This is a genomic window from Thermosipho sp. 1070 (assembly GCF_001682135.1).
In the GTDB taxonomy this organism is placed as follows: Bacteria; Thermotogota; Thermotogae; order Thermotogales; family Fervidobacteriaceae; genus Thermosipho; species Thermosipho affectus.
Genome location: NZ_CP007121.1, coordinates 1,441,191 through 1,498,861 on the forward strand (window position 1 = coordinate 1,441,191; position 57,671 = coordinate 1,498,861).

At 31.1% G+C, this 57,671-nt stretch carries 62 protein-coding genes, 1 tRNA gene and 1 other RNA gene (2 of these 64 cut by a window edge); 47 read left to right on the forward strand and 17 right to left on the reverse strand.

Annotation, left to right across the window (positions count from 1 at the left end):
- The 6 genes in view from Y592_RS07325 to thrC are tightly spaced (each overlapping or abutting the next) and all read right to left on the reverse strand, a layout consistent with a single transcriptional unit that may run on beyond the window.
- Positions 1 to 1,987: the 5' portion of a xanthine dehydrogenase family protein molybdopterin-binding subunit gene (locus Y592_RS07325; RefSeq protein WP_075666337.1), read on the reverse strand. It extends 314 nt beyond the left edge of the window; 1,987 of the gene's 2,301 nt are visible here — the first part of the coding sequence; it begins with the start codon at positions 1,985 to 1,987; its stop codon lies beyond the left edge, outside the window.
- Positions 1,984 to 2,430, reverse strand: a complete 447-nt coding sequence (locus Y592_RS07330) for a (2Fe-2S)-binding protein (RefSeq protein ID WP_075666338.1) — start codon at positions 2,428 to 2,430, stop codon at positions 1,984 to 1,986. Before Y592_RS07330 ends, Y592_RS07325 begins: the two co-directional genes overlap by 4 nt.
- Positions 2,427 to 3,194, reverse strand: coding sequence for an FAD binding domain-containing protein (locus Y592_RS07335; RefSeq protein WP_075666339.1), 768 nt, complete (start codon positions 3,192 to 3,194; stop codon positions 2,427 to 2,429). Before Y592_RS07335 ends, Y592_RS07330 begins: the two co-directional genes overlap by 4 nt.
- The gene (locus Y592_RS07340) at positions 3,191 to 4,033 is read right to left on the reverse strand and encodes an FAD binding domain-containing protein (RefSeq protein ID WP_075666340.1); all 843 of its coding nucleotides are present in this window, start codon (positions 4,031 to 4,033) and stop codon (positions 3,191 to 3,193) included. The genes Y592_RS07335 and Y592_RS07340 overlap by 4 nt, the downstream gene beginning before the upstream one ends.
- A complete protein-coding gene (locus tag Y592_RS07345) occupies positions 4,026 to 4,481 on the reverse strand; it encodes a (2Fe-2S)-binding protein (RefSeq protein WP_075666341.1) in 456 nt (151 codons plus the stop codon). The genes Y592_RS07340 and Y592_RS07345 overlap by 8 nt, the downstream gene beginning before the upstream one ends.
- On the reverse strand, positions 4,478 to 5,695 hold the full coding sequence (gene thrC, locus Y592_RS07350) for a threonine synthase (protein ID WP_088368934.1): 1,218 nt from the start codon (positions 5,693 to 5,695) through the stop codon (positions 4,478 to 4,480). The genes Y592_RS07345 and thrC overlap by 4 nt, the downstream gene beginning before the upstream one ends.
- Before the next feature lie 148 nt (positions 5,696 to 5,843).
- Between thrC and Y592_RS07355 the strand changes: the two genes are divergently transcribed.
- The 13 genes from Y592_RS07355 to mnmE all read left to right on the forward strand — a co-directional run bounded on the left by Y592_RS07355 (position 5,844) and on the right by mnmE (position 16,601).
- Positions 5,844 to 6,386 carry an HD domain-containing protein gene (locus Y592_RS07355; protein ID WP_075666343.1) on the forward strand — a complete coding sequence of 181 codons (543 nt, stop codon included), beginning with the start codon at positions 5,844 to 5,846 and terminating at the stop codon, positions 6,384 to 6,386.
- The gene (locus Y592_RS07360) at positions 6,383 to 6,787 is read left to right on the forward strand and encodes a hypothetical protein (protein ID WP_075666344.1); all 405 of its coding nucleotides are present in this window, start codon (positions 6,383 to 6,385) and stop codon (positions 6,785 to 6,787) included. The genes Y592_RS07355 and Y592_RS07360 overlap by 4 nt, the downstream gene beginning before the upstream one ends.
- Before the next feature lie 12 nt (positions 6,788 to 6,799).
- On the forward strand, positions 6,800 to 8,710 hold the full coding sequence (thrS, locus tag Y592_RS07365; protein ID WP_075666345.1) for a threonine--tRNA ligase: 1,911 nt from the start codon (positions 6,800 to 6,802) through the stop codon (positions 8,708 to 8,710).
- Positions 8,711 to 8,714: 4 nt separating this feature from the next.
- Positions 8,715 to 9,521 carry an HD-GYP domain-containing protein gene (locus Y592_RS07370; RefSeq protein ID WP_075666346.1) on the forward strand — a complete coding sequence of 269 codons (807 nt, stop codon included), beginning with the start codon at positions 8,715 to 8,717 and terminating at the stop codon, positions 9,519 to 9,521.
- Positions 9,522 to 9,562: 41 nt separating this feature from the next.
- Positions 9,563 to 9,967, forward strand: coding sequence for an NfeD family protein (locus Y592_RS07375; RefSeq protein WP_158071832.1), 405 nt, complete (start codon positions 9,563 to 9,565; stop codon positions 9,965 to 9,967).
- Positions 9,967 to 10,881, forward strand: coding sequence for an SPFH domain-containing protein (locus tag Y592_RS07380; RefSeq protein ID WP_075666348.1), 915 nt, complete (start codon positions 9,967 to 9,969; stop codon positions 10,879 to 10,881). Before Y592_RS07375 ends, Y592_RS07380 begins: the two co-directional genes overlap by 1 nt.
- Positions 10,874 to 11,353, forward strand: a complete 480-nt coding sequence (locus Y592_RS07385; protein ID WP_075666349.1) for a hypothetical protein — start codon at positions 10,874 to 10,876, stop codon at positions 11,351 to 11,353. Before Y592_RS07380 ends, Y592_RS07385 begins: the two co-directional genes overlap by 8 nt.
- A gap of 14 nt (positions 11,354 to 11,367) precedes the next feature.
- The gene (locus tag Y592_RS07390) at positions 11,368 to 12,492 is read left to right on the forward strand and encodes a CD0519/CD1768 family membrane protein (protein WP_075666350.1); all 1,125 of its coding nucleotides are present in this window, start codon (positions 11,368 to 11,370) and stop codon (positions 12,490 to 12,492) included.
- A 114-nt stretch (positions 12,493 to 12,606) separates the two neighbouring features.
- The gene (locus tag Y592_RS07395; protein WP_077287834.1) at positions 12,607 to 13,767 is read left to right on the forward strand and encodes a type III PLP-dependent enzyme; all 1,161 of its coding nucleotides are present in this window, start codon (positions 12,607 to 12,609) and stop codon (positions 13,765 to 13,767) included.
- A 19-nt stretch (positions 13,768 to 13,786) separates the two neighbouring features.
- Positions 13,787 to 13,871: transfer RNA gene (locus Y592_RS07400), tRNA-Leu, on the forward strand.
- A 52-nt stretch (positions 13,872 to 13,923) separates the two neighbouring features.
- The gene (locus tag Y592_RS07405) at positions 13,924 to 14,640 is read left to right on the forward strand and encodes a WecB/TagA/CpsF family glycosyltransferase (RefSeq protein WP_075666351.1); all 717 of its coding nucleotides are present in this window, start codon (positions 13,924 to 13,926) and stop codon (positions 14,638 to 14,640) included.
- Positions 14,637 to 15,263, forward strand: coding sequence for a 16S rRNA (guanine(527)-N(7))-methyltransferase RsmG (gene rsmG, locus Y592_RS07410; protein WP_075666352.1), 627 nt, complete (start codon positions 14,637 to 14,639; stop codon positions 15,261 to 15,263). Before Y592_RS07405 ends, rsmG begins: the two co-directional genes overlap by 4 nt.
- A 12-nt stretch (positions 15,264 to 15,275) precedes the next feature.
- Positions 15,276 to 16,601 carry a tRNA uridine-5-carboxymethylaminomethyl(34) synthesis GTPase MnmE gene (gene mnmE / locus Y592_RS07415; RefSeq protein WP_088368936.1) on the forward strand — a complete coding sequence of 442 codons (1,326 nt, stop codon included), beginning with the start codon at positions 15,276 to 15,278 and terminating at the stop codon, positions 16,599 to 16,601.
- Positions 16,602 to 16,852: 251 nt separating this feature from the next.
- Here mnmE and Y592_RS07420 read toward each other — a convergent pair whose 3' ends face one another.
- Positions 16,853 to 17,527 carry a TIGR00266 family protein gene (locus Y592_RS07420; protein ID WP_075666354.1) on the reverse strand — a complete coding sequence of 225 codons (675 nt, stop codon included), beginning with the start codon at positions 17,525 to 17,527 and terminating at the stop codon, positions 16,853 to 16,855.
- Between the two features lie 62 nt (positions 17,528 to 17,589).
- On the opposite strand from Y592_RS07420, the gene Y592_RS07425 reads away from it, so the two are divergent.
- Complete coding sequence (locus Y592_RS07425) at positions 17,590 to 18,366, forward strand: glucosaminidase domain-containing protein (protein WP_075666355.1); 777 nt, start codon at positions 17,590 to 17,592, stop codon at positions 18,364 to 18,366.
- On the opposite strand, the gene Y592_RS07430 is transcribed toward Y592_RS07425, so the two are convergent.
- Positions 18,361 to 19,665 (reverse strand): nucleotide sugar dehydrogenase, encoded by a 1,305-nt coding sequence (locus tag Y592_RS07430; protein ID WP_075666356.1) that lies wholly within the window; start codon positions 19,663 to 19,665, stop codon positions 18,361 to 18,363. The genes Y592_RS07425 and Y592_RS07430 overlap by 6 nt on opposite strands.
- Positions 19,666 to 19,908: 243 nt before the next feature.
- Here Y592_RS07430 and Y592_RS07435 point away from each other — a divergent pair, with 243 nt between their 5' ends.
- From Y592_RS07435 to Y592_RS07455, 5 genes are all read left to right on the forward strand, one after another.
- Positions 19,909 to 20,523, forward strand: coding sequence for a phosphatase PAP2 family protein (locus tag Y592_RS07435; protein WP_075666357.1), 615 nt, complete (start codon positions 19,909 to 19,911; stop codon positions 20,521 to 20,523).
- 66 nt (positions 20,524 to 20,589) lie between these two features.
- Positions 20,590 to 21,741, forward strand: coding sequence for an MFS transporter (locus tag Y592_RS07440; RefSeq protein ID WP_075666358.1), 1,152 nt, complete (start codon positions 20,590 to 20,592; stop codon positions 21,739 to 21,741).
- A 20-nt stretch (positions 21,742 to 21,761) separates the two neighbouring features.
- Positions 21,762 to 22,661 (forward strand): alpha/beta hydrolase family protein, encoded by a 900-nt coding sequence (locus Y592_RS07445; protein WP_088368937.1) that lies wholly within the window; start codon positions 21,762 to 21,764, stop codon positions 22,659 to 22,661.
- The gene (locus Y592_RS07450; RefSeq protein ID WP_075666360.1) at positions 22,658 to 23,647 is read left to right on the forward strand and encodes an alpha/beta hydrolase; all 990 of its coding nucleotides are present in this window, start codon (positions 22,658 to 22,660) and stop codon (positions 23,645 to 23,647) included. Before Y592_RS07445 ends, Y592_RS07450 begins: the two co-directional genes overlap by 4 nt.
- Positions 23,648 to 23,663: 16 nt before the next feature.
- Complete coding sequence (locus tag Y592_RS07455) at positions 23,664 to 24,359, forward strand: glycerophosphodiester phosphodiesterase family protein (RefSeq protein ID WP_075666743.1); 696 nt, start codon at positions 23,664 to 23,666, stop codon at positions 24,357 to 24,359.
- A gap of 26 nt (positions 24,360 to 24,385) precedes the next feature.
- On the opposite strand, the gene Y592_RS07460 is transcribed toward Y592_RS07455, so the two are convergent.
- Both Y592_RS07460 and tdh read right to left on the reverse strand, forming a co-directional pair.
- Entirely contained in the window at positions 24,386 to 25,561 is a 1,176-nt protein-coding gene (locus Y592_RS07460; protein WP_075666361.1) for a glycine C-acetyltransferase, read from the reverse strand.
- A 13-nt stretch (positions 25,562 to 25,574) separates the two neighbouring features.
- Positions 25,575 to 26,606, reverse strand: coding sequence for an L-threonine 3-dehydrogenase (gene tdh / locus Y592_RS07465; protein WP_077287838.1), 1,032 nt, complete (start codon positions 26,604 to 26,606; stop codon positions 25,575 to 25,577).
- A 283-nt stretch (positions 26,607 to 26,889) separates the two neighbouring features.
- Here tdh and Y592_RS07470 point away from each other — a divergent pair, with 283 nt between their 5' ends.
- Complete coding sequence (locus tag Y592_RS07470; protein WP_237254751.1) at positions 26,890 to 28,248, forward strand: MATE family efflux transporter; 1,359 nt, start codon at positions 26,890 to 26,892, stop codon at positions 28,246 to 28,248.
- A gap of 13 nt (positions 28,249 to 28,261) precedes the next feature.
- The gene (locus Y592_RS07475) at positions 28,262 to 29,110 is read left to right on the forward strand and encodes a DUF4438 domain-containing protein (protein ID WP_075666363.1); all 849 of its coding nucleotides are present in this window, start codon (positions 28,262 to 28,264) and stop codon (positions 29,108 to 29,110) included.
- Here Y592_RS07475 and Y592_RS07480 read toward each other — a convergent pair.
- The 6 genes from Y592_RS07480 to hydF form a co-directional block, all read right to left on the reverse strand.
- Positions 29,102 to 29,908 carry an ABC transporter ATP-binding protein gene (locus Y592_RS07480; protein WP_075666364.1) on the reverse strand — a complete coding sequence of 269 codons (807 nt, stop codon included), beginning with the start codon at positions 29,906 to 29,908 and terminating at the stop codon, positions 29,102 to 29,104. The two genes, Y592_RS07475 and Y592_RS07480, sit on opposite strands and share 9 nt — an antisense overlap.
- Positions 29,895 to 30,440, reverse strand: coding sequence for a hypothetical protein (locus Y592_RS07485; RefSeq protein ID WP_075666365.1), 546 nt, complete (start codon positions 30,438 to 30,440; stop codon positions 29,895 to 29,897). The genes Y592_RS07480 and Y592_RS07485 overlap by 14 nt, the downstream gene beginning before the upstream one ends.
- Positions 30,427 to 30,789 carry a GntR family transcriptional regulator gene (locus Y592_RS07490; RefSeq protein WP_088368938.1) on the reverse strand — a complete coding sequence of 121 codons (363 nt, stop codon included), beginning with the start codon at positions 30,787 to 30,789 and terminating at the stop codon, positions 30,427 to 30,429. Before Y592_RS07490 ends, Y592_RS07485 begins: the two co-directional genes overlap by 14 nt.
- 4 nt (positions 30,790 to 30,793) lie before the next feature.
- Entirely contained in the window at positions 30,794 to 31,780 is a 987-nt protein-coding gene (locus Y592_RS07495; protein WP_075666367.1) for a hypothetical protein, read from the reverse strand.
- A gap of 82 nt (positions 31,781 to 31,862) precedes the next feature.
- Positions 31,863 to 33,227 (reverse strand): aspartate ammonia-lyase, encoded by a 1,365-nt coding sequence (locus Y592_RS07500; RefSeq protein WP_075666368.1) that lies wholly within the window; start codon positions 33,225 to 33,227, stop codon positions 31,863 to 31,865.
- Positions 33,228 to 33,231: 4 nt separating this feature from the next.
- Positions 33,232 to 34,422 (reverse strand): [FeFe] hydrogenase H-cluster maturation GTPase HydF, encoded by a 1,191-nt coding sequence (hydF, locus tag Y592_RS07505; protein WP_075666369.1) that lies wholly within the window; start codon positions 34,420 to 34,422, stop codon positions 33,232 to 33,234.
- A gap of 135 nt (positions 34,423 to 34,557) precedes the next feature.
- Between hydF and Y592_RS07510 the strand changes: the two genes are divergently transcribed.
- From Y592_RS07510 to Y592_RS07610, 21 genes are all read left to right on the forward strand, one after another.
- The gene (locus Y592_RS07510; protein ID WP_077287842.1) at positions 34,558 to 35,172 is read left to right on the forward strand and encodes a hypothetical protein; all 615 of its coding nucleotides are present in this window, start codon (positions 34,558 to 34,560) and stop codon (positions 35,170 to 35,172) included.
- A 1-nt stretch (position 35,173) separates the two neighbouring features.
- Positions 35,174 to 36,181: a polyprenyl synthetase family protein gene (locus Y592_RS07515; protein WP_088368939.1), complete on the forward strand. Its 1,008-nt coding sequence runs from the start codon at positions 35,174 to 35,176 to the stop codon at positions 36,179 to 36,181.
- A 1-nt stretch (position 36,182) separates the two neighbouring features.
- Positions 36,183 to 36,728 carry a metal-dependent hydrolase gene (locus Y592_RS07520; protein ID WP_075666372.1) on the forward strand — a complete coding sequence of 182 codons (546 nt, stop codon included), beginning with the start codon at positions 36,183 to 36,185 and terminating at the stop codon, positions 36,726 to 36,728.
- 4 nt (positions 36,729 to 36,732) lie between these two features.
- A complete protein-coding gene (gene udk / locus Y592_RS07525) occupies positions 36,733 to 37,347 on the forward strand; it encodes a uridine kinase (protein ID WP_088368940.1) in 615 nt (204 codons plus the stop codon).
- Between the two features lie 14 nt (positions 37,348 to 37,361).
- A complete protein-coding gene (locus Y592_RS07530; RefSeq protein ID WP_075666374.1) occupies positions 37,362 to 38,867 on the forward strand; it encodes an HD domain-containing protein in 1,506 nt (501 codons plus the stop codon).
- A gap of 1 nt (position 38,868) precedes the next feature.
- The gene (locus Y592_RS07535; protein WP_088368941.1) at positions 38,869 to 39,609 is read left to right on the forward strand and encodes a type III pantothenate kinase; all 741 of its coding nucleotides are present in this window, start codon (positions 38,869 to 38,871) and stop codon (positions 39,607 to 39,609) included.
- Positions 39,590 to 40,939 (forward strand): B12-binding domain-containing radical SAM protein, encoded by a 1,350-nt coding sequence (locus tag Y592_RS07540; RefSeq protein ID WP_088368942.1) that lies wholly within the window; start codon positions 39,590 to 39,592, stop codon positions 40,937 to 40,939. The genes Y592_RS07535 and Y592_RS07540 overlap by 20 nt, the downstream gene beginning before the upstream one ends.
- Positions 40,923 to 41,543, forward strand: coding sequence for a site-2 protease family protein (locus Y592_RS07545; RefSeq protein ID WP_075666377.1), 621 nt, complete (start codon positions 40,923 to 40,925; stop codon positions 41,541 to 41,543). Before Y592_RS07540 ends, Y592_RS07545 begins: the two co-directional genes overlap by 17 nt.
- Position 41,544: 1 nt before the next feature.
- On the forward strand, positions 41,545 to 41,790 hold the full coding sequence (locus Y592_RS07550; RefSeq protein WP_075666378.1) for a hypothetical protein: 246 nt from the start codon (positions 41,545 to 41,547) through the stop codon (positions 41,788 to 41,790).
- Positions 41,771 to 42,031 (forward strand): cell division protein ZapA, encoded by a 261-nt coding sequence (locus Y592_RS07555; protein ID WP_075666379.1) that lies wholly within the window; start codon positions 41,771 to 41,773, stop codon positions 42,029 to 42,031. The genes Y592_RS07550 and Y592_RS07555 overlap by 20 nt, the downstream gene beginning before the upstream one ends.
- Positions 42,012 to 42,803 (forward strand): glutamate racemase, encoded by a 792-nt coding sequence (gene murI, locus Y592_RS07560; protein ID WP_075666380.1) that lies wholly within the window; start codon positions 42,012 to 42,014, stop codon positions 42,801 to 42,803. Before Y592_RS07555 ends, murI begins: the two co-directional genes overlap by 20 nt.
- Entirely contained in the window at positions 42,760 to 43,599 is an 840-nt protein-coding gene (gene rapZ / locus Y592_RS07565) for an RNase adapter RapZ (protein WP_088368943.1), read from the forward strand. Before murI ends, rapZ begins: the two co-directional genes overlap by 44 nt.
- Positions 43,599 to 44,525 (forward strand): gluconeogenesis factor YvcK family protein, encoded by a 927-nt coding sequence (locus tag Y592_RS07570; protein WP_075666382.1) that lies wholly within the window; start codon positions 43,599 to 43,601, stop codon positions 44,523 to 44,525. Before rapZ ends, Y592_RS07570 begins: the two co-directional genes overlap by 1 nt.
- Positions 44,526 to 44,529: 4 nt before the next feature.
- Entirely contained in the window at positions 44,530 to 45,444 is a 915-nt protein-coding gene (gene whiA, locus Y592_RS07575) for a DNA-binding protein WhiA (RefSeq protein ID WP_075666383.1), read from the forward strand.
- 5 nt (positions 45,445 to 45,449) lie between these two features.
- On the forward strand, positions 45,450 to 45,905 hold the full coding sequence (gene nrdR / locus Y592_RS07580; protein ID WP_075666384.1) for a transcriptional regulator NrdR: 456 nt from the start codon (positions 45,450 to 45,452) through the stop codon (positions 45,903 to 45,905).
- 16 nt (positions 45,906 to 45,921) lie between these two features.
- Positions 45,922 to 46,392, forward strand: a complete 471-nt coding sequence (gene greA / locus Y592_RS07585; RefSeq protein WP_075666385.1) for a transcription elongation factor GreA — start codon at positions 45,922 to 45,924, stop codon at positions 46,390 to 46,392.
- Between the two features lie 12 nt (positions 46,393 to 46,404).
- Complete coding sequence (gene lysS, locus Y592_RS07590) at positions 46,405 to 47,913, forward strand: lysine--tRNA ligase (RefSeq protein ID WP_075666386.1); 1,509 nt, start codon at positions 46,405 to 46,407, stop codon at positions 47,911 to 47,913.
- Positions 47,910 to 49,520, forward strand: a complete 1,611-nt coding sequence (locus Y592_RS07595; RefSeq protein WP_075666387.1) for a peptidyl-prolyl cis-trans isomerase — start codon at positions 47,910 to 47,912, stop codon at positions 49,518 to 49,520. Before lysS ends, Y592_RS07595 begins: the two co-directional genes overlap by 4 nt.
- A gap of 97 nt (positions 49,521 to 49,617) precedes the next feature.
- Positions 49,618 to 49,851, forward strand: coding sequence for a S4 domain-containing protein (locus Y592_RS07600; protein WP_075666388.1), 234 nt, complete (start codon positions 49,618 to 49,620; stop codon positions 49,849 to 49,851).
- Positions 49,852 to 49,854: 3 nt separating this feature from the next.
- Positions 49,855 to 50,763, forward strand: coding sequence for a GAF domain-containing protein (locus Y592_RS07605; RefSeq protein WP_088368944.1), 909 nt, complete (start codon positions 49,855 to 49,857; stop codon positions 50,761 to 50,763).
- A gap of 15 nt (positions 50,764 to 50,778) precedes the next feature.
- Complete coding sequence (locus Y592_RS07610) at positions 50,779 to 52,515, forward strand: ABC transporter ATP-binding protein (protein ID WP_075666390.1); 1,737 nt, start codon at positions 50,779 to 50,781, stop codon at positions 52,513 to 52,515.
- A gap of 6 nt (positions 52,516 to 52,521) precedes the next feature.
- On the opposite strand, the gene ffs is transcribed toward Y592_RS07610, so the two are convergent.
- An RNA gene (ffs, locus tag Y592_RS07615) (signal recognition particle sRNA large type) lies at positions 52,522 to 52,784 on the reverse strand.
- Between the two features lie 165 nt (positions 52,785 to 52,949).
- Here ffs and Y592_RS07620 point away from each other — a divergent pair.
- From Y592_RS07620 to Y592_RS07640, 5 genes are all read left to right on the forward strand, one after another.
- Positions 52,950 to 53,516 carry a hypothetical protein gene (locus tag Y592_RS07620; protein ID WP_232218179.1) on the forward strand — a complete coding sequence of 189 codons (567 nt, stop codon included), beginning with the start codon at positions 52,950 to 52,952 and terminating at the stop codon, positions 53,514 to 53,516.
- A 19-nt stretch (positions 53,517 to 53,535) separates the two neighbouring features.
- Positions 53,536 to 54,546, forward strand: coding sequence for an ABC transporter ATP-binding protein (locus Y592_RS07625; RefSeq protein WP_075666391.1), 1,011 nt, complete (start codon positions 53,536 to 53,538; stop codon positions 54,544 to 54,546).
- On the forward strand, positions 54,539 to 55,546 hold the full coding sequence (locus Y592_RS07630; protein ID WP_075666392.1) for an ABC transporter ATP-binding protein: 1,008 nt from the start codon (positions 54,539 to 54,541) through the stop codon (positions 55,544 to 55,546). The genes Y592_RS07625 and Y592_RS07630 overlap by 8 nt, the downstream gene beginning before the upstream one ends.
- A gap of 4 nt (positions 55,547 to 55,550) precedes the next feature.
- Complete coding sequence (locus Y592_RS07635; RefSeq protein WP_088368945.1) at positions 55,551 to 57,290, forward strand: ABC transporter substrate-binding protein; 1,740 nt, start codon at positions 55,551 to 55,553, stop codon at positions 57,288 to 57,290.
- A gap of 67 nt (positions 57,291 to 57,357) precedes the next feature.
- Positions 57,358 to 57,671 carry the 5' portion of an ABC transporter permease gene (locus tag Y592_RS07640; RefSeq protein ID WP_075666394.1) on the forward strand. Its footprint extends 652 nt past the window's final position, so 314 of the gene's 966 nt are visible here — the first part of the coding sequence; the start codon lies at positions 57,358 to 57,360; the stop codon falls past the right edge of the window.

Here is a 57,671-nt window from a genome sequence, read left to right on the forward strand (position 1 = left end):
CTTTTGCAAGATTTGGATTTATTGTTACTCCACAATCTACGACACCTACGTAGTTTATAAGTTTCACCTTCCCTGTTTCAATATCTACTTCTACTTCTGCAAAACCTGCCATATAAGGTGGTGGAGATTCTTTGCCTACATAAGAAGCGTCTGCTACAAGTTGTTTTTGGTTTTCTGTGTAATATAGCACTGTGGCAAGTTCTTTTAGTGATACCCTTTTATTACCATCTTTTTCGTATATAAACTCACCATCAAAATCTGCCTTTTCTTCTGGAATTTCAAGTTTTTTAGCGCCTTCTTTAATTATTAATTTTTTCATTTTTTCTGCGGCAAGTTGTACAGCATGACCAGATACATATGTTGTACTTGATGCGTATGCTCCCGTGTCAAATGGTGTTAAATCAGTGTCAGATGAATACACAATTATATTTTCAGTTGAAACATTTAAGATTTCTGCAGCCATCTGTGCAAGAATTGTATCACTTCCTGTTCCAAGGTCTGTTGCACCAATAAGCAAATTAAAAGAGCCATCATCATTGAGTTTTAATATGGCAGATGCCATATCAATATTAGCAATTCCAGAACCTTGCATTGCTATAGCCATTCCTACACCACGAACTTTTGTTTCAGAAACTTTTATTCTTGGATATTTTTCTTTCCAACCTATTAATTTCATTCCTTCTTCAATACATTCATTAAGTTTACAACTTTTTATTATCATTTCAGCACCTTCACGACCTTCTCCCATAATTTTGAATATAGGAGATGTTTCACCTTCATTCATCATGTTCTTTTTTCGAAGTTCTACTGGATCTATTCCAAGTTTTTGAGAAAGTATATCCAGAGCAGATTCTAATGCAAAATTTGCCTGAATAGCACCATATCCTCTATAAGCACCTGCTGGTACTGTATTTGTATACACAACTTTTCCTTTAAAACGTACAGCATTTACTTTGTTGTATAGAGGAAGAGTTTTTGAACCAGCAACCATGAAAGTTGTAAGTGCGTGTTCGCCATAAGCTCCTGTATCAGAAAGCCCCTCCATATCAATAACTTTTAACTTACCATCTTTGGTGGCACCTAAGGTTACATCGAATCTCATACAATGTCTACGATAAGTGGATTCAAAAACTTCTTGGCGTGTGTATATTAATTTTGCTGGTTTTCCAGTTTTAAGTGTTACAGCTGCTACGAATGGTTCACCGTGGACTGCTTGTTTTCCGCCAAAACCGCCACCAATTCTTGGTTTAATTACTCTTATATTTCTTATTGGTATATCAAAAGCTTCAGATATTATTCTTCTAACGTGAAATGGGACCTGTGTGGAGCTGATTATTACAAGTCTTCCGTGCATATCAATGTAAGAAGTTGCTGAATGTGGTTCAAATGCAACATGGGCTTGGGCTTGCGTATAAAATCGTTCTTTTACAACTACTTCACATTTTTTTAGTTCTTCTTCTATATCTCCAATTTGCATTTCATACGATGCTGCAATATTTTTCGCTGCATTAAATCCTATTTCAAACATAGAATGTGCTTCTTTTTCTGGATGTATTATAGATGAATGTTCTTCGGCTTTTTCAAAATCAAGAACAGGTTCAAAAATTTCGTATTCAACTTTTATCTTTTTAAGTGCTTTTGTTACGGCATTTTCATTTTTTCCAGCTACAATAGCAACTTCATCACCTACATATCTTACATATTCATCTAATATATACCAGTCATGAGGTGATGGTTCAGGATAACCTTGTCCAGCTCGTGTTATTGGATTTTTTGGAACATCTTTATATGTTAATATACATTCAATTCCCTCAATTTTTTCCGCTTCAGATATATCAATGTGTTTTATTTTTGCAAATGCATGGGGGCTTCGCAAAATTTTTACTATTAAAGAATCTTTTGGAGTTAAATCGTTCGTATAGACGGGTTTTCCAAGCATTAATCCAAAAGCATCTTTTTTTATTATGTTTTTTGTAACTTCTTTCATTTTGTCACCCCCAAAAATTTCGTGATAGCTCTATGCTGACTTTCATATCCTGTACATCTACAAAGATTACCTATGAGTTTGATTTTTGCTTTGTTTAGGTCTTTAACACCAATTTTTTTGAGATACACAGTATTTAAAATCAGACCTGGGCTACAATAACCGCATTGGTCTGCTCCTTCTTCTGATAACAATTTTGCAAAAGCTTTTGCATCTTCAAGTCCTTCAACTGTAGTTATTTCGTGACCATCAGCCCTTGCTGCAAAAACTGAACACGATGGAATAGGTTTACCATCAAAGAGAACAGTGCAAATACCACACATTCCCGTGTCACATCCTCTTCTTACACTGTAATATCCCAATTTCCTTAAAACATCGAGTAATATTTCGTGTGGTTCAATATCTATTTCTTCAGTTTTATTATTTACTTTTAACTTTATTCTCATTGTATAACCTCCCTTAAAGCTCTTTTTAATAACGCTTTACAAACTTTTTGTCTGTATATTTTTGACGCTCTTAAGTCATCGGAAAATTTGATTTTATTTAATAAGGATTCTACGGCTTTGTCAATATCTTCAAAGAAATTAAGATCTTTTGTTATCAAAACTGCCATTGCTGGTCTTGCGCCTACAGCAATTTTTACTTCATTTTCCGATTTTGAAACGGCTATGTTTATTATTGAAAAATCATATTCTGAATTTTTGATATTTTTAAATGAGACCGCCAGAGGTTTTTTCTTAATTGTTATTTTTTCAAGTATATCTTTTTGAATTTTTGTATTTAGAAAGTCTTCTAGTCTTATTTTTCCATTTTTGTATAAATGTACTTCTGTTTCTAAAACTAATAGTCCGGTTATAAGATCTGAGAAGCCAAATTTTGGGAAGATAGTACCACCAACTGTTATAAGATTACGCATTTGAAAGCTCAAGATATTTTCGGTTATGTTTTTGAGAAATCCGTTATACAGATTCGAAATAATGGTATTATCTTCAAACTCGGATAAAGTTACCATTGCACCTATTTCAATTTCATTTTCACTTTCCCGTATAAAATCAAGTTTTGCATCTATTAAATCTATTGCTGTTTCAAAACTTTGGTTTGAAAGTTTTAGAAAAGTAGCACCACCTATAATTTTTGCATTTTTTGATGTTAATACTTCGTAAGCTTCTTGCAAATTTTTTGGTTTTAAATATTCTTTAAAATAAATCATATACTCACCACCTCATTTTTAAGGTTATAAAAAGCTTTTATTGTAAGGTTGTATACAAGTTTCTTTCTTTCACTTTTACTTGCTCTAACATCATTAATTGGTTTGGATAATTTTTCAAACTCATTTGCAAGGTATTTAAATAACTCAATTGAAAACTCTTCGCCAATTATTTTGCTTTCGATATTTTTATCTCTTAATATAGTTGGAGATACAGAACCAAAACAAATGGAAATATCTTCTATTTTCCCATTATTTTCTTTAAGTAATACAGCTATACTTGCTATTGAAATTATCATAGCATTTCTTTTTCCCACCTTTTCAAAGAAGAATTTGTAATTATTTTTTACATCTATTTCTATTGCGTATATGATTTCATTTTGTGCAAGATCGATTTTTGAAGGGCCTAAAATAAAATTTTCGATTGGTATTATTCTATTTGTTGGTTTTATTATTATATTTCCATTTAATAGGTAAGTTGCAAGAATAAAATCACCAGCGGGAGAAGCATTTGCGATATTACCAATAGGCGTGCCTCTATTTCTTATCATTGGAGAACCAATAAGTTTAATTATCTTTTCTAAAAATAAATTTGTTTTGTTTTTCTTTAAGAATTCCAAAAGATCTGTGTATGTTGTGTTGAGTGGGATTATTAATTTTCGATTTTCAAGTTTTATAGCTGATTTAATTTTTTTTGTGTCTATAACTGTTTGAGGTTTAATAATACCGTATCTCATTTTTACAAAAAGATCTGTTCCACCTGAAAATACCACTCCATTTGTGTTATTTTTAATTTTTAGAAGTTCATCTAAAGTTGATGGGGAGTAATAATTTTTAATCATTATTCTCACATCCTTTTGCAGCTATCTTTACTGCTTCGATAATTTTTATATATCCTGTGCATCTACAGAGATTTCCTTCAAGTGCGTCTCTTATCTCTTCTTCGCTAGGAGTGGGATTGTTATCTAGAAGGTATTTTGTGGAAATGATAAATCCGGGTGTACAAAATCCACATTGAATTGCACCAGCTTTTACAAAAGCCATTTTAATAGAATCTTCTACTCCTTCAAGGGTTATTATCTCTTTCCCATCTAATTCTACTGCGAGCATAAGGCAAGAATGAACTGTTTTTCCATTAACAATTATTGTACAAGCACCACATTCACCTTCACCACATCCTTCCTTAATTGATGTTATTTTTAAATCATCACGTAAAAAATCAATGGCACGTTTATGTACTTCAACTTCTTTTGTTACTTCTTTCCCATTGAGTTTGAATTTTATCCTCATTTTATCACCTCTATGTACTTCAGTACTTCTTCTAATTTTGGAGGAATTTTTTTAATTTTTATATTATTTTTTATAGGATCTACATCTTTTAATCCGTTTCCAGTTATAAAGATGGCAATAGACTCATTTTTTGATATGAATTTTTGACTTAATGCTTTTTTGAATCCTGCAAAAGCGGTTGCACCAGCAGGTTCTGCAAAAATCCCCGTTTTTTGTGCAAGCTCAAATATTGCTTTTTGTATTTCTATGTCTGATACTCTAATGAATTTTCCTTTACTTTTTTCAACATATTTACATGCTTTTATAACGTCTCTTGGCTTTCCAACTGAGATACTATCTGCAATTGTATTTGGTTGAATGTCAAACGGAGTGTATGGTCTACCTTTTTCAAACGTTTTTGTTACGGCGTCTGCACCTTCTGCTTGAACACCAATTATCTTTGGTATTTTATTTGTTAGGTTTAATTTGTAAAAATCGTAAAATCCTTTGAAAATTCCACTAATCACAGTTCCGTCTCCTACACTTACAAAGACAACATCTGGCACATTGAAATCTAATTGAACTATAAGTTCCATTGCTCCTGTTTTTTTGCCTTCTAAAAGGTAAGGATTAATTGCTGAATTTCTCGAATACCAGTTTAATTTACTTCCAATTTTCATTGAAATATCAAAAGCTGTATCGTAATTTCCATCAATTTTTAATATATTTGCACCGTATACTACTAGTTGTGCAAGTTTTGCAATCGGTATATTTGATGGAACAAAAATGAAAGTTTTAAGTTTAGTGGTAGTTGTTAGTCCAGCAAGTGAACTTGCGGCATTCCCAGTTGATGCACAATAAATTGTGTCAAAGTTATATTCATATGCTTTTGAAATTGCAATAGCTGTTGCTCGATCTTTGTATGATCCTGTTGGGTTGGTTCCATCATATTTGAAGATTACATTTTTAACTCCATAAAAGTTTTTGAAAGAGAGGAGAGGTGTATTTCCAACTTTTTGTCTAATGGGATATTCTTTTATGGGAAGAATAGCTTTAAACTGTGAAATATCGCCGCATTTGTTAAATTGACTTTTCTTTAATTTTATTTTATCGTAGTCATATACTACTTCAATTGTGCCATACCTTGGGCCACATTTATCACATGTATACAGAGTTGGTGATGGTTCAAACAACTTACCACATGTTATGCATCTTAACTTATACGTATTGCACATAAAATTCCTCCTTATTTTTTTTTAGATTATACTTTTATGTGGTTAAAAAATAAAAAAAGTAAAAATTAAAGAAAAATTAATTTGTTAGGTTATTTTCAAGTATAATAGAGTGTGGTTTGTGATATACTATAAATATGGAGGTGTAAGAATGAATAGAAACGAGGCGTTTGAATTATTAACAGAACACATAAAAACAAAAAATCTTATAAAACATTGTATTGCCACAGAGGCGTTAATGCGAAAATTTGCAAAGCATTTTAACGAAGATGAAGAGGAGTGGGGAATTGCGGGACTTCTTCACGATTTAGATTATGAATACACAAAAAATGATCCTGCACTCCATGGATTGAAAACAGTAGAAATATTGGGAGATAGTGTAAGTGATAGTATAAAAAATGCAATTTTAGCACATTGTGGTAAAAAAAGAAGGGAAACACTTATGGAAAAGGTAATTTATGCAGCTGATCCAACCACTGGCTTTATCGTTGCATCAGCTCTTATTAGACCGGAAAAGAAGTTAGAGCCTGTGGATGTTAAATTTTTATTAAAAAGGTTTAAAGAAAAATCATTTGCAAAAGGAGCAAATAGGGAACAAATGAAAAGTTGTGAGGAATTTGGAATGGAACTTGAAGAATTTTTTGAAAAGTCTTTGGAAGCTATGAAAGAAATTTCCAAGGAGCTTGGTCTATGATTTTAAGAATAGTTTTGTGGACGCTTCCAGTTTTATTTATAAGTTTTGATTTAACTTTTAGCGATCTTTTTGTATTATTCCCTTTGTTTTTCTTTTTGGAATCTGTAGTTGATTTTAGTTTTGAGAAAGCTTTGAGATATGTTGTTTTTTTGAGTTTATATTCCTTTGTTGTATTTAAGGAGTTTGGAATAATTAACATACTTATAATCTTTTTTATTTTGTTATTGGAATCATTTAGGGATAATTTCTTGAAATTATGGGTGCTTTCGTTATTGGAGATTATTGTTTATTTTGGTATTAGAATTTTTGTTGAAAGGAATATAGTTTTTATTATTTCCATATTAATTGCTTTTGGTTTTAATTTTTATTTGTTAAAAAAGAAAATAATAGAGTATAGATAGGAGGTATTATTTATGAGGGTTACTTTCCCAGATGGCAGTATAAAAGAGTTTAATAGTGGTATTACACCAGGGGAGATAGCAAAGAATATTAGTGAGGGGTTATTTAGAAACGCAGTAGGTGCGTTGGTTAATGGGAAATTGTGGGATTTGAATAGACCAATTGAATTTGACTGTGAATTGAAAATAATTACAAAAAAAGATGAAGAAGCACCTGAAATATACAGACATACAATGTCACATATTTTGGCACAAGCGGTTATGAGGATATACGGTGCTGAAAATGTGAGGTTGGGCATTGGTCCAACCATTGAAAATGGATTTTATTATGATTTTGATATTGTAAACGCTACTATTAAAGAAGAAGATTTGGAAAAAATTGAAAAAGAAATGAAGAAAATAATAAAAGAAGATTTGCCAATTGAAAGGTTTGAACTTCCAAAAGATGAGGCAATTAAATTAATGAAAAGTAAGGGACAAATTTACAAGGTAGAATTAATAAAAGAAATTGATGATAAAAAGGTTAGTTTTTATAAGCAGGGGGAATTTGTTGATTTGTGTAGAGGACCTCATTTGCCAAGGACTGGAATGATAAAGCATTTTAAATTGCTTTCAGTATCTGGCGCATATTGGAGAGGTAGTGAAAAAAATCCAATGCTCCAAAGGATATATGGAACATCTTTTGCTTCAAAAGAAGAACTTGATAATTACTTAAGAATGATTGAAGAAGCCAAGAAGAGAGATCACAGAAAACTGGGACCTAAGTTGGGGTTGTTTTTTATAAATAGTGAAGTTGCAGCCGGAATGCCCATCTTTTTGCCAAAAGGTGCAACTATTTTAAATGAGTTAATGAATTTTTCGCGAGAATTACATAAAAAATATGGTTATACTGAAGTGATAACTCCATTAGTTATGAATGTTAAGCTCTGGCATCAAAGTGGTCATTGGGATCACTATAAGGAAAATATGTATTTTACGGAAAAAGAAGAAATAGAATATGCAATAAAACCTATGAATTGTCCTGGACATATTTTAATTTACAAAAACGATGTAGTTTCTTATAGAGATTTACCTATTAGGTTATTTGAGTTTGGGAAGGTTCATAGATATGAAAGAAGTGGAGTATTGCACGGACTTTTAAGGGTAAGAGCATTTACTCAGGATGATGCACATATATTCTGTAGACAAGATCAAATAGAAGAAGAAGTTAGTAAAGTAGTTAAATTAATAGATGAATTGTACAAACCATTTGGATTTTCATATAGAGCAACTTTAAGTACAATGCCAGAAGATCACATGGGAGATGAGGAAACTTGGAATAAAGCAACTGATGCTTTGAAAAAAGTTTTAGAGGATATAAATCTTAACTTTGATATAGCAGAAGGTGAAGGTGCTTTTTACGGTCCAAAAGTTGATTTTCACGTAAAAGATTCCTTAGGAAGAGAGTGGCAATGTGCAACTATACAATTGGACTTTCAAATGCCTGAAAGGTTTGAAATTAGTTATGTTGATAAAGATGGCAGCGAGAAAAGACCTGTTATGATACATACTGCTAAATACGGTTCTTTGGAAAGATTTTTTGGAATATTAATTGAGCACTTTGCAGGTGCGTTTCCTTTGTGGCTTTCACCAATTCAAGTGATTATATTGCCGGTTTCCGATAAGTTTGTTGATTATGCAGAAGAAATTTATAAGATACTTGAAAATAATAATATTAGAGTATCATTAGATGATAGAAATGAGACTTTGGGTTACAAAATACGATATGCTCAAATAAATAAAATACCATACATGATTATTGTAGGAGAAAAAGAGGCGGAAAGTGGTAAAATTAGTATTAGAAAAAGAGATGGAAGTGAGCAAAAAGATATATTAATAGACGAATTTATTGAAAATATAAAGAATATGATAAAAGATAGAAGGTGAGAATTTGATTAATGAAAAATTGTTAAAATATGTAAAAAAATATAAAAGTGAAATAGGTTTTAAAAAGGGAGAAAAAAGGGTAAATGTATTTAAAGAAGAAAAATTTCTGAAAATAGAAAAGGATAACAAAGTATTATTTGAAATTGTGGATGATGAAAATTATTATGAGTTAATTCCTATTGTTATGGAAAAGGTATTGAAGGGGCATTTAAATATATTAACAAAAGAAAAGGCAGAAGAGATTATTGTCAATTTATTGGTAAATATTATAGTTTTAAGTGAAGTAGAAGATGAAGAAGGTTTTAGCCATACGCAAAGAGTTTCAAAACTTGCGGAAAAATTTGGAAAATTTTTAGGAATGGATGAAAAAGAATTAAGAAAATTTGTAAGGCATGCTTATTTACATGATGTTGGGAAAATAAGCTTGGAACAGGTGATGCTGTATTCGCCAACAAGAATAAGTCTTTTTGAAGAAAATTATCAAGATCACACTATAATGGGAAGTATTTTTCTTTCAATGTTTGACGTTTTGTGGGAATATATACCCACTGTTAGATATCATCATGAGCGGTGGGATGGAAAAGGATTTCCCGATGGATTATCTGGTAAACAGATACCATTTTATGCACGTGTTATCGCAATAATTGATTTTTTTGATGAGACAACTCATTTTATTTCGTCTGAGTGGGAGGCTTCATTAAAGACGCCAAAAGAGGCTTTGGAATTAATTAAAAAATTGTCTGGAAAATACTTTGATCCTGATTTAGTTGAAAAATTTGAAGAATTTTTGAAAAGTGAGGGGGTGGTATAATTAATCCAGTTGTATTTTGGATTGTATTGGGTCTGATTTTAATGGTAATGGAGATTTTAATACCAACATTTTTTATATTTTGGTTTGGAGTAGGGGCTTTAGTATCATCTTTAGTTGCTTATTTTATTGGAAATACGATTTGGGAGCTTGTCGTGTTTATAGTAGTTTCTGGGATATTGGTTGTTTTTACAAGACCTCTTGTGGATAAGATAACGGGAGAACAAACAAGGAAAATAAATATTGATGATATTATTGGAAAGAAGGCTTTAGTTTTAGAAGATATTGATAATAAATCTGGTAAAGGGATTATTAAGGTTAATGGAGATACTTGGAGGGCTTTTTCAAAAGAAGATGAAATAATCGAAAAGGGAAAATATGTGAAAATTTTAAAGGTAGAAGGAGCTCATTTGGTTGTGACAAAACTGGAAAATGAGGGGGGAGATTGATGTACTTGTTATTTTTGATTTTTATATTTTTCTTGTTTATAGTAGCTTTATCTGGTATAAAGATTGTTAGGCCATATGAAAGAGGATTAGTGGAAAGATTGGGAAAATTTAAAAAAGAATTAAAAGCGGGTATACATTTTATAATTCCATTTTTTGATAGGATGATAAAGGTAGATTTAAGGGAACACGTAATTGATGTACCACCCCAAGAGGTTATTACAAAGGATAATGTGGTTGTAACGGTAGATGCGGTTATATATTACGAAATTACCGATGCATACAAGGCAGTTTATAACGTAAGTAATTTTGAATTTGCGACTATAAAACTTGCGCAAACTAATTTAAGAAACGTTATTGGTGAGTTAGAATTGGATCAGACTTTAACTTCAAGAGAACGAATTAACACAAAACTTCGTACAGTACTTGATGAGGCAACAGATAAATGGGGAATTCGTATTACAAGAGTAGAAATAAAGAAAATAGATCCACCAAAAGATATTATGGAAGCAATGAGCAAACAAATGAAAGCTGAAAGGACTAAGAGGGCTGCAATTCTTGAAGCAGAAGGAATAAGACAGTCTGAAATTTTAAAAGCAGAAGGTCAAAAACAAGCGGCAATTTTAAAATCAGAAGGTGAGGCAGAAGCTATTAAGAAGGTAGCAGAAGCAAATAAATATAAATTAATTGCTGAAGCACAAGGGCAAGGAGAAGCTATAATGTACATTTTTAAATCTATACATGAAGGAAAACCAACAAATGATGTTATAGCAATTAGATATCTTGAAACGTTAAAAGAAGTTGCAAATGGTAATGCTACTAAAATATTCTTACCAGTAGAAGTTTCGGGAATTTTGGGAAGTATAGGTGCTATTTCTGAAATGTTCAAAAATGGCGGTGAAGATAATAATGATTAATGCCTTTTTAATTTCTTTGATCTCAGGAGCCTTGGGGCTCCTGATTTCTGTTTTGACTGTGTTTTTTATAGTTATTTCGAATTCATTTTTTAAATATAACACATTTAGATTTTTTAATGAGATAATGGTTCTTGGATTTGGAATCCTTGGATGGTATTTTATATCATCTGGAATATTGTGCTTTTTGTTTTTTTTACTTATTTCTACTTTATATCAAATATATAGAATTATACGTGAAATTTACTCTATTGATGTTAGGTTTAGAATATTAGTACTTGCACTTGGAAAAGACAGATTTGAATATTCGCTTTTTTCCATTAAAAGAGTCCGTAAAAGGATTATAGGGAGCTTTTTTAAGCTTTTGGTGATTTTAATAGCTTCATATGCCATTTCTCAGTCCTTGCATGCTATGTTGGTAGGTGTTATATCTTTATTAGTTGGAGTGATTTTGATTTTTCTAAAATTGGACTGAGAAAGGGGATAATTGTGAAAAAAATTAGGGCAGAAGCTTTAGTTTTTTTAGGAATTTTAATATTACTCTTTATATTTGTAAACTCCTACATGGGAGTTTCTAATTTTTTTAAAACGTTAATGCTCACTGCACATGATTTGTTAATAAATACTGTCTTTTTTATAATGTCAATTGCTGTAATAACGGGGGCTTTTTCCGGGCTTTTGTTTGAATTTGGAGTTGCAGATTTAATTGATGTACTTTTAAAGCCTTTTATAAAACCTCTTTATAATCTTCCTGGAGTTGCTGCAATGGGGATTTTAACAACTTACTTTTCAGATAATCCTGCTATTATAGCTCTTGCTAAAGATAAAAGATTTATGAAAAATTTTGAGAAATGGCAACAGCCTCTTTTGTGTAACCTTGGCACATCGTTTGGGATGGGATTAATTGTTTCAACTTTTATGGTAGCTCAGGGTGTACGTATGGGAATTAATCTTTTTCCTGCAGTCTTAATTGGGAATATAGGTGCTTTAGTTGGTAGTGTTACAAGTGTAAGGATATTTTCTTTTTATACAAAGAGGGAATTGGGTAATTCCTCAAATGAAAAATTTGTTTCTGAAAAATACTATAGTAGCTCAAGGCATGGTAGTATTATGGAAAGATTTTTGGAAGCACTCCTCGATGGGGGGAAAAGTGGTGTAGATATAGGAATTGGAATTATACCTGGAGTACTTGTGATAAGTACTTTTGTTATGATCATAACCTTTGGTCCAAAAGATCCAAGCATAGGGTACCAGGGTCTTGCATATGAAGGAATACCCATTTTACCTTATATTGGTAAGAAGATATTTGTTATCTTGAAATGGCTTTTTGGTTTTTCAAGTCCAGAATTAATTGCCTTTCCATTAACATCTCTTGGTTCTACAGGAGCAGCGTTGGCACTTATACCTAAGTTTATTGATATGAATATTGTAACACCAAATGATATTGCCGTTTTTACCGCTATGGGAATGACTTGGAGTGGATATCTAAGTACACATATTGCTATGATGGATGAATTGGGATACAGGCACCTTACTGGAAAAGCTATTCTTTCGCATACTGTTGGGGGATTAGTTGCTGGGATAGTAGCACATTTAATGTATTTGTTCATGTAACCTCACTCCTGAATTGTAACCTTTTGTAGTGAAATGTTAAAATAATAAACGTTTTAATGTAGCATTAATTGTTTTATTATTTATTTAGATTTTAACAGGAAGGGAGTGGGGTAAGTGACTAAAGAATTGATTAATAAAAAGTTAAAAAAACTTGCAAAAAACTTTGGAACACCTGTTTTAGTAATGGATCTAGATGTGATTAAGGAAAATTACGAAAAATTAGTTAAAAATGTTAAAAACTCTAGAATTTACTATGCTGTTAAAGCCAACTCCCATGTAGAAATTCTAAAGCTTTTAAGAGATTTAGGTAGCTATTTTGATGTGGCGTCTAAACCTGAGATAGAAAAATTACTGTCTTTAGGTGTGGAACCACATAGAATGAGTTTTGGAAATACTATTAAAAAAGCATCAGATATTGTTTTTGCATATGAAAATGGAATAAGAATGTTTGCGGTAGATAGTGAAATGGAACTTGAAAAAATAGCAAGTAATGCGCCAAGTTCAGATATATACGTTAGAATAAGTACTAATGGTATGGAAGATGATGCAGATTGGCCACTTACAAGAAAGTTTGGAACAAGCGTTGATCATGCAATAAAGTTAGTAAAATATGCAAGTAAGTTAGGGTTAAATCCCATTGGAGTTAGTTTTCACGTGGGTTCCCAAAACTATAGACCTGATAATTGGCAAGTGGCTATTAGAGAAGTATCCGTAATATTTGAAGAGGCAAAAAGAATGGGAATAGATATGTATATGGTAAACACCGGTGGGGGAATGCCGGTGAAGTATTCAAAAGAGATACCGCAAATTGAAGAAATTTGTGACGTTATAAATAAATCAATTGTTGAATATATAGGGGAAGACACCTTAGTAGTTTTAGAACCGGGACGTTCTATGGTCGGGAATGCTGGAGCAATGGTAACTAGTGTGATACTTAGGAGTAAAAAAGGAGACGAAAATTGGGTTTATACGGATGCAGGAGTTTTTCATGGTTTAACTGAAACAATTCAAAATATAAAGTATGAAGTTGAAGTTATAGGAAAGGAAAGAGAGAGTAAATGTTCTTTTGTCCTTGCAGGACCTACTTGCGACAGTGTAGATGTAATGTACTATGATATAGAACTTCCTGAAAGTACTACTATGGATGATTTGTTAGTATTGTACAATACAGGGGCATATACAACAGAATACAGCACAAATTTCAATGGAATACAATCGCCGAAAATAATTTTTGAAAAGTTGTTTGTTAAAGAAGAAATGGTAGAAGAAGTGTGATATAATAATATGTGGTTGAGCCGAGGTGGCGGAATTGGCAGACGCGCATGACTCAGGATCATGTGGGTTCTCCCGTGCGGGTTCAAATCCCGCCCTCGGCACCAGTCCCGGGTTTCCGGGATTTTTTGTATTTGAAAAAATAGAAAGGTGGAAGATGTGGAAGTAGTGAATTTTTCACAATTGAAATTAACTATTGGAAAGGAAGAAGAAGTAAGAAAAAAAATAGTAAGAAGTATAAATGACGGTCAGAAGACTTTTGTTGTTACTTTGAATGCCTCTATACTTTTGCGTACATTAAAGGATAGTTATTATAGAAAAATAGTCGAAAAAGCAAATTATATTATACCAGATGGTTCTGGAATAGTATGGGCATTAAAGAGAAATAGAAATATCTTAACGGATAGAATTACCGGTATAGATACAATGTTGTATTTGTGTAGAAAAGCAAAAGAGTACAATTGGAAAGTATATTTGCTTGGTTCGAGAACAAAGGTTGTGGAAGAAGCGGCAAAAAGACTAAGAGAGGAAGGAGTAAATATCGTTGGGTATTATCATGGATATTTTTCCGAAAATGATTTTACACCGCTAGAAGAGATAGAAGCTTTAAAGCCAGAACTTTTGTTTGTAGGAATGGGTGTGCCAAAGCAGGAGGAGTGGATATATAATAATTTTTTTCTTCCTTTCAAGTTGGCCATGGGTGTTGGTGGAAGTTTTGATGTTATTTCTGGAACAAAAAAGAGAGCCCCCAGTTTTTTTCAAAAGATGAAATTGGAATGGTTTTATAGATGGTTACAATCACCTATAAAAAAACGACATATTCCTATTGAGATTATAAAATACACATTTTTAGTATTAAGAGGAAAGATAAGATGAAAGAAAATGTTATAAGAGAATACATTAAAAGAATTGTTAATGCGCCGTTTAATCTTACTGCGATAAAGGATGAAAATCTTGCCTATTACCTGCTTGCGCTAGATAGTTTAATTCCTTTAGAGAAAATTAAATTAGAAGGGAATTTTTTAGATGTTGGGACTGGTGGGGGAGTTCCAGGAGTTTTTATCGGTATTGCATTTAAACATATGAAAGGACTATTAGTTGATGCTTCTAGGAAAAAGGTTGATTATATCAGAAATACCTGTAGAATGCTTGGGATAAATAATTTGGAATTTTTACATGGAAGAATTGAAGAGCAAAAAAATTTAAAAGGAACTTTTGATAACGTTTTTTCAAGAGCAGTTGCGGAATTGAGGATTATTTTAGAACTTACCGTACCATTTGCGAAAGTTGGCGGAAGAGTTTTTTTGTATAAAGGTAGAGAATATCTTAAAGAATTAGAGAATGCAAAGAATGCAATTGAGGTTTTAAAGGTAGAATTGACTGAAATTGTTGAATATAACATTTTGAGTAAAAAGAGGGTTTTACTTATTTTTGAAAAGAAAGAAAGTGTAGACAAGTTTCCAAGAAGGTATAATAAAATTTTAAAGAGTCCTTTGTAGGGAGGATTGTATATGTACGATACAATTTCGGCAATTTCATCACCTTATGGAACGGGGGCTATATCTGTTATAAGAATAGATGGCCCAAAAAGTTATGAAATTATAAAAAAACTTACGAATTTAGATGAAATAAAACATAGAATGGTTTACAGTACCTACATATATCTTGAAAATGAAGTTATTGATCAAGTTAATGTTGTATTTTTCAAATCACCAAAAAGTTATACGGGAAATGATTTAGTTGAAATATATGCTCACGGTGGAGTTATTGTTACTCGTAAAATATTGGAAACTGTTTTGTCGAGTGGAGCACGCCTTGCAGAACGTGGAGAGTTCACAAAGAGGGCATTTTTGAATGGAAAAATTTCGCTTGTTCAAGCAGAAGCCATATATCAAATAATAGAAGCAAAAAGCGAGATTTCATTAAAAATGTCTTTGCAAAATTTAAATGGAGGGCTTAATGAAGAGATAGAATACTATCGTAGGGAGATTTTGAATATTTTATCTGAAATAGAAGTAACAGTTGATTATCCAGATGACATAGAAATTGATACGAAAAACATAGTAAAAGAGATTTTTAGAATAAAAAATGAAATAGATAACAAGGTAACAAATAGCAAAAAAGCTCTAATGTTAAACGCTGGAATTGTTATGACGATTGTTGGAAAACCAAATTCTGGAAAGTCCACTTTATTAAATAGGTTGCTCTTAGAGGATAGGGCGATTGTTACCGATATCCCAGGAACTACACGAGATGTGATAAAAGGTGAAATCGATATTAATGGTGTGAGATTTATCATTGTAGATACAGCTGGTATTAGAGAGACAGAAGATATCGTGGAAAAAATTGGAATTGATAGAAGTCTAAGGGAAATGAAAAAAGCTGATATAGTACTTTTCGTATTAGATGCTAGTACCGGATTTACGAAAGAAGATGAGTTCATATTAAAAGAGATAGAAAATAATAATTTTATTCCTATTTGGAATAAATGTGATAGTAGTTTGAAAATTAACAAGAAATTTGAAGACGAAGTGAAAATAAGTGCTCTTACTGGAGAGGGATTAAGAAATCTTGAAAATAAAATAATATCAAAAGTAAAAGATATAGTGGAAAGTGGTACTTCATCGCATATAACAACTCAAAGACAAGTAGAAATATTGGAAAGAGTTAATTTATATCTGGAACGTGCGGTTAAAAGTTTAGAAGAAGGTTTTGAATTGGATATTATATCTTTTGATTTAAGAAAGGCTTTAGAAGAATTTGATATATTACTAGGAAGAAGATTTACGGATGATTTGTTGGATAATATTTTTTCAAATTTTTGTGTTGGAAAATAAAAAAATACGGGCCTTTTTTTGGCCCGCTCAAAGCTGTGGGGGGTGTATCTCAAGGGGGATAGGGGGTTTCTCTAATTAAAATAATACACGAGTTATGTTACAAAGTTAGTCAGACCAAAGTTTCTATTATGAACCATTTGTGTTAATAATTAATTAAAACTTTTGCTTTAATAATATTTAAATGTTTTTTCCCACTTTTGCATATATTTTGACTTAGTTTGTGTGATTTTGGTTCGTAATTAATTATGAATTTATCTACTTCCCGTATCTTTTGGTGCGATACTTTTTATCCATTTTACGTAATCTGGATAATTCCTGGTTTGTATATATACATTACCAGGGCCTTCAAAATCGACTACTAGTCCTTCTCCACCAAAGATTGTGGATTTGATTCCACCAAAAGTTCTAACAGAGTATTTTACAGTTTCATCAAATGCAACAACATGTCCAGTATCAACGGTTAGTTTTTCTCCTGGTTGAAGTGTGATTTTAAATATAGCACCAAAAGAAGAAATTGCCACTTTACCAATGCCAGATAATTTTAATAAAAAGAACCCTTCACCTGAAAAAAATGTTTTAAATCCTCCAAATTTTGTATCTAAATCGATATTTTCTTCTGATGCTAAATATGAAGTTGATTGTAAAAACACTGTTCCATTTAGATCAATTACATCAATATCTCCAGGGAGTCTAGGAGCAAATAATATAGTACTTTTATTTTTCGCAGTATATTTGTTCAAAAATATATGTTCTCCTCCTAGGAAAGCCCTTTTTAAGGCTTTGAAAACTCCACCTGTTGTCGTCTTTATGTCCACATTTCCGGAAATAGAAACCATTGCACCTGATTCCCCTATAACTGTTTCTCCTGGATCTAAATGCGCGAAAAGTATAGCATAGGATCCTTTAAATTCAACCTTAAATTCCATTTTAACCCTCCTTTAATTTAAAATCAAATATTTTATGTTAATATTTATTGCGAGGTGAGAGTATGAAAAAACTATTTTTTTCGATTATAATTATATCATTTTTGGTATTTGATTTTTTTGTTATTTATTCAGAATTTAATTATTTCCCGTTATTTGAGAAAGAAATAGAGGTAAGTTTTGAAAGTTGGAAAGATTTAAAAAATTTTTTTGATGAAATAGGATATACTTCTTTAAAAAATCCTCCAAGAGTTTATTTAAAATCATTCCCAAAAGATTTAAAAGATGCACCGGTAGATGTACGAAAAGAGCTTTTTGTAAAAATAATGTTGCCGATAATAAGAAAGGTAAATAGTGAAATTCTGGCTGAAAGAGAGAAAATCATTATTTTGAAAAAAAAAGGGGACTTGGGTAAATTGAGAAAATTTATTAAAAAGTACTATGCAAAATCATATGATGAATTATTGATAAAGGTGGATAAAATTCCCGAGGATTTGGCAATTGCTCAGGCAGCTATTGAATCTGCGTGGGGAACGAGTAAATTTGCCGTTTACGCAAATAATATTTTTGGCGAATGGACATACGAACCTGGTACTGGAATAGTACCAGACGAAAGGCCAGATGGTGAAATATATGAGATAGAATATTTTAGAACTTTAGAAGATTCTGTGAGAAGTTATGCTTTAAATTTGAACAGATTACCGTATTATAAAAAATTCAGACTAATACGTGCGGGAATAGAAAAAGGCCATCCTGCAGATGGCCTAGTGTATTATTCTCAAATGAGGGAAAAATACGTAGAAATAGTAAAAACTGTGATAAAGCATCTTCCAAAATTATAAAACAAATATATTTTCACTTCTAAAGTTTTTGAGTATATTTTTTGTGTCAAATACAAACGGAACATTCTCAATAATTAGGTTATAGTCTACTCCTAAAGTATGTCCGGTAGTAACTATAGCACCGTCAAAGTTTTTTAAATTATCTTTGGTGAGTTTAATTGATTTATATTTTTTACCATTTAATTCAAATTCAGGTATAAATGGGTCGAAATAGGAAATATTTGTCTTTTTTCTTTCAAGTATTTCAATTACTTTTAGGGCAGGACTTTCTCTCATGTCGTCTATATTTCCCTTGTAAGCAACTCCAAGTACTAAAATATTACTACCGTTAAATGGTTTTTTGAATTCATTTAAAATATCTCCAAGTCTTTGTACAACGTAATATGGCATTTCATCTGCGATTTGTCCCGCTTGTTCAACCAGCATTAGGTGTAAATCATATTCTCTTGCTTTATAGGATAAATAAAATGGATCAATTGGAATACAGTGACCACCTATTCCGGGACCGGGGTAAAATGGCATATATCCGAAAGGTTTTGTGGCAGCTGCATTTATTACTTCCCAAATATTTACATCCATTTTTTCGGCAACTTTTGTCATTTCTTGTACAAGTGCAATATTTACCAATCTAAATGTATTTTCCAAAATTTTTGCCATTTCAGCTGTTTTGGGCGAACTTACCGGAAATACAGGAGCATCTAAGACATTTTCATACAATGCTTTTGCATGTTTTGTACATTCTTTTGTGATGCCTCCAACTACTTTTGGAGTATTTCTTGTTTTATACCTAATATTTCCTGGATCTACCCTTTCAGGGCTAAATGCTAGATAAAAATCATTTCCAATTTTTAAGCCTGTTTCTAGTAAAATAGGTAAAACTACTTCTTCCGTTGTTCCAGGATAGGTGGTGCTTTCAAGTATTATAAGCTGTTCTTTGTGAAGTCTTTTTGCGATATCTTTAGAAGTTTGAATAATGTATGAAAGATCAGGTTGTTTAAATTTATCTAAAGGAGTAGGCACACAAATACTCACAACGTCACATTTTGAAAGTTCATCAAAATTTGTTGTTGCACTGAGTATCTTTTTTGAAACTAATTCTTTTAGTTCTTCATCTTGAACATCACCTATATAATTTTGTCCTGAATTTACCATATCTACTCTTTTTTGTTGTATGTCAAAACCGATAACTTTGTAACCTGCTCTTGCTTTTTCAACTGCAAGTGGTAGTCCAACGTATCCTAAGCCCATTACACCAATTAATGCTTTTTTTTCTATTATCTTGCTATATAATTTACTCATAGTTACACCTCCGTATATTCGTTCATTGAGTGAATACACATACATTATATTATCTTATTTTGAGAATGTCAAGTGAATAGATGGTCATGATAGAAAGCGATACAATACTTGAAGAATTTTAGAACTTAGAATAGTTTTATTAATAACTTACTAAAACTACAGATTATGATTATGTGTGTAATTTTTTGAAAATTAAAAGTAAAAAGGTATGTTGTGTAATTTGATTTTTGGTATAATATAGATATGAAAAAAATTATATTGATAATAATTATTATTTCTACATTTATTTTTTCATTTTCTTTGGATGAAGTTCTAGTAGATGTTGAATCTGTAAATTATCGACTAGAGAATATTTTTTTATTTTCTGGAACTTTTTTATTAGATGATTATGTAAATAGTTTAGATTTATCAATGTTTAACAATGTTATTATTGAGAAAATAAACAGTATGGGCGAATTGGATTTTTTGACGTTTTTGGGAATTACATCTTTTTTAGTTTGTTTTGATGATCCATATACTTCGTTTACAATGGTTGAAAGTGTTGGATTTACAAGTGTGATAACATATTCCTTAAAAATGATTATTGGTAGAGGAAGACCTAATAGTTATGAAAAACCATTTGTTTTTAATTTTTTTTCCTTTGAAGGTAAAAATCATTCATTTCCTTCGGGACATAGCGCATTTGCATGGGCACTTTTTACGCCAATTGCTGAAAGATATGGTGACTTTTTTTATTTAGTACCCTTTTTGTTTTCTTTTTCACGGTTAGTTGGAAATTATCATTGGTTAAGTGATGTTGTTTTTGGGGCTTTAATAGGATATTCGATTGGTAAATCATTTTATATAACTTCCAGGTGAGAACCTGGAAGTTTTTTTATTTTAAGGTATAATTAGTTTGTAAAGCTAAATATAAGGAGAGATTATATGGCTATTGCGAATAGAATTATATTTTTTACTTTGATTAATGGGATTTCAAGAAATATTTATCAGGTGTTGTTTAATTTGTACTTAAAAAATTTAGGATATCAAAACGACATTATAGGAACCATAATGTCTGTTAATCTTTGGGGTAGTGCCATTTTGGGTTTAATAATAGGAATTTTATCGGATAAATACGGTAGAAAAAAGATGTTATTTGTTGTTCAACCATTGGTTTCTCTTTTTGCTATATTACGTTTGAATCCTTCAAATTTAATGTTGCTTTATGTTTTTTCATTTTTATTTGGAGGTTTTAACGCTTCTATTAGACTTTTAACTGATGTATTTTTGGTTGAAAATACGCATCATAAGAACAGGGCAAAGTATTTTGGATTGAATTTTGGGGTTAATATGTTTACGGGTGTTTTAGGAAATGGAATAGGCGGATTTTTGGGTGATTTGTTAGGGTTTAGATTTACAATGATACTTGCTATGGTTTTAAGGTTTTTTTCGATTTTGCCAGTGATGAATATAATTGAAAATAAGGTGAAAGTTGAAAATGTTAAATTAAATGAGTTTCAAAAGAAAATATTTGCATTTTATATCTTTTCAACTGCAAGCGTGGGATTTGGTGCAGGATTATTCATACATTTTGGAAATGTAATTTTTTACGATTTATTTTCTTTGACTGCTACTTTTATAGGTTTTATACTTGCATTGGCACAGCTAGGTACAAGTATTGGTTCAACTTTTTCGCATAAACTGGGTAAAAAATTTGGAGCTGCAAAGGTTTTAATGTTATCAAATATGGTTGTTCCTATTTTAATTTTATTATTGGCATTTATAAGGGAACCAATAACGTTTACAACAATTTATATAGGTAGATTTACTATTATGAATATGGTTAATCCTATTTTCAACACACTCGTATTATCTTATCTTCCATCCAATATTTTAGCATCTAGTACTGGTATAAGGAATTTCGCAAATAACGTCAGTCGTGCATTTGCAGCAATATTGTTCTCTGTTTTAGCATTGTCAAGTAAAGGGTATATGATTATATTTTTAATAAGTTCGGTGTTTTATTTTATTAATGGTTTTTTGATGATTATTTTTTATAAAAATATGGTGGGAAAGGATAAAAGATTTTACGACTGAATTTTGGTATAATATAGTAAATGACTAATATAAAAGCTTGGTTTAAATTTTTGGTATATTTGTCTTTGTTTATAACTTCATTTTTTAACTTTACAATTGCAATATTTATATTTTTTATATTACAAATACCAATTGTAAAAAGGTCTGTGTTGGGGAAACTACCTTTTAATTTAGATAGAAAAAGCTGGTTAAAAAAAGAAACTTATAAATATAAAGAAAATTTATGGTTAGATTTATATTATCCGAAAATTGAAACAAATAATGTGGTTTTATTTGCTCATGGTGGAGGATGGATAAGTGGCTATAGAAGACAACCTAACAACGTTTCATGGTATAGATATTTGGTATCAAAAGGTTTTATCGTTGCAACAATTGATTATAGATATGGTTATTTAAATGAAATAGACGTATTGGTTGAGGATATTTTTGATGCTTATAGATTTATAAAAAATATGTTTCCGTTGTCAAAAGTGAGTTTAATGGGATTATCTGCAGGTGGTCATCTTGCACTGTATTTTGGATTGAAATATAAACCTAGTGTGGAAAATATTGTTAGTTATTATACCCCATGTGATCTTTTAGATATTTGGAAAAGTTCGTCTTTGTTTGCAAGATTTGCCGTGTCAACTACGTTAAAGAGATTACCAGTAAAGTCCAAAGATGTGTATATAAAGTATTCCCCTATTACATATGTTAATAAAGATGCTCCTCCTATTTTACTTGTTCATGGTTTAAAAGATTCCGTTGTTCCATATTTTTCTTCTGTGAAAATGTATAAAAAGTTGAGAGAAAAAGGTAATAATGCCAAGCTATTATTACATCCATTTGGCGATCATGGCTTTGAATTTGTACTTAAAGATGAAAAAACTAAGGATATATTGGAAGAAACGATAAAATTTTTGAGGGGAGATTTGAAATGATAAATTTTGATTTTGACTTTAAAATGCCTGAGTATACATCTGGTTATATATTAAAGTCAAAAAGATTTAGAGTTTCGTATATTAAATTTCCTTCATTTTATAAAAATAGTGAAAAGGGGACTGAAATAGTTGAGACGTATCTTTTTGAACCAAAAAAAGATATAGGTGGAAGTTTAATGATTTTACATGGGCTTGGAACTAGTAATATTCCATTTTTGTTGTGGATGGGTACACATCTTGCAAATGCAGGGCTTAGAACTATTATTCCAATTTTACCTGGAAATTTCACAAGGGTTCCACATAACTCGGTTAGTGGAAAAGGGTATTTTTCAACTGATGTGGAAAAAGCGACAAAGTTTTGGGAACATGCTGTAATTGATATATTAAGTGTTTTAAAATTTTTTAAAACTTTGAATATGTGGCATGAAAATAACTGTTTATTGGGATTTTGTCTTGGAGGAATGATAAGTGTAATTTTGAATTCAGTTACAGATGATTTTAAAAAGACAATATTAATGACTACCGGTGGAGATGTTGGAACTTTAATATGGTATTCCCCAACACTAGCCTTTATGAGAAGGGATATAAAAAAGGGATTAGGTGGAGATATTAGGGAAAAGGAAAGGTTTTTAAATAGATTTAAAAATGATATTGAAAAATTGAGTAAGTTCAAAACTGTAAAGGAAATGCAAAACAGTGATATTCATCCGTTTTTAAAAGTTGATCCAATTGCATATGCTAAATTTGTGAAAAAAGAAAGAGTTATATTTATTGAAGCATTATTTGATAAAGCACTTCCAAAACAAAGTAGAAGAATACTTTGGGAAATGCTTGGAAAACCAAGGCGACATGTTATTTTATCCGGACATGTAACTTGGCTTCCTTTTCAATATTTTCTTGCAAGATTTATATTAAAAGAAATGGATGTAAATGAATTTAGAAGGCAAGCAAGGCTAATGGAGAAGATAAAATATGAGGAAAAATAACAAAGGAGGTACAGTAATGAAGATATTAGGACATAGAGGATATGCAGAAAAATTCACTGAAAATACGTTGGAATCTTTTGCTAAAGCTATTAAATATGGTGCTGATGGAATAGAATTAGATGTTTATTATACAAAAGATGGAGAAGTTGTTGTTACACATGATGAAGATTTAAAAAGGGTTTTTAATATAAATTTAAATGTAAAAAAATGCAACATAAAATCAATTAAAGAAAAAGCAGATGTCCCAACTTTAAATGAAGTTTTTGAAATTATACCTAAAGATAAGGTAATAAATGTAGAGATAAAGGACTTTGAAAATGCAGAGGATATAGTTAAATATGTCATAAAAGAAAACAGAAAGCAAGAGATAATTTTTAGTTCATTTGAACATGAAGTTATAAAAGAACTTTCAAGCATATATAAGTCTGAAAAATTTGGACTTTTATTTGATGAAAGACATAAAGATTTAACATTTGATGATATAAAAAAGTTATTTACAGAAACCAATATATACAGTGCACATATTCCCATAGATCTCTATTACATAGACAAGGAAAAATTTCTTTATTTAACTAATTTTTTAAGAAGTATTGAGAAAAAAGTAGTTATTTGGACAGTTAATAAAATTGAGGAAATTGAGTTTTTACGCAAGTTGGCGGATTATGTTATAACTGATTGTGTAGAAACAATTGTGAACTATTTAAAAAAGTAAAAACTGGCCTGTACAGGCCAGTTTGTTTATATTACATTGAGTTTTTTACCAACTTTTTCAAATTTTTCAAGTGCAAAATCTAAATCTTCTTTTGTGTGTACGGCGCTTATCATAACTCTTATTCGTGCTTTACCTTTTGGGACAGTGGGGTAACCAATTGATTGTGCAAAAATTCCCTCTTCAAAAAGCTCCTTACTAAATTGTGTGGAAAGTTTTGCATCGTACAACATGACAGGAGTTATTGGAGTTTCACTTTCTCCGGTATCAAAACCCAATTTTTTCATTTCTTCTTTAAAATATTTTGCATTATCCCACAATCTTTTGACCCTTTCATCTGATTCTTGGAGTATTTTAGTTGCTTCTAATGCTGCCGCGGTATCAGCTGGAGAAAGTGGACTGCTGAATAGGAAAGGTCTAGCTTTTTGCTTTAAATATTCAATTAATTCTTTTTTTCCGGCAACATAGCCGCCTAATACACCAAATGCTTTAGATAGTGTCCCAATTTCAATGTCAACCCTTCCATGTAATCCAAAGTGATCAACAATTCCTCTTCCATGACTGCCTAATACGCCCTCTCCATGTGCGTCATCTACCATAACCATGGCATTGTATTTTTCTGCAAGTTCAACTATTTCCGGTAGTGGTGCCAAGTCACCATCCATACTGAATACACCATCCGTTATAATTAGTCTTCTTCTTGCATTTTTGGCTTCTTTTAATTTTTCTTCTAAATCTTTTATATCGCGATGTTTCCATACGAATCTTTTTGCTTTTGAAAGTCTTACACCATCAATTATACTAGCGTGATTTAATTCATCAGAAAGGATTGCATCTTCTCCGCTGGTGATTGCAGGTATTACAGCTTGGTTTGCTACAAATCCAGATTGTAAGAAAATGGTTGCATCAACTTTTTTAAATTTTGCTAATGTATCCTCAAGTTCGTTGTGGAGTGAAAATGTACCAGCTATAGTTCTTACTGCACCTGGACCTACACCCCATTTTTCTATCGCATTTATTGCCGCTTTTTTCAATCTTTCTTCATTTGCAAATCCAAGATAATTATTTGAGCAAAGATTTAAAACTTTTTTTCCGTTTATGGTTAACCAAGCACCTTGTGGAGATTCAAGAGTTTTTATGTATGTGTATAGCCCTTGCTCTTTTAAATTTTCAAGTTCTTTTGCAAAAATACTGTAATCAAACATAATTTTACACCCCCTAATCAAGATTTAAAACTACTTTTCCGCATTTTTTATTCAACATAAGTTCAAATCCTTTTTCCCATTCATCAAAAGGAATAACATGTGTAACAATTTTTGAAAGGTCAACTTTTTTGTTTTTTAGTAATTCATCTGCAACTTTCCATGTATCAAACATACGTCTTCCCGTAATTCCATATACGGTAATTCCTCTCATAATTACAAGAGAATCAAGGTTGATATCTATGCTACCACCGAATATACCTAATAATGATGCTTCACCACCCATAGTGACACATTTTAAACCGTCTTCTAGTGCTTTCTTGTTACCGCTCATTTCAAGTAGAATATCTACACCATCTTCTGTTATAGTGTACACACTTTTTATTAAATCCTGTTTTGTTGGATCTATGACTATATCTGCACCATTTTCCTTTGCCATTTTAATTCTTAAAGGATCAACTTCGGAGGTAATTACTAAACTTGCACCAGCAGCTTTAGCAACTTGAATAGCCATTAACCCTATAGGACCTGCTCCTGTGATAAGTACTTTTTTCCCCGTTAAATCTGTTACCAAAGCGGTATGGATTGCATTTCCAAATGGTTCCATAACAGATGCAAAGTCTAAAGGAATTTCTTTTGAAAATTTCCACAGCACTGTTTCTGGAATAACAGCATATTCGGTAAAGACACCATTCCTATCCACACCTAATATTTCTAAATTCTTACAAACGTGCATTCTTCCAGTTTTACATTGATAACAATGTTCACATGGAATGTGCGTTTCAGCTGAAACTAAATCCCCCACTTTTACCTGTGTTACTGCTTCTCCTACTTCTACAACTTCCCCTGCCATTTCGTGCCCCACAATTAACGGCGGTTTGATCCTAGATTGAGACCATTCATCCCATTTGTAAATGTGGACATCTGTTCCACAAATAGAGGCACGACGTATCTTAACTAAGACGTCTCTTGGCCCTAATTTTTGAGGTTTATCAACTTCTTTCATTATAAATCCTGGACCTGCATTTTCTTTTAATATAGCTTTCATATTTATCCTCCTTCCATCTTAATCCATATTAAATTATATTACTTTACCAAAGATAAGTAAAAGAAAATAAGGGATTATTATGTGAAAATATTCTTTTTAAAATAGCTTAAAGTTGTAATTACTTAGTCTTTTTTATATATCCCAAAAAGAATAGGGAAAACGTATAAAACCAATTTGTTAGCATATGAAATTATATCACGGTTTAAGTTTAATTAGATAAAGTTTGATAACATTTGATTAAAATGTTATTATTAAATTTGAAATACGAAACATGGAGGTTAATATGTCTGCAAAAGATTTATTCTATGGAAGTATTTTAAAGCAGATTATAGTAATGGGACTCCCAACGGCTATTGGTTTTTCATTTCAAATGTTTTACGATTTAGTTGATCTTTACTGGATTGGTAAAATTTCAACGAGTGCGATTGCTGGGGTTGGAATTTTTTCCACTATTTTTTGGGTTGTAGAAGCTTTAAATGAAATAATAGGTGTTAGTTCTATTTCGTTGATTTCACAAAGTTATGGTAAAAGGAATTTTGAGAGAACAAATTCAGTTATTGAACAAACTATTGCTTTTAAATTTTTAGTTGCAATTGTAGGTAGTGTTATTTTACTTTTGTTTTTAAAACCTATATTTTGTTTGTTTACTAATGAAGGAAATGTTTTGGAATTGGGACTAAAGTATGGATATCTAAGAATATTTTTTCTACCAATAATGTTTTCGTCGTTTTCAATAAACACGGCATTTAGAAGTATTGGAAATTCAAAAACTCCAATGATTATAATGATAATATCCAGTGTCTTAAATATTATTTTAGATCCCATTTTAATGTTTGATGAAGTATTTATCTTTAGAGGATTTAATTTAGGCGTATCAGGCGCTGCCATTGCCACGATTATCTCACAAGTCTTTTCTTTTGTAGTTGGTTTTTATATATTGTTTAGTGGAGTTGAGGGAGTAAAACCCAGTATTAGTGAGTTGTTTAAATTAGATTTTGGGATTGACAAGAAATTAATTACTATAGGTCTTCCAAATGGTTTTGAAGTACTTATGAGAAATTTATCTGGAGTTATGATTTTATATTTTGTTTCAAAATATGGCAAAGAAGTTATATCTGCTTATACTATTGGAAATAGGATCTTTGGCTTTGTGTTTATGCCATTGTTTGGTATTTTAATGGGAAGTTCTGCAATAGTTGGACAAAGTTTAGGAGCAGAGAAGGTTGAAAGGGCAGAAAAAGTGTCAAAAATAGCGGGATGGTTAACTACAATTGTATCGTTGATTTTCGTTTGTATCATAGTTATCTTTTCAAAGGAATTTATTGATTTATTTTCGAATGATTATGAAGTGATTAAAAACGGTGTTTTATTTTTAAGGTACAGTGTATGGGGATTGTTATTTCTTGCATATGGTTTGGGAATTAGTATTGCTTTTACAGGTTCTGGTTATAATATTCCATTTCTGTTTATGAGTTTAATTTCTAGATGGATAGTCCAGATTCCTTTGATGTATTTTGTGGTAATGGTATTTAAATTGCCGGTGATTTGGCTTTGGATTAGTTTTGCATTTGGAGATTTTATGGAATACATAGTTTCCGTTTACTTTTTCAATAAGGGAAAATGGAAAGTAGTGAGAGTATAAGGAGGTGTAATTTATGATTTTAAACGACAGTAAAGTTGTGAAGTTATCACTTTTAGTTGAAATAGTCCATCCCATTGCGCGAATTCCTGTTTTAAACAATGATGGAAAGCCATATTATTTTCCCGGAGTTGGCGGTATTTCATATAACTTTGGGCTTGGTGATAATGTTTTTGAAATTTTTGGAGATCATGTTGAACCAGATGTTTCGACTAAAAATAAAGATAAAGTATTTAATGATACGTGTATGAATCTTGCGTGTATAGGGAATAAGGCTGTAGTAGTATCAGGTGAAGCAAAAGGGATGGAAGGGTACGTGATTGGAAAACATGGTGGAGTGGATAATATTTTGATATATTTTCCACAAAAAGATAAATTAGTCATTGGAGATAAGATTCAGATATGTGGATTTGGCCAAGGATTAGAGATAATAGATTATCCAGACTTGAAAGTTTTTAATATTGATCCTAATTTATTGAAAAAAATATCAATTATTGAAAAAAATGGGAAATTAATTTTTCCAGTTAAAGCTATTGTTCCTTCTTATCTTATGGGATCAGGTGTGGGGGCATCAAATCCAACTGGAACGGATTATGATATAAATACACATGATATGGACGAGATAAAGCGCCTTGGATTGGACAAACTAAAAATAGGGGATTTTGTTGCGATAAAAGATCATTATAATGGTTATGGTGTAGGTGGTTTTAGAAAGGGAGCAATTTCAATAGGTGTAGTTGTACATTCTAATTGTATAAAAACAGGCCATGGGCCTGGAATTGTAGTAGTAATGACTGCAAATGACAACAATAAACTTGATATTGAATTAAAAGATGAAGTGAACTTAAAAATGTTTTTAGAATAATCTTATTTTTTCTGTTCCATTTAAATATCCAACTACTATTTCGTTTAATTTTGGATATCTACCGATGTTTTCATCTGTTTTTACTAGTAAGTTTTTTCCTACAAGACCAATTATCGTGCCGGTTTTTGTTTCGTATTGTGCTTCTATTATTCTGTGTTTTTCTTTTGATGCATCGATATAGTCGTGAAAAATTACTTCACCATCTTTTATTATTGCAATTTTATCTGCGTATTCTTCTATCTCATATATTTCATGTGATGAAACGATAATGTATTTTCCAAGATCGGCATATTCTCTCATAATTTCCATTATTTCAACCCTTATTGTAGGATCTAAATGTTGTGTTGGCTCATCTAACAATAATATTTCTGCATTTGTGGATACGGCTAAGGCAACTAAGAATAGTGTTTTTAACCCTTGTGAGTATTTTGAAACATTTTGGGAAAGATCCAAATGGTATTTTATGGCCATTTTTTCAAATAAGTTATTATTCCACAATGGATAAATAGAACTCCATACTTTTTGATAATCATACCCAGTAAAGTTTTGAAAAACACATCTGTCTTCTGGAACATAGGATAATTTGTATTTCATTTTTTCTGTTAATTCTTCATCTTCAAAGGTTATAGTTCCATAATCTTTTCTTAGTACATGTGATATACAATTTAGGGTTGTTGTCTTGCCAACACCATTTGGACCAATTAGTGCCAAAACTTCTCCTTTCTCTAATTCAAAAGATATATTAGTCAAAACTGGTTTATTTTTGAAAGCCTTTTTTAATTGTTTAATTTTTAACATAACTTTCACCTCCAACGTAAACTCTGTAGGCTAAAAATAAAAGTAAAGCGGAAAAAAGTGCAGAATATAGTATATTTCCTTGATAAGTAGGACTAATTAAAAGATATGGATTAAAATTTATATCTAGTTGAAGACTGCCGATTTTTGTGAGTATAGAGTCTACAATTAAAAATATTATGGTAATTGCAAGATTATCTATACCAAATGATGCGGCAATGGTTGCTAGTGAAAAGATAAATGTTGAAAATATTAGAAAATAGATTGCTTGGGAGTGTTCGATAAGTATTGTGACAGAACAAATGAGTAACATTAAAAATGTGTATAGATAAAGGAATACTTCTTTTTTTGTAAATGGAAGATAATAGAAAAGTTTGTCTTTTTTTGATTTTATTTTTGAACCTAAAACGAGGTTTGAGAGGAAAAATACTGAAAAAATATTCGTGTAAGGTATAAATAAAAGCAAAAACCAAAAGAACCAACTTCCACTCTTTTCTTTTATTATTATTTCAAATAGAGCTTCAACCTTTTTCATTTTTCCACACCTCCTCAAATATTATAAAAATAGTTTGTATATCTATGTTTAACTTTTTAAGTTTTTTGACCACTTTTTTAATTTCCTCTATGGTATCATCGCTAAGTTTAATATCTTTATTTATGAAGTATCCAATTCCTTGTTCTGAGGAAATAATTCCTTCAATTTTTAACTTTTCCAACGCTTTAAGTACGGTATTTATATTAACTTGGAATATTTCTTTAAGTTCTCTAACGGGCGGCAGTTGATCTCCTGGTGTGAATTTTCCAAGAATAAATTCAGATTTTATCATGTTTATTATCTGGATATATGCGGGGATACCACTATGTTTGTCTACTTGTTTTAACATATCATCACTCCTGTTCAAAAGTGAGCCTTGGGCCTTTGATATCTAAAACCGCTTTTTTGTAATTTTTAATTTTTATGTTCCCCGATGTACAGAGTATTTTAATTTGTGCTGGATTGTTTGAAATATCAATGCTTCCTATAATGGTAGTTGCATTAATTCTTGTATAGGTATTTTTTCTGCCTAATTTTATATCTACATTCATTCCTGTTCCATCAATTCTTATTTCTTCATAGTTTATCTTTGAGTCTATATTTATACCTGTACCATTTAAATTAAAATTTTTTCCACTAATGTACCCGTCGATGTTTATACCTGTTCCATCTATCTCAAAAAATTTTGAATTTATTTTTCCATCTATATTGATACCAGTTCCATTTAGTTTTAAATTTTCACATTCTATGTCCAAAGAATTAAAACTTATGGCAGTGGCATTTATTTTTAGTTCATTTAACGTGGCTTTTCCAGATAATTTAACATTATTTGTGTTTATTTTCAGATATTTTAGGCTTTCAGTACCTATTTTAAGATAAAAAGAGTAATTATTTCCTTTATTAGTACTTATTTTGATAGTTTTTCCTTGTTCTATCTTTAATTTACTAGAATAACTTATATTATTTCCATCTGTAAATTCCAATATTAAATTTGAATTTCCCATATCTATTAATACTTCATCGGTAAAAAGTTCAGTATTGGTATCTGGATATATTATATTTTTTTGATAGTTTTGTAAACGTCTTTGTGAGAAATTTTCAATAAAATTGTTTAAAAAAAAAGGTCTAAGTTTTATGGTAAGTGTGGTTGGCAAGGAAAAAATTAAAACTAGAATAATAAATGCTATAGCTCCCCTTTTTATGATTGTTGAAAACACGAATACTCCTGCAAGAAAAATTATTATTTTAATACTCCATAGTGGGATTATAACACTTAAAATTCCCAGTAATAGCATTATCAATAGTTTAGAAAATATAGGGTATTTTTTGAGAAAATCCATAATGTCACCTCCATATTTATCTAGTGTTCTATATTAGTATAACACATATGTTCAAAAAAACAAAAAAAAAATATTTAAAAATTTAAAATCCCAATTTTGTTAAGTTTTTGGGGTCTATTTTTTCTAGAATGTTTTTTTTAGGTATATTGAATTTTTTTGAAAGTATTTCAATAGCTTTAAAGAAGTTATAATTTGCTTTTTTTATTGCATTTGCTACTTCTTCATAGCCAAATAAATTTATTAAAGGTGTTAAATTTGAAATGGATTTTTCCAAATTTTCTTTACATTTTTTCTCATTTGCCTCTATTTTAGAAATATATTTTGAAAGAGATATGCATGCATTTTTCAAAAGTTTTAAGGATTTTAATGTATAGTGAATAATTATTGGTGAAAATTGATTTAATTCTAGATTTCCTAATGAGGCAGCGTGGTTGATTAAACTATCATGTGAAAAGACAATTAGAGATATTTGCATAACGTATTCTGGAATAACGGGGTTTATCTTTCCAGGCATTATAGAGCTTCCAATTTGTACCTTTGGAAGTATTAACTCACCAATAGCGGTATTTGGTCCAGAACCAAGTAATCTTATATCGTTGGATATTTTATACAAGTTTACCGCAAGTGCTTTTAATAGTCCGTGTATTTCAGAGAAGACGTCCATGTTTTGGGTAGTATCTATTAAATTTTCTGCTTTTGCAATTTTAACACAGCACGTTTCTCTCAAAGTATTTACTATTTTTAATATATATTCCTTTGGAGCACCAATACCAGTGCCAATAGCTGTTCCGCCTATATTTACATTTCTAATTCTTTCCTCTACTTTGTTTAGTCTCCATCTATCCCTTGCAAGTGCGTCGGCAAAGGCGCCAAATTCTTGTCCCAACATTATTGGAGGGCCATCCATTAATTGTGTTCTTCCAACTTTTCTAATACTATAATACTCTTTTTCTTTTTGCTGTATGATGTTTTGAAGGTTTATTATCTTATCTATTAATTCTCTTAAACGTACTATTATTGCTATTTTTCCTGCGGTTACGAATGTATCATTGGTTGATTGATGCATATTTACATGTTCTAGGGGGTTTACAAATCCAAATTCTTTTCCCAAGATAATAGAAGCTTTATTTGCAATTACTTCATTAATATTCATATTAACTGAGGTGCCTGCTCCGCCTGATAATGGATCTACAATTATATGTGGTAATAATTCTTCCCACTTGTCACATGCTTTTTCAATGGCATTTCCTATTTCTTTTTCAAGGTAACCAAGTTCTGTATTTAATTTTGCAGCGGCCTTTTTTATCATAAAATAGGCCCAGAGAAATTTTTTGTCAAATTTTTCATTTGTATTTGGAAATATTTGAGTTGCTCTTTTTGATGAGATGCCGTATAGTGCATTGTCTTCGATTTCGATCTCACCCAAGTAGTCTCTTTCTTTCCTCATTTTTTCACCTCATTAATGGCTTAATAGCTCTATCAAGCACACCGTGTAAATAAGATATTATAACTCCGTAATTTGTCATGGGAATGTCCAAACGCTTGAACATACGAACCCTTCTCATCATGTTATTTCTGTTCATTACACAACCACCACAGTGAATAACCAATTTTGCGTCTTCAATTTCAGAAAGTTCTGGAAGGTCCACCCCTGCCCATACTTTAAAGTTTAATGCTGCTCCTGTGTGATTGGTCAACCACCTTGGAATTTTAACTCGTCCTATGTCTTCAGTAAGTGGCCTGTGGGTACAACCTTCCATTATGATAACGGTATCTCCGTCTGATAGATTTTCAATTGCTTTTACGCTTTCAACAAAATATTCTAAATCACCTCTATACCTTGATTCAAGTATGGAAAAAGTAGTTAGATCTACATCATCAGGCACATCTGAAACGACTTTCATTACACTTTGAGAATCTGTAACAACTAGTCTAGGTTTTATTCCTATATTTTCAATTGCATATCTTAATTCCCTTTCTTTTACCACTAATACTAACGATTCTCTGTCTAACCCCTCTCTTATTGCATGTACTTGTGGCATTATTAACCTACCTTTTGGTGCACCTAAATCGATTGGGACAACTAATATTACTAGATCTCCACCGTCTATTAAATCCGAAAGATAAGGTATTTCATCATCTTTTGGTAATAATGAATTTATTTTTTCTCCAATGTCCTCAAAGCCACTTTTTTTTAAAGCGGAAACCTTTATAATTGGGACATTATACTTTTCGTATGCTTTTTCTATTTTTTCTGGGTCTATTTTGTCTATTTTATTTATTACTATTAAATATGGAATTTCAAGTTCTTTAAAGAGGTTTATAATCTGTTCTTCAAAATCACCAGGTTTATTATCAACTATTAAGATTCCGCAATCTGCTCTATACAAAGTTTTTTTTGCCTTTTTTATACGTTTTATTCCTAATTCTCCAATGTCATCAAGACCAGGAGTATCAATTAGTGTAACAGGTCCAACAGGTGAAAGCTCCATACTTTTGAATACGGGATCTGTAGTAGTTCCTGCCACATTACTTACTATTGATACTTCTTGGCCAATTAGTGTGTTCATAAACGAAGATTTTCCAACATTTCTCTTTCCGGTAATTGCAATATATTTTCTGAATCCTCCACTTGCTATCATGCTTACACCTCTTTTGTAAAATATTTCACTAATATTATATCAAAAAAATGTTGTTGAGTAAATTAGATTATACTAAGTTATAGTATATGTGATATAATTATAAGCGGTAGAGTTCATCAGTTTAGGAGGTTTATCATGGAACGTGAAGAGTTAATAAAGAGAATAATAGATGAAAAGGGGAAGGAAGCTGTCGATGACTTAATTAAGCTATTAGATGATGAGGATAGTCAAGTAAGAGAGATAGCTTCAGAGGCATTGTTTAAATTGCAAGAATATTCAAGAGAAAAGTTATTAGAGGAGTTTAAAAGTAGAGTTTTAGAAGCTAAAAAGAATGATATAACACTACTTTATGTAATAGATATTTTAGCTGATATTGGAGAAAAAAGTATCAAAAAGGACTTGTACAGCGTTTTGTCACTTTATAGCTTTGAAGAAGCAGAGTTGGTAATTTATGAAGCGATAGCCAAACTAGGTTACGGTGATGAAGTTTACGATATACTTAAGTATTTTTTATTAGAAGATGCGGAAAGAAAAAAGTTTGGTGCACAAGCTGCAATGGCACTTTCATATGTGAATAGACCGGAAGTTGTAAAGGATTTAGTGAGTGCAATTAACAGTGGAGATTTTGACGGAGAAGATTTGGAAATAATTAAAAAGTCTTTATCAAATATTGTAATGAAAAATTCTATGTATTATGATATATTAAAGAAACTAGTTGGTGAAGATGTTGAAAAGTATATGGGGGAATAATATGGATTTTGAAGTGTTTAGAAAAGTTCATGTTAAATATATAGAAAAAAATATAGAAGAAGTTATAGATGAAAATAAATTAACAAATTCACAAGATTATCTTGTTGATGAATTAAAATTGTTTTGTTTAAGGTCTGGGAAGAGAATAAGGCCATTGTTATTTTTGTTAGGTGCAGAGAGTTTTGGGGCGAAAATTGATGAAAGGATTTATAAAGTTTCGGCGGTAATTGAAGTAATGCATTCTTTTTTATTAATACACGATGATATTATGGATCAATCTGATAAAAGAAGAGGACTACCTTCTATGCATAGTCTTTTGTATGAAAAGTTTAAAGATTTGAATTTTAATCCAAAAATTGGAGAAAATTTAGCGTTAGTGTTGGGAGATGTGTTGTTTTTTATAGCTTTAAGGGCTTTGAGTAAATTAGAATTGCCAAATGGTTTTTTAAAAGATTTTTCAGAATGTTACATAAATACTGGATATGGTCAAATCTTGGACGTTATTTATTCTATGAACAAAAAATATAAGGAGATTTTTGAAGAAAAGAAAATTTCTTTGGAAATTTCTAAATTAAAAACGGCTTATTATACCTTTTTTTATCCCTTTTATCTTGGAGCACTTTTTGGAAAAAGAAATGTCCCAAGGGGGGATTTAGAGGGTGTATTAATTCCTGCGGGGATAGCTTTTCAGATAAGAGATGATATATTAAGTACATTTGATGAAAATTCTGGAAAATCTAATCTTTCCGATATTTTAGAAGGAAAAGTAACGGCATTAATAGATTTTGGAAAATATGATGATAATTTTTTTGAGATGTATTTTAAACCTCGAAAAACGGACAAAGAAATAGGGTTTATAATTGATACGATAAGAAAAAGTGGAGCTGTAGAAAGTGCTAAAATCGTGATGAACGAGTTGTTTGAGCTTTCGCTAAAGAATTTAGAAAAAATAGATATAAAGAACAAAGAGGTGCTAATGGATTTAATATTGAGATTAAGGAGAGATTAAGATGCCAAATTTTGATTCTCATATAAGGGTTGGAATGTTTTTTTACCCAATTGTTTTGGGTGTTTATCTTTTTATTTTACATCTTTTAAATATGGGATATCCAGACGAGAAAGTTATAGCTTTTGGTTTTTTTCTTTTTGTTTTGTCATCTGATATGCCAGATATTGATCACAACCATTCTTTTTTACATAAATTTATAAGGTTACTTGTTATATCCTTTGTTATTTATTTCGAGTTTACAAAAAAAATTATTATATCTTTTTTTGATTTAAATGTTGGATTGTATTTGAGATTTTTGATAGCGTTTTTGACGGGATTATTTTTTGGGATTTTGTTTGAGATTATTATTCCTAAACATAGAGGGCCATTGCATACTTTTTGGGCTGCATTAATTTATGGTGGAATAATGTTTTCAGGTGCGTATTATTTGGGATTTAAGACTGAAAATTCAGCTTTTCTTGGTATAATATCTACGATAGGATATCTTGTTCATATAATAATGGATATTTCTTTTGTTGAAAAAAATGGAAAATTAATTAAAAGGTGATAGTATGTTTGTTATTGGAATTGGTGGTGGCACAGGTTCTGGAAAAACTACGGTTGCGCAAAAGATCCATGAAATAATAGGCAAAGAAAATAGCGTAATTTTGCCTATGGACAATTATTATAAAGATATGAGTCATATATCACTTGAGGAAAGAAAAAAGTATAACTATGACCATCCTAATATGATAGAGTCATCTTTGTTGGTAATGCATTTAAATAAGTTGTTATCTTCAAAGAGTATAAAGTTACCGGAATATGATTTTAAGATTTATTCTAGGACAGGAAAGTTTACTATTTTAGAACCGAAACCTGTTATTATAGTAGAAGGAATTTTTGCACTTTATTATGAGGATTTGAGAAAGGTTTACGATTTATCAATTTTTGTCGATGCTGAAAGTGATGTAAGGTTTATAAGGAGACTTGAAAGGGATATTAAAGAGAGAGGGCGGACTCTTGAAAGCGTTGTAGAGCAGTATTTGAATATGGTGAAACCTATGCATGATGCGTATGTAGAGCCTTCAAAAAAATATGCTGATTTGATTATACCCAAAGGTGGTTTTAATGAAAAAGCAATAGATGTTGTTGTGGAATTTATTTTTAAAAAGATGACTAATTTATGAAAAGAGGTGTCTTTATGTACCATAAAGTTTCAAGAGATCCAATTCATGCAGAAATTTTTATGTATCCTTTGGAAATCTTGGCATCTGATACTAAGGCAATGCAAAGATTAAGATATTTGTCACAATTAGTGGGTTCAGAATATGTATATCCTTGTGCAACTCATACTAGATTTGCACATTCGTTAGGAGTAATGCATATATCTGGTATGTATGCAAAGCATCTTTTTGAAGATAAAGCTAAAGTAAGAATTTTAAGATTAGCTGGATTATTACATGATATAGGTCATGGGCCATTTAGTCATCAATTCGACGAAGTGGTTTACAAGAATATGGGGTTAGATGATGGCCATGATGAATATAGAAATAAAATTTTAACAGAGTATATGCCCAATGCTATGTTAAAGGTTTACGAAAGGGCTCCTGAAAAGTTACAAAAGGCAGTTTTAGAAGATGTTGAATTTGTTTTAGGGGGTATTTCAGATCTTTTAGATGATTTTAGGAAGATAATGCAAATGGTGATAGATGTTTATGATGGAGAAGAGTATGGAACAATAGAATTTGCAGTTATTCAAGGTCCCTTAGGAGCAGATAGAATGGACTTTGTCCTTAGAGATTCATACTTTGCAGGTACTAGAGGATTTGGGACTGGGTCTTTGGATAGACTTGTGAGAAATTCCATGATAATTGAAAAAGATGGAAAAAAACATTTGGCTTATAACATTAAGGTTATAGATGAGATTTATACTACGTTATTTGGCAGATTTATGATGTACAAAAATGTTTATTTCCATAAGACTTCACGTGCCGCAGATTTAATGATCCAAGAGCTTTTAGAGTTAAGTTATAAACCTTTGAAGTTAAAAGAACGTGTTGAAAATTTAGAAACTTTCATGGAATTAACCGATCAAAGAATTATAAATGAAATAGAAATTTACTTTAAGCAAATAGTTGAAGAGTACAATATTAGTTCATTTAAAGAGACAAAAGAAAAGATTTTAAATTATGAAATTGACCTACAACCTTTGGAATTGGATATTGTAATGGCATATGAGATAGTGGAGAGATTAAAAAATAGAGATTTTTGGAAGACTATATTGGAAACGCCATTTTCCGTTGAAGGTATAGATCCTTCTGTTGCAAGTCAAGGATTTGCAATGGATGTTTTGAAAAAAATTAAGCTAAGATTGAAAAAGGCTATTGAAGGTGCAGATGAAGAGGATAAAAATGGACTTGCAGAGATACTTTCAAATTTTGATAATATATTTAAAGTAGATACGCCTTATAAGCTTTCCTTAGTGCATCCGGAAGAATTTTTAAAAAGTAATATATATATTTATGATTTTTGGAAAAAACAAATTTTGTCCTTTGATGAGTATGTAAAAGAATATCCCGCGTATAGACTCATGAGCAGTAATTTAATACAAATAGTGAGGTTTTATGTTACAAAAGATATAAGGAGTTTATTGGAAAAGTATAATGTAATACCAAAAGTGGACATGCAACTTACTACGAGGTGGTAAGATGAAACTTCTTTTTGACGTAGGAAATACTCATACAACTATTGCACTTACGGATAATGGGAAGAAATTTAATATAAAGCGCATATCGACGTATTCATTGCAAACAGAAGATGAATTATACGTTTATCTTAAAATGTTATTTAGTGAAAACTATGATCAAATAATAGTTTCTTCAGTTGTTCCTAATATTAACCATATTTTTGAGTTTTTTTCTAAAAAATATATAGGTAAAGATGCTGTGTTTTTAAATGCAAAATTATACAAAAATATAAAGTGGGATGTTAGAGTTCCTTCTGATATTGGTGCAGATAGAGTGGCAAATGTGATTGCAGCTGAAAAGGATTACGGTAATAACGCAATAATAGTAGATTTTGGTACGGCGATAACTATTGATGTTTTGAAAAATGGAATATATGAAGGAGGAGTTATAATTCCTGGATTTGGGATGATGATTAATGCCTTGTTTAAAGGAACTGCAAAACTTCCAAAGGTGGAGTTAAAGCCATCAGATGTTTTTATTGGAAAAGATACAGAATCTAATATAAGAATAGGTGTGATTAACACAGTGCTTGAAGGGATAATAAAAGTTGTTGAGAAAATAAAAAGTGAAACAGAAATTACCTCTGTTATATTCACAGGAGGACAATCAAAGATAATAATGGATTATAAAAAAGATGTTATTTACGATTTAGAATTAGGTCTTAGGGGGATTTATTACTTTTATGAAAGCGCTATTAGTTAATCCTTGGATTGAAGATTTTGCAGCATATGATTTTTGGCTTAAACCGTTAGGCCTGTTATATGTGGCATCTTATTTAGATAAATTAGGGTTTGAAATCTATCTTGTTGATTTAATGAATAGACATGATATTGATTTAAAAAGATTCGTAAATGTTCCTAGGGATAAGTTTTATGGCACAGGAAAATTTCCATTTGTTGAAGTAAAAAAACCAGATGTGTTAAAATTTATTCCGAGAAAATACAAAAGATACGGAGCACCCAAAGAGTTTTTTTATTACAAATTAAAAGATATAGGAAAAGTTGATATAATTTTTGTTACTTCTACGTTGACTTATTGGTATCCAGGTTATTGGGATACTATTTCTTTTTTAAAGAGTTATTATGGAAATAACGTACCTATTGTATTTGGTGGCTTTTATGTTAGAAATATACCGTCTCATGCGAGAAAGACTGGAGTACATATCTTTCCGAGTAATGATTTAAATAGATTGCCAAAGTTTTTAGAACAAGTAACAGGAAAAGAAATTAAATCTAAAAATATAGATTGGTTTATGCTTCCCCCCATGTATGAGCTTTACAATAATTTGGGATATTTAGTTTTTTTAACTACTTTAGGATGTCCTTATAAGTGTTCGTATTGTATTGCTCATAGGATATGGGATGGAATAAAATTTAAACCTCCGGAAGTTGTGGTTTTTGAAATTGAAAAATACGTTGAAACATTTAACGTAAAAGATATAGTATTTTTTGATGATGCAATTTTGGTAAATTCCAAAAAGCATTTTAAAGTAATTTTAAAGAAGTTGCTGGAAAAAGGGTATTCAAAGTATAGGTTTCACCTTCCAAATGGAATACATGCTAGACTGATAGACGAAGAAATAGCGGAATTGATGAAGGAATTAAATTTTAAAACTATAAAACTTGGGTATGAAACTTCTGGAGAACTCCAGTTAAAAACGGGAGGTAAGGTTGTAGATAAAGATTTGGTAAGAGCTGCGCGTATTTTTAGAAAAAAAGGTTTTACCGAAAGAGAAGTTTCAGCGTATATTATGGTAAATATCCCTGGGCAAAGTGTTGAAGATGTGAAAAATGCTATTAATTTTTGTAAAACTGAAGGTATAGGATTTTCTATTAATGAATTTACTCCAATAATAGGTACAGATGATTGGATAAATTTGGTAAATAAAGGAAAATTAACTGGATTAGAGGATCCTTTGTTGCTCAATAATACCGTTTTACCTTTTTGGTGGAAATTTGGAATGAGTGAAAATGTGGTACAATATTTAAAGATGTATGCAAGAAAGGTAAAAGAAGGTGAAAATTACGATTAATCTGATACAATATTTAGTAACTGGATTTTTTGCTGTAATTTTAGTTATTTTTCCGCGTGAGGTTATAAAAGCTTATTTGATAGTTTTATCAGGGGATAATACGCCCAAGAAATTGAAGAGAACATCATTAAATCCATTTGTTCATCTGGATCCCATTGGGACGGTTGCATTTATTTTGTTTGATTTTGGTTGGGCAAGACCTGTTCCAGTTTTTCCACTGAAAAATAAAAATGTTAGAAAAATCCTGATTTTTTCATCGATGATTGGTCCAATTTTGGGAGGGTTTTTTTTTATTCTATACGGTTTGTTGGCAAAAAGTTTTTTTGAATATAAAATAATATATGAAGTTTTTTATAAGGCGTGCAAATGGAGTCTTACATATGCAATATTTTCACTCTTACCAGTTCCACCACTTGATGGTTCAAGGCTTCTTGGTGCCTTTTTGCCAGATGATTATTGGGATTGGTATATAAAATATGAAATATATGGTATACTATTTTTGTTAGGAATTTTACTGCTTTGGATATTACCGCTTATAATGGAACCTTTTGTTATATTGATAAATAATCTGACAGATTTTATAATACTAGGAAAAGGGGGATAACATGGAGGAAAAAATAAGAGAACTTGAACAACTTTTTGATGATTTGATTAATAAATACGAAGAACTTAAGAAAGAAAACAAAGAACTTTGGAAGGAGTTAAATGCTGCTATTGAAAGGGCTAATCAGCTTGAGCAAGAAAACAATGCATTAAAAGAGCAAATTTATGGAACATTTGAAAAATTATTGGGAAAAATAAAAAATGTTGTGGAGACATCAGCGGAGATAAATGGTGAAGAAAACGCTTGAGTTTAATGATAAAAAATTTATTGTTGAATCTGATGTTGAAGAAGAGATATTAAATTATATCGAACAAAGATTAGTTAAATTAAACAAAAAGTATGATAATCTTTCATCGTTAGATGAAAGATTTCTTGCGATGTTGTGTGATGTGATTGAAAATGAATTTAAATGTTTGGATGAAATTTCAAAATTAAGTGAAAAGCTAAAAAATATGGAGGAACCTAACGTTGAAAATAGGTCTATTTGATTCAGGGATTGGGGGAATTTCTGTTTTAAAAAAGCTTGCATATGTAAATGGAGCACATTATATTTATATTGCGGATACCGAAAGGGCTCCATATGGATTAAGGACTCCAGAAGTCCTTGAGTCTTTTGTTTGGGAATTTGTAGAGTTTTTTCATAAGAAGAGAGTTAATGAGATTTTTGCAGCCTGTAATACTACAGATTCAATTATATTGGGAAGAAATTTGGATTTAGGGATAAAATATAATAGTGTAATTAAAGCCGGTATAAATGCGATAAAAGCCGATAGGATTGGAGTTATAGGCACAAATGTTACTATAAAAAATGGTAGTTATAAACGTTATTTGGAAATGATGGGTAAAGAGGTTTATCAAAAATCTACACAATTATTTGTTTCTATAGTTGAAGAAGGGGTTTTTTACGGCAGAATGGTTGAAGCTATTGCAAATTATTATTTGCTTTCTTTAAGAAAGGAGAATATTAGAGAATTGATATTGGGTTGTACACATTTTCCTTTCTTAAAGGGAATAATTTCAAGGGTTTTACCTAAGGTTAGAATAATTGACCCAGCCGAAGAGCTGTCAAAATTAGTACCAAAAGATAATTCGAAAAAACCGTTTGTTGAGTTTTATGTAACAGGAGATCCGGTAATTTTTGAAAGAAAATTAAAAAGAATAAATTTTAGAGTTCCGTATACTGTTAATAAGTTTAGAGTTAGAAAGGTGATATCCATTGAAAAATTTAGTGATTTTAACGGGATTATCGGGAGCAGGTAAATCTACAGCACTTGGATTATTAGAAGATATGGGATTTTATTGTATAGATAATTTGCCTGTAAATTTAATTGAGCAGATAATACCCATAATATCTATTAATGTAGAAAATTTGGCCTTGGTTATAGATTCAAGAAGTGGGAATCTGGAAGATATGTATTTAGTTATTGAAAATTTAAAGAAGAAGTATTTAAAGGAAATTAAAATAATATTTTTGAATGCAAAGGATAGTGTGTTAATAAATAGATTTGCACACACTCGAAGAAATCACCCTTTGCTTAAGGTTTCTAATTCGTTGGAAAAAGCAATTGAAAATGAAAGAAATTCGTTTACAAAAATTTTGGAGATATCAGATATAGTTATTGATACTTCTAATCTAAATCCACATCAATTGAGGGAAAGATTAGTAGAAATATTGACAAGTGTAGAGAAGAAATTTTTATTGCGTATTCTAAGTTTTGGATTTAAATATGGAGTACCATTAGATGTTGATTTTGTGTTTGATGTTCGTTTTTTTCCTAATCCATTTTATGTAGTGGGTTTAAGAAATAAAACTGGAAAAGACAAAGAGGTTAAAGAATTTTTATACAATACACAGGGTGTAAGTGATTTTATTGATATGTTGAAGCAAGTTATTGATTTTGCGATTTCAAGATATGAAAATGAGGGAAGAATGGAGTTAAGTGTTGGAATTGGGTGTACTGGTGGTCAACACCGCTCTGTGTTCTTTGCTGAAGAGCTTGCAAAATTTTATCTGGAAGATTGCAAAGTTTTATTGGAGCATAGGGACGTGAAGTAATGAATTTTGTAGTAGTTGGAGGCGGAACAGGAGTTTCAACTTTGTTAAGAGGTCTGAAATACTTTAAGGGTATTGATTTAAAAGCTATTATTACCGTTACAGATGAAGGAGGAAGTTCTGGAGTTTTAAGAAGAGAATACAATATTATACCTCCGGGAGATATTAGAAACAATTTAGTTGCACTTGCAAAAGATGAGGAGATACTGGGGAAGTTATTTTCGTATAGATTTTCAAATGGTTTTTTGTTGGGACATACAGTTGGGAACATAATTTTAACCGCACTTACAAAAATGTTAGGTAGTTTTACAAAAGCAGTAGAGTATATTTCAGAGGTATTAGCTATAAATGGTAAGGTAATTCCAGTATCTGAAGATTTAGTAAGACTTGTTGCATTTTACGAAGATGGAACTGTTGCTCATGGTGAAAGTGAAATAATGAAAGTTGTAAAAAAGAAAATTATTAAAATATCTTTAGATAAAGAAATTTATATTAACAAAGAAGCAGATTGTGCAATTAAAAATGCCGATGTTATTATACTTGGCCCCGGGAGCATTTATACAAGTATTATACCTAATTTACTAGTAAATGGATTTTACGAGAGTTTAAACAAATCAAAGGCAAAAGTTGTATATGTTTCCAATTTAATGACTCAACCATCAGAGTCATATAATTTTACTCTTAGTGACCATGTGACAACAATTGAAAGATATTTAAAAAGAAAAGTTGATTATATTATTGTATCTTATTCTAATATTTGTGAAAGTGTTTTGAGACGGTATTTAGAAAATGGTTCAGTTCCAGTTGAAGGAGATATGAATGATGAAAGAATTATAATAGATGATTTAATTGAAATGAAAGATAATGATGGGAGAATAAGACATAATTCTTTGAGACTTGCGAGTTTAATTATTGATTTGATCAGGTGATAAAATGCTTTATACTTTTTCAGAAGATGTTAAGGGGGAGCTTTGTCATTTAAAAATAAATAGCGCGGAAGAAGCAAGGTCAGAACTTTCAGGATTCTTAAAATCAAAAGGAGTTCTTATTAAAACACACGTAGATTTGTTTGTGAAATTAGAGGTTGGCTTTATCCCTGCTGCACGTAGAATAATGAATTTGATGAATCAAGTAGAAGTTGATAAAAAAAAGTTAACTTTGATAAAAAATAAATTGAAGAAAAAGAGAGTACAAATTTTTATACCTTTTTCTATAATGGAAAAGCTTGAGATAGATGTTCTGGAAATACCAAGTTATATTTTTGAAGATTTGAGTTATTTTTCTGCATTTTTAAGAGGACTTTTTATTGCAAGTGGTTCGGTTACTGATCCTGTGAAAAGTTATCATTTTGAAATAATTTCGCACAATGAAAGTTTATTAAATATTATAAAAAATTTTCTTGTAAAAAATTTGGGTGTTGAAGGAAAGATTTCAAAGTTTAATAATAATTTTAGGTATTATGTGAAAAAATCACGCGAAATTGTTGAATTGCTTAATTTTTTAGGAGCACAAAGAAATGCAGATAAGATGGAAAAGATAGTTAATTCAAGGGAAATAAAAAGTGATTTTAATCGTTCTTTGAATTTTTTAAGTGCGAATGCAAAAAGGGTAGGAGAGAGTAATGCAAAACAAATAAAAATCATAAGAAATTTAATTGAAAAGTATGGGTATGAAGTTTTATCAGAAGAATTAAAAAAATTAGCAATCTTGCGACTGGAAAATGAAGATTTAAGCTTATCGGATTTGGGAAAACTTTTTGAACCACCGTTGAGTAAAAGCATGGTTTACAATAGAGTAAGAAAGATTTTTAAAATTTATGAGAATTTGGAAGGTAAAAAAGTGGAGTGATATTTATGAAATGTCCATATTGTGGATATGAAGATACGAAAGTATTGGATTCTCGTGTGGATTCATCTGGTTTAACGGTAAGAAGAAGGAGAGAATGTATAAAGTGCAAGGGAAGGTTTACAACGTATGAAAGGTATGAAGTTGGTCCTGTATTTGTCGTTAAAAGAGATGGAAAGAGGGAAAAGTTTGATAGGAATAAGATTTTGAATGGGATAATGAAAGCATGTGAAAAGACAAATGTTACGTTAGATGAAATGGAAAAATTAGTGGATGATGTGGTAAACGAAATACAAAAATCTGGAAATTTGGAGGTATCAACATTAAAAATAGGAAGATTGGTCATGGAAAAGCTGAAAAAATTAAATGGGGTAGCTTATGTAAGATTTGCATCGGTTTATAAAGATTTTAGAGAAGTTGAACAATTTTTAGAAGTTGTGGAAGAATTGAAAAAAGAAAAATAGTATTGGAGGTGTATTAATGAAAAAAGAGGTTATTTATTTAACCAAAGAAGGATACGAAAAATTAAAAGCCGAGCTCGATCAATTAAAGCAAAAGCTTATGTTTGAAATTGCTGAAAGGATTAAAGAGGCAAGAGAGTTGGGTGATTTGTCTGAGAATTCTGAATATCAAGAGGCGAAAAACGAACAAGGTAGAATTGCCGCAAGAATTAACGAACTTGAAAATATGCTTTCAAAGGCAGAAGTTATTGAAGGGTTAGATACTAACGTAATCAACATTGGAAATTGGGTTATTATTAAAAATATTGAAACTGGTGAAGAAAAGACTATACAAATTGTAACTCCACATGAAGCAGATGTTTTCAGCAATAAGATAAGTATTGAATCTCCTGTGGGAAGAATTCTGGTTGGAAAAAAGGTAGGCGAAATAGTTAAAATTAAATCACCAAAAGGTGTTTTTAAATATCAGATTTTGGGAATAAAAGTTTAGGAGGGATTGAAGTTGTTAAAGGAATTTAGAGAACAAAGAATAAAAGAAATAAATCAATTAAGAACTGAAGGGGTCAATCCATATCCAAATAAGTTTGACAAAACACATACTAGTGAAATGATAAAAAGAGAATTTGGAGATTTAAAACCAGGAGAGGTAGAAGAAAATGCATTTGTATCTACTGCTGGAAGGATAATGTCTTTAAGAAAACATGGAAAAAGTGCGTTTTTCCATATTAAAGATTTTTATGGAAGAATACAAGCATATATTAGAAAAGACATTGTTGGAGACAAATTATATAACTTCTTTACAGAGTATATTTCAATTGGTGATATTGTAGGTGTTAAAGGAAGTGTGTTTAAAAGTAAAACAGGTGAAATTACAATTCTTGTAAAGGAAATAGAGCTTTTGAATAAACCTTTAAGGCCTATGCCTGAAAAGTGGCATGGTATTAAGGATAAAGAGTTATTGTATAGACAAAGATATGTTGATATGATTGCAAATGATGAAACGTTGAATAGATTTAGGATTAGGTTTGAAGTAATAAAATTAATTAGAGAATTTTTGAATTCAAAAGGATTTATTGAAGTTGAAACACCAATTTTGGAATATGTGACTGGTGGTGCATCAGCAAGACCTTTTGTGACACATTTGAATGTTTTTGATATTGATATGTATATGAGAATTGCAACGGAATTGTATTTAAAAAGATTTATTGTAGGTGGATTTGAAAGGATATATGAAATTGGTAAAAATTTTCGTAATGAAGGGTTATCGTATAAACATCATCCTGAGTTTACTTCAATTGAAGTTTATCAGGCTTATGCTGATTATGAAGATATGATGAATCTTACAGAGGAATTATTTGTTTTTATAGTTGAAAGGATATTTGGAACCACAAAGATAAGATATCAAGATATTGAGCTTGATTTTTCCAGACCTTGGAGAAGGGTGAAGATGAGAGATTTTATTAGAGAACATTTAAACGTAGATATATTAGAAGATTCTACAGATAAAATGATTGAAGTTTTAAAAGCACGTGAAGTAGAAGTGGAAATAAAAGACAGGGGACATATAATAGAGAAACTTTGGGATCTTGTCGAAGATAAAGTTGTTCAACCTACATTTTTATTGGAACATCCAGTTGAAATTTCACCACTTGCAAAAAAGCATAGAGAAGATCCACGTGTTACAGAAAGGTTTGAGTTAATAATCTTTGGAAGGGAAATGGCAAATGCATTTAGTGAGTTGAACGATCCAGTTGATCAATATGAAAGATTTTTAAAGCAAGTTGAGTTAAGAGAAGCAGGAGACGAAGAAGCTCAAATGATGGATAAAGATTTTGTAAGGGCACTTGAGTATGGAATGCCACCTACTGGTGGATTGGGAATAGGAATAGACAGACTTGTAATGTTGTTGACTAATTCACCTACAATTAGAGATGTTATAGCTTTCCCACTTGTTAGACCAAAATCTTTTGAAGAAGAAGAGCTAGATATAGAAGGGGGTTCGCAAGAATGAGAAAATGGTTTGAAAAGGCACACGGTGTAATTATTTGGACTATTGCTATTGCTTTTGTGGCTGGTATAGTAATTTGGTCTTTAACCTCTTATTTTTCTGCAAGGAAAAGTAAAATTGAGTATTCTTTGAGTGATTCAGTAGCATTTTTAACAAAAGATGGAACAGCTTTAAATTCGGATTATTGGATTTTTCCATGGGATTTAGAAAAGTCATATAGTCAAGCATTATCTTATTACAAATTGACTGATGTTGATCCGGTTTTTGAAGAACCAATGTTAAAAACATCACTTTTGAATGACTTAATAGATACAAAAGTGGTGCTTTATTATGCGGAAGTTAGCAATATTAGACCAAGTAAAAGCGAAATTAAAGATGAACTTGAAAAACAAGTAAGTAAGATAAAGGAAAATGAAAACCTTTTGAAATATGTTGAACAAAATTTTGGTGGTTTGGAAAATTACAAAAAATCTATAGAACCTGATATTATTAAGTATTTAACTATTTCAAAAGTTAAAAATAAAATTGCCAAAATTGATGAGAAACAAATGGAAGAATACTATGAAAGTCACAAAGAGGAATTAATGAATAAGTATGATTCTGCAAATGTTGATTTTGTAAGCTTTTCAACCCAAGCTAGTGCAAATAATTTTATTACAAAAGCACTTATAGATGGTTTTGAAAAAGCTGCAACAGATCTGAATGTTTCTATTCAAAAGTATCCAAACCTTAAGAGGGGAATTTTGGACAAAAAATTTGAAGAAACGATTTTTTCTACACCAAATACTGTAGTAGGTCCAGTTCCTTTGGGGAGTAATTTTTTTGTATTTTATGTAAATGATTTAACTAATGTAGATACATTTGAAAAATTTTCGCTTTCGCAAGGTTATCAAGATGTTTTAAATCAGCTTCAGGGTGAAAAGTTTAGAAATGAGATTGAAAAGTTCAAAAAGGATAATAACGTTGGGTTTGTTATAAATAACGAAGTTTATAGGGTATGGAACGAAGTTTTAACAAAATCAGGAACTGATTTATTGAATGTGTATAAGAATTTAAATGGTATGGTATTTGATTTTAATTCAAACATAGTAAAAGAAGATGTTCCTGTTGAGATAAAAGCTGCATTTGTGACTTTGGTTGATAAGATGATAAAAGATGCGTCATTTACTAATAGTGAAATTATTGATGATGCTAAAAAAGAGTCAGATATTGTTTTGAAGAGTGTTTATAAAGATTATCCTGAATCATTTATTGCAACAAAAAAGATGAAAGAACAATATCCAGATAGAAAAGATGTATTGTTTAATTATTATACAAAGTTGTATTCTAAGATTAAACCGTATATAGAATATGGAATGCTTCAAAATGTTATGAATGATTTTATTGATTTATACGGTGGTTTGACAACTTTATCTGAAGCGACGGATATTTCATTAAATCAGAAAGCAGAAGTTCTTTATAATTTGTATGAAATAAATAAGATGCTTAAGGATGCGACAACTGCTAAGCAGTATCTTGAAAAATTAAAAGAAGCAACACCTACATATATGGATTTTGATGCGGCATTTAACGAACTTAATTTTATGAAAAACGCAACAAGCACTAATTAAGTAAAAAGAAATAAAAATCAAGTTCAAGCCCATTAATGGGCTTGAATTTTTTAGCACAACGAACTATTTATGGTATAATTTTTCAAGGGGTGATATTTTGCGGTTAGATAAATTTTTAAAGGAAACACGTATAATTAAAAGACGAACAATAGCACAGCAGCTTGCAAAAAATGGAAAGATTATTAGAAATAATATAGCATTAAAACCGGCCTCTGAGATAAGAAGTGGTGATGAACTTGAACTTTTTTTAAGGAGTAGGTTTTTAAAAATTAGAGTCTTAAGTGAGAAAGAATATGAAGTAATTGAAGAAAAAAAGATTTGGGGGGGATGAAATATGAGAAATATTGTAGAAAATCACGTGGAAGAAATGCTTGAGTTTTTAAGGTATGATAAGTCTCAATGGGGAAATATATGGGAAAAATTAAAATCCAAATTTTCAATTCTAGGAGAAATTGAAAAGAGTTTAGGTACTCCAAATTTTGATAAATTAGAAAGGAGAAATTTTGATAAATTTTTGTATGATTATAGAGAACTGGTGGGGAAGGATTCAATTGCAAAAAGAATCAGGCAACGCTCAGAAGAATTAGATTTAAAAAGAGAAGATTTTATAACATTTTTGGGAGTTTTTCCAAAAAGTGTGGATTGGATTGTTGTAGAAGAAAATGAAAAAAAAGTTATATTTGAAAATTTGTATTCATTATGGGAAAAAGGAGAACTTAATAAAGTTTCCGAAGCTGTGTTTCAATCTATTGTACATTTTAGAAAAGGAGAGTTAATGGGAAATTTTTACAATAAAGAGAAAATTTTTGAAGAAATAAATGAATTTTTGGCAAAAAAAGAAAAAGATAAGAGTTTTATGAAGTGCATTTGCGAAATTTTATATGAAAAAGTTCCATATTATGATTGGGTGGGATTTTATATGATAAATGATGAGGGGGTTTTAGAGTTAGGCGATTTTGTAGGTGAACCTACAGAACATGTAAAAATAAAAATTGGAGAGGGAATATGTGGTCAGGCAGCCGATTTGAAAAAAACATTTATAGTTCAGAATGTTTTAAAAGAGACAAATTATTTGTCATGTAGTCCAAAGGTGAAAAGCGAAATTGTAGTTCCTATATTCAAAAATAAAGAGGTTATTGGTGAGATAGATATAGATAGTCATTATGTTTCACCGTTTGATGAAATGGATAAAAAATTTTTAGAGGGAATATGTAGTATGGTTTCAGATTATCTTGATAAATAATGGAGGAGAAAATATATGAAGCAGCTTTTAAGGCTCCTAAAATATGCAAAGCCATACATGGCTTTATTTATAATAGCTATTTTGGTTGTTATTTCTCTCACCTTTGTTACTTTGTTACCTCCACAAATTGTAAGAAGTGCTGTAAACAACTACATTACAAATGATGGCTTACCTACATCAGAAAGGTTTTCTGGTATTTTTAAAATGGCAGTGTATTTTATTATTTCTACATCTTTAATATTTGTTTTTGAATATATTTCAATTTTGATTACCACTTACCTTGGCGGAAAAATAGTTTATGACATAAGACGAGATTTGTTTCGTCATGTTTTAAAACTTCCTATGTCTTTTTTTGACAAACATCCAAGTGGTCAGATTACGACACGAATAGCAAATGATACTCAAAATGTTATGGAATTTTTTACATCTGTGGTTACAAGTGTATTTAATGATTTATTTTTGCTAACAGGAGTAATTATAATGATGTTAAGTGTAAGTAAGAATTTATTTTTAAATATTTCTTTCGTTTTTCCTGTATTGATAGTTGCAATGCTTTTATTTAGATATTTTGATTTAAAGGCGTATAGAACTGTTAGAACGAGTATATCCAAAGTTAATGCTTATTTGGCAGAACATATTGCTGGAATGCCAGTTGTCAAATTATTTAATGCTGAAGATTTTGAAAGAAAAGAATTTGATAAGGTTAATAAGGATTTGTACAATGCTAGGATAAAACAGATGTATGTTTTTGCTATTTTTAGACCTACCGTTAGTACTTTATATAGGTTGGCAATTGCTGCGATAATTTGGATGGGAGCAAAGTATATTATTTTAAGAACTTTAAATTTTGGCGATTTATACGCGTTTATTGCTTATTTAGAATTGTTTATGAAACCACTTGAAGATTTATCCGAAAAGTATGATATTATTCAAAATACGGTAGCAAGTGCTGAAAAGATATTTACGTTGATGGATGAAGAGGAAGAACATTTTGGCGCTGAGAATGGTAAAAGGGAAATTGAAAAAGGTGTAGTTGAATTTAAAAATGTTTGGTTTAGATACAATGAAGAAAGGTGGATACTAAAAGATATAAATTTAAAATTTGAACCTGGAAAATTAATAGCTGTAGTTGGAGAAACTGGTGCGGGAAAAACTTCAATAATGAACTTAGTTAATGGGATGTATAGACTGCAAAAAGGGAAAATATTAATTGATAATTTAGAACTTGAAAAGTATAATATTCATTATTTACGTAAGAATATTTCTGCGGTTCCACAGGATGTAGTATTGTTTTCGGGGAGTTTACTTGATAATGTGAGACTTTTTCATAAAGAAATATCTGAGGAAGAAGTTATTGAAGCTTTAAAAAAGGTGTATGTCTGGGATTTAATAGAAAGATTACCCAAGGGATTAAAAACAGAAATAATTGAAAGAGGAAAAGGAATTTCTGCGGGTGAAAGACAACTAATTGCACTAGCACGTTCTGTATTGTTTGATGCTAAAATATTTATACTCGATGAAGCAACAAGCAATATTGATGTGCAAACTGAAGAAAGGATACAAAAAGCTGTTAGAAAATTATCGAAAGAAAAAACAGTCGTTATGATCGCGCATAGACTTGCGACAGTTGTAAGTGCAGATGTTATATTCGTAATACATGATGGTAAAGTAGTGGAAAAAGGAACTCATAAAGAATTGATGAAAAAGAAGGGAATGTATTATAAACTTTATGAAGTGCAATTCAAAAAATAAAAGGTGCCGTGCACCCCTGCTTCGATTCTCTGAGACCTGAGCGTATCTCCACATCAGACTCAGGTCGAGTACCCCCACGGCACACACTTGCCTACTTAGGGCTGCTTCCTTCCGGACCTGACCCGGTTCACAGGTAGTTGTTGCGTGGGACTCGGCCTTCAACGTCTTAGTGAAAACCGTTTTCAGACCTCAGATACCTCAGTAGGGGAATTAAGCCCCGCTAGGTGGATTTCGGGTTCAGGGGACCACCAACCCCCCGCTTAGCACGGCACCACATGATATTTTAACACTATTATTTATAATTGTCAAAGATTCATCTTTAAGAATATTGATGAAAGTTGAAAAAAAATAATAATGTGGTATTCTAAATATTTGTAAAAAAAGTGATAAATGGAGGGGAAAATATTAGGAGAAATTGGAATGTAATCTTTATAGTGCTTTTGATAGCTGTTTTTGCATTCTTTTTTAATTTTAATTCAGCAAAAAAGATATATATAAAAGGTGATAAATATTATGTGTCAAAATTTCTAGATTTTTTAAATAAAAATGGTTTAAAATATACTTTGGTAGACGAGGAAAATGCAGGCTTTATTATTGATTTAGATAACCTGGAAGTGGTTAATAACGATGGATTGGAATTTAACATAAGGTATAGTGATGAATTAATCAATAAAGTTTTGAAAAAGCTGTTTGAAGATGATTGTAAATATTTAATTTTGAATAACAACTTTTACCATGAAAATGCGTATTTTTACAAACACTTTACATTTGAAACAACTTGTGGTATAACTGTAATGGTGTTACCAGTGGAGTATGGGAGTTTGGAAATGTTTGTATTCCGAACTATTTTGAACATTATAAACAGAAATTATGTTTCATTTGAAAATGGATATCTTGTTACAAGTATGAATTTATATAAAGTCAGTAGAGAAAGGAAGCTAATTGGTATATATGATCCGATTTTGGATACTATGGAAATAATAGCCGATGAAAAAAACTAGTTAAGAGAGGTGAAAACTTTTGGAACCTATATTATCCGTTAAAAACCTAAGTACATGGTTTTATATGGAAGAGGGTGTTGTTAAAGCTGTTAACGATGTTTCGTTTGATTTACATGAGGATGAGGTTGTTGGAATTGTTGGAGAAACAGGTTCGGGAAAGAGTGTTACAGTGAAATCTATTATGAGGCTTATCCATAAGCCAGGGAAAATTGTTGGTGGTGAAATTATTTATAGAGGTAGGGGGAAAGAAGAAGATATTTTAAAGTTGTCTGCAGAAGAGATGTCCAAAATTAGAGGAAAAGAGATTAGTATGGTTTTCCAAGATCCACTTACCTCGTTAAATCCTCTTTATACAATAGGTGATCAATTAACAGAAACGATAATTAGGCACCAAAATGTTGACAGAAGGACTGCATGGGAAATCGGAATTGAAATGCTTAAAAAAGTTCAAATTCCCGAAGCAGAGAAGAGAATGGTTGCATATCCATTTGAATTTAGTGGTGGTATGAGGCAACGTGCAATTATTGCTATTGCACTTTCGTGTAATCCAAAAGTTTTAATTGCAGATGAGCCAACAACTGCTTTAGATGTTACAATTCAAGCACAGATTCTTGATTTGATGAAAGATTTGCAAAAGGAATTTAAAACAGGACTGCTGTTTATAACGCATGATTTGGGAGTTATTGCTTCTATGGCTGATAGAATAATTGTTATGTATGGAAGTAGGCAAATGGAAATAGCTTCTGCAGAAGATATATTCTACAAGCCAACACATCCATATACGCATATGTTGTTGCGTGCTATTCCAAGGCTTGATATGAAACAGGATAGATTAGAAGCAATTCCGGGGCAACCTCCGAGAATGATAGATGTACCTAATGTTTGTCCATTTGCACCAAGGTGTCCAAGGCGTTTGGATAAATGTTCTAAAGAACTTCCAGAGCTTACAGAAATTGAACCAGGACACTTTGTAAGATGTTTCAATCCCGTTCTAGATAGGAAAGAATCGGAGGCGATGAGGAATGAATGAAGTAATAAAAAATGACCCCATAATAAAAGTGGAGAATTTGAAAAAATATTTCCCCATTTCAAAAGGTTTCTTGGTAAAGAAACACGTGGGAGATGTGAAAGCGGTTGATGATGTTTCGTTTGAAGTGAGAAAGAAGGAAACATTTGCGTTAGTGGGAGAATCAGGTTGTGGTAAGACAACTACCGCAAGGACAATGCTTAGATTGATTAATCCAACGGGTGGAAAAATAAAGGTGTTTGGAAAAGATATTTCAAATCTTAGCAGAAAAGAGTTGCTTCCATTTAGAAGAAAAATGCAAATAGTTTTTCAAAACCCAATAGGTTCACTAAATCCAAGAATGACAATAGGACAAATTTTGACAGAACCTTTATTATTTCACAAGATAGTATCTGATAAAAAAGAAGCCTATGATAGAGCTGTGGAAATCTTAAGAATGGTGGGATTAAAGCCATATCATATGGATAGATATCCTCACCAGTTTAGTGGAGGACAAAAACAAAGAATAGCTATTGCAAGGGCTTTATCAGTTGACCCGGAAATTATATTTTTAGATGAGCCAACTTCTGCATTAGATGTTTCAGTTCAAGCACAGATAATTAATTTGTTTTTGAAATTCCAGGAAGAGCTTAATCTTACTTATGTTTTTATTTCTCATGATTTATCACTTGTAAGATTTATAAGCGATAAGGTTGCCGTTATGTATTTGGGGAAAATTGTTGAAATGGGTGATGTTGATGAAGTATTCGAAAATCCAATTCACCCATATACAAAGGCTTTATTATCTGCATCTCCGATACCTGATCCAAAGGTTGAGAAAAATAGAAAAAGGATAATTTTAAGTGGAAATGTCCCAAGTCCGATTGCAAGACCGAGTGGATGTTTCTTCCATCCGAGATGTCCATATAAAACGGAAAAATGTGAAAAAGAATATCCAAATATGTATAAAATTTCTGAAAATCACCAGGTATCATGTTACCTGGTAGAAAACGAGGGGGTGTGAGTTTATGAAGAAGCTCGCAGTATTTTTGGTGGTATTGGCAGTGGTGTTTTCATTTGCTGCTCAACTTCCTTATATAGGTGCTGATGCAAACGGTAAGCCAGGCGGACAGTTTGTCTTGGGAACACTGAGTGGGCCAAAGACCGTTAATGATGTTACCGCAAAAGAAACAAGTTCTACAGATGTTATTGAGATGTTTATGAGTTATGGTGGAACACTTATTGAAAGACATGGTGTAGATATGAAATTTTATCCTGCAATTGCCGAAAGTTGGGAAGGACCCAGGTTGACAGCAGATGGTGGTATGGAAGTTATTTGGCACATTAGAAAAGGGGTAAAATTTAGCGATGGTCAACCACTTACAGCTGATGATATTGTCTTTACATTAAACGAAATTTATACAAATCCTGATATTCCAAGCTCAATGCAAGATATTTTGAAAAGTACAAATGGTTATTTGCCAAAAGCAGAAAAAATTGATGATTATACTGTAAGAATGTACTACCCTGAACCATTTAGACTTGCATTTAGATACTTAGGTGGGATGTATATTTTCCCAAAACACATTGCAGAAGAATATGTAAAAAATGGAAACTTCCAAGAATTTTGGACAGTTGATTCAATTAACAAAGGGGAAGTTGTAGGGCTTGGTCCATATATTCCCGTGGAATATGTTCCCGATCAATACATAAAGTTTGTAAAAAATCCATATTACTGGAAAAAGGATGCTAATGGAAATCCTCTTCCGTACTTTGATGAGGTAATTTATAAGATAATTTCCAACCAAGATGCAATGAGACTTGCGTTTGAAAATGGTGAAATAGATGTTTATGGACCCAGAGGAACAGAATTTGCAGAATTAAAGGAAAAAGAAAAAGAGCTTAACATAGTAGTGACAACAGCAGGACCAGCATTTGGAACATTGTTTATTACATTTAATTGGAATACACCAGATCCAATCAAGAGAAAATGGTTTAGAAACGAGTACTTCAGAAAAGCAGTAGCATATGCAATAGATAAGGAATCTATAATTGATACTCTTTACAACGGACTTGCTATTCCACAATGGTCACCTGTATCCATGAGTTCTCCATATTACAACGAAGATGTTGTAACAAAATACGAATTTGATCTTGATCTTGCAAGGGCTATGCTTGAAATGGGTGGATTTACATGGGATGAGAATGGTCAACTTATCGACGAAAACGGAAATCCTGTGAAGTTTTTACTTACAACTAATGCAGGAAATAGAGTTAGAGAAGGTGCGGCAAATATAATTCAAGATGCATTGAAAAAATTAGGTATGGATGTTACATTTACACCAATTGATTTCAATACATTAGTACAAAAATTATTAAATACAGGTGATTGGGAGTCAATAATTATAGGATTAACGGGTGGAGACGAACCACAAAGTGGTGCAAATGTATGGAAAGTAGATGCAGGATTGCATTTCTGGAATTACTCACCAGATACTGCAGAATATGTAGATAAAAATGATTATTATTTACCAGATTGGGAACTTGAAATTGATAAGATTTTCAAAGAAAATGTGGCAATTTTGGATGAAAATATTGTAAAGGATTACTTTGCAAGATTCCAACAATTGGTATCCGAGCATTTACCATTGATTTATACTGTAAACCAATTAAGGATGTACGCATATAGAGCAAACTTGAGAAATGTTAAGATAGGACCACTTGGTGGAACAACCTGGAATATTTATGAAGAATGGAGAGAACAATAATATTTTATAGCAGCAGGCGCGTCCTGCGCCTGCTTTCTTATTAAAATTCAAAGAGAGGTGACTGAGATTGCTAAGGTATATAGCACGTAGATTAATTATATTGATTCCAGAACTTTTTATAATTTCTTTGTTGGTTTTTTTGATAATGCAAGCAGCACCTGGGGATTTTTTAGATCAATACAGGCTTGATCCATCTGTGTCTAAAGAATTTATTAAATCTCTCGAGGAACAGTATGGTCTTAATAAGCCTATTTTGACTCAATATTTTTTGTGGTTGAAAGGATTATTTAAAGGAGATTTTGGATATTCATTTTATTATAGAAGACCTGTTATGGATTTGATTGGAGAAAGGGTTTTAGCCACGTTGATATTGTCGTTATA

What these genes read in the sequence shown, in the direction of transcription:
- Y592_RS07330 (WP_075666338.1), bottom strand. Translation starts at nt 2,430, where the DNA reads ATGAGAATAAAGTTAAAAGTAAATAATAAAACTGAAGAAATAGATATT.
- Y592_RS07335 (WP_075666339.1), bottom strand. Translation starts at nt 3,194, where the DNA reads ATGATTTATTTTAAAGAATATTTAAAACCAAAAAATTTGCAAGAAGCT.
- Y592_RS07340 (WP_075666340.1), bottom strand. Translation starts at nt 4,033, where the DNA reads ATGATTAAAAATTATTACTCCCCATCAACTTTAGATGAACTTCTAAAA.
- Y592_RS07345 (WP_075666341.1), bottom strand. Translation starts at nt 4,481, where the DNA reads ATGAGGATAAAATTCAAACTCAATGGGAAAGAAGTAACAAAAGAAGTT.
- thrC (WP_088368934.1), bottom strand. Translation starts at nt 5,695, where the DNA reads ATGTGCAATACGTATAAGTTAAGATGCATAACATGTGGTAAGTTGTTT.
- Y592_RS07355 (WP_075666343.1), top strand. Translation starts at nt 5,844, where the DNA reads ATGAATAGAAACGAGGCGTTTGAATTATTAACAGAACACATAAAAACA.
- Y592_RS07360 (WP_075666344.1), top strand. Translation starts at nt 6,383, where the DNA reads ATGATTTTAAGAATAGTTTTGTGGACGCTTCCAGTTTTATTTATAAGT.
- thrS (WP_075666345.1), top strand. Translation starts at nt 6,800, where the DNA reads ATGAGGGTTACTTTCCCAGATGGCAGTATAAAAGAGTTTAATAGTGGT.
- Y592_RS07375 (WP_158071832.1), top strand. Translation starts at nt 9,563, where the DNA reads ATGGTAATGGAGATTTTAATACCAACATTTTTTATATTTTGGTTTGGA.
- Y592_RS07380 (WP_075666348.1), top strand. Translation starts at nt 9,967, where the DNA reads ATGTACTTGTTATTTTTGATTTTTATATTTTTCTTGTTTATAGTAGCT.
- Y592_RS07385 (WP_075666349.1), top strand. Translation starts at nt 10,874, where the DNA reads ATGATTAATGCCTTTTTAATTTCTTTGATCTCAGGAGCCTTGGGGCTC.
- rsmG (WP_075666352.1), top strand. Translation starts at nt 14,637, where the DNA reads ATGAAAGAAAATGTTATAAGAGAATACATTAAAAGAATTGTTAATGCG.
- mnmE (WP_088368936.1), top strand. Translation starts at nt 15,276, where the DNA reads ATGTACGATACAATTTCGGCAATTTCATCACCTTATGGAACGGGGGCT.
- Y592_RS07420 (WP_075666354.1), bottom strand. Translation starts at nt 17,527, where the DNA reads ATGGAATTTAAGGTTGAATTTAAAGGATCCTATGCTATACTTTTCGCG.
- Y592_RS07425 (WP_075666355.1), top strand. Translation starts at nt 17,590, where the DNA reads ATGAAAAAACTATTTTTTTCGATTATAATTATATCATTTTTGGTATTT.
- Y592_RS07430 (WP_075666356.1), bottom strand. Translation starts at nt 19,665, where the DNA reads ATGAGTAAATTATATAGCAAGATAATAGAAAAAAAAGCATTAATTGGT.
- Y592_RS07435 (WP_075666357.1), top strand. Translation starts at nt 19,909, where the DNA reads ATGAAAAAAATTATATTGATAATAATTATTATTTCTACATTTATTTTT.
- Y592_RS07440 (WP_075666358.1), top strand. Translation starts at nt 20,590, where the DNA reads ATGGCTATTGCGAATAGAATTATATTTTTTACTTTGATTAATGGGATT.
- Y592_RS07445 (WP_088368937.1), top strand. Translation starts at nt 21,762, where the DNA reads ATGACTAATATAAAAGCTTGGTTTAAATTTTTGGTATATTTGTCTTTG.
- Y592_RS07450 (WP_075666360.1), top strand. Translation starts at nt 22,658, where the DNA reads ATGATAAATTTTGATTTTGACTTTAAAATGCCTGAGTATACATCTGGT.
- Y592_RS07455 (WP_075666743.1), top strand. Translation starts at nt 23,664, where the DNA reads ATGAAGATATTAGGACATAGAGGATATGCAGAAAAATTCACTGAAAAT.
- Y592_RS07460 (WP_075666361.1), bottom strand. Translation starts at nt 25,561, where the DNA reads ATGTTTGATTACAGTATTTTTGCAAAAGAACTTGAAAATTTAAAAGAG.
- tdh (WP_077287838.1), bottom strand. Translation starts at nt 26,606, where the DNA reads ATGAAAGCTATATTAAAAGAAAATGCAGGTCCAGGATTTATAATGAAA.
- Y592_RS07470 (WP_237254751.1), top strand. Translation starts at nt 26,890, where the DNA reads ATGTCTGCAAAAGATTTATTCTATGGAAGTATTTTAAAGCAGATTATA.
- Y592_RS07475 (WP_075666363.1), top strand. Translation starts at nt 28,262, where the DNA reads ATGATTTTAAACGACAGTAAAGTTGTGAAGTTATCACTTTTAGTTGAA.
- Y592_RS07480 (WP_075666364.1), bottom strand. Translation starts at nt 29,908, where the DNA reads ATGTTAAAAATTAAACAATTAAAAAAGGCTTTCAAAAATAAACCAGTT.
- Y592_RS07485 (WP_075666365.1), bottom strand. Translation starts at nt 30,440, where the DNA reads ATGAAAAAGGTTGAAGCTCTATTTGAAATAATAATAAAAGAAAAGAGT.
- Y592_RS07490 (WP_088368938.1), bottom strand. Translation starts at nt 30,789, where the DNA reads ATGTTAAAACAAGTAGACAAACATAGTGGTATCCCCGCATATATCCAG.
- Y592_RS07495 (WP_075666367.1), bottom strand. Translation starts at nt 31,780, where the DNA reads ATGGATTTTCTCAAAAAATACCCTATATTTTCTAAACTATTGATAATG.
- Y592_RS07500 (WP_075666368.1), bottom strand. Translation starts at nt 33,227, where the DNA reads ATGAGGAAAGAAAGAGACTACTTGGGTGAGATCGAAATCGAAGACAAT.
- hydF (WP_075666369.1), bottom strand. Translation starts at nt 34,422, where the DNA reads ATGATAGCAAGTGGAGGATTCAGAAAATATATTGCAATTACCGGAAAG.
- Y592_RS07510 (WP_077287842.1), top strand. Translation starts at nt 34,558, where the DNA reads ATGGAACGTGAAGAGTTAATAAAGAGAATAATAGATGAAAAGGGGAAG.
- Y592_RS07515 (WP_088368939.1), top strand. Translation starts at nt 35,174, where the DNA reads ATGGATTTTGAAGTGTTTAGAAAAGTTCATGTTAAATATATAGAAAAA.
- Y592_RS07520 (WP_075666372.1), top strand. Translation starts at nt 36,183, where the DNA reads ATGCCAAATTTTGATTCTCATATAAGGGTTGGAATGTTTTTTTACCCA.
- udk (WP_088368940.1), top strand. Translation starts at nt 36,733, where the DNA reads ATGTTTGTTATTGGAATTGGTGGTGGCACAGGTTCTGGAAAAACTACG.
- Y592_RS07530 (WP_075666374.1), top strand. Translation starts at nt 37,362, where the DNA reads ATGTACCATAAAGTTTCAAGAGATCCAATTCATGCAGAAATTTTTATG.
- Y592_RS07535 (WP_088368941.1), top strand. Translation starts at nt 38,869, where the DNA reads ATGAAACTTCTTTTTGACGTAGGAAATACTCATACAACTATTGCACTT.
- Y592_RS07540 (WP_088368942.1), top strand. Translation starts at nt 39,590, where the DNA reads ATGAAAGCGCTATTAGTTAATCCTTGGATTGAAGATTTTGCAGCATAT.
- Y592_RS07550 (WP_075666378.1), top strand. Translation starts at nt 41,545, where the DNA reads ATGGAGGAAAAAATAAGAGAACTTGAACAACTTTTTGATGATTTGATT.
- Y592_RS07555 (WP_075666379.1), top strand. Translation starts at nt 41,771, where the DNA reads ATGGTGAAGAAAACGCTTGAGTTTAATGATAAAAAATTTATTGTTGAA.
- Y592_RS07570 (WP_075666382.1), top strand. Translation starts at nt 43,599, where the DNA reads ATGAATTTTGTAGTAGTTGGAGGCGGAACAGGAGTTTCAACTTTGTTA.
- whiA (WP_075666383.1), top strand. Translation starts at nt 44,530, where the DNA reads ATGCTTTATACTTTTTCAGAAGATGTTAAGGGGGAGCTTTGTCATTTA.
- nrdR (WP_075666384.1), top strand. Translation starts at nt 45,450, where the DNA reads ATGAAATGTCCATATTGTGGATATGAAGATACGAAAGTATTGGATTCT.
- greA (WP_075666385.1), top strand. Translation starts at nt 45,922, where the DNA reads ATGAAAAAAGAGGTTATTTATTTAACCAAAGAAGGATACGAAAAATTA.
- Y592_RS07595 (WP_075666387.1), top strand. Translation starts at nt 47,910, where the DNA reads ATGAGAAAATGGTTTGAAAAGGCACACGGTGTAATTATTTGGACTATT.
- Y592_RS07605 (WP_088368944.1), top strand. Translation starts at nt 49,855, where the DNA reads ATGAGAAATATTGTAGAAAATCACGTGGAAGAAATGCTTGAGTTTTTA.
- Y592_RS07610 (WP_075666390.1), top strand. Translation starts at nt 50,779, where the DNA reads ATGAAGCAGCTTTTAAGGCTCCTAAAATATGCAAAGCCATACATGGCT.
- Y592_RS07630 (WP_075666392.1), top strand. Translation starts at nt 54,539, where the DNA reads ATGAATGAAGTAATAAAAAATGACCCCATAATAAAAGTGGAGAATTTG.
- Y592_RS07635 (WP_088368945.1), top strand. Translation starts at nt 55,551, where the DNA reads ATGAAGAAGCTCGCAGTATTTTTGGTGGTATTGGCAGTGGTGTTTTCA.